50 protein-coding genes and 1 pseudogene (1 of these 51 only partly in view) are annotated in these 57270 nt (G+C 60.9%); 23 read left to right on the top strand and 28 right to left on the bottom strand.

Features of this window, described 5'->3' with window-relative positions:
• The 6 genes from KGA98_RS22855 to KGA98_RS22830 all read right to left on the bottom strand — a co-directional run.
• A protein-coding gene (locus tag KGA98_RS22855) for an efflux RND transporter periplasmic adaptor subunit (protein WP_090457521.1) crosses the window boundary here: on the bottom strand, window positions 1-236 show its beginning. The gene continues 913 nt to the left of window position 1, outside the view; only the first 236 of its 1149 coding nucleotides appear in the window; the start codon lies at window positions 234-236; its stop codon lies beyond the left edge, outside the window.
• Window positions 237-438: 202 nt separating this feature from the next.
• The gene (locus KGA98_RS22850) at window positions 439-1539 is read right to left on the bottom strand and encodes a DUF1513 domain-containing protein (protein WP_223503973.1); all 1101 of its coding nucleotides are present in this window, start codon (window positions 1537-1539) and stop codon (window positions 439-441) included.
• Window positions 1540-1553: 14 nt separating this feature from the next.
• Window positions 1554-2618, bottom strand: a complete 1065-nt coding sequence (locus KGA98_RS22845; RefSeq protein ID WP_057713455.1) for an imelysin family protein — start codon at window positions 2616-2618, stop codon at window positions 1554-1556.
• A 27-nt stretch (window positions 2619-2645) separates the two neighbouring features.
• Complete coding sequence (locus KGA98_RS22840) at window positions 2646-4073, bottom strand: di-heme oxidoredictase family protein (protein ID WP_223503971.1); 1428 nt, start codon at window positions 4071-4073, stop codon at window positions 2646-2648.
• Window positions 4074-4364: 291 nt separating this feature from the next.
• Window positions 4365-5714, bottom strand: a complete 1350-nt coding sequence (locus KGA98_RS22835) for an imelysin family protein (protein ID WP_223503969.1) — start codon at window positions 5712-5714, stop codon at window positions 4365-4367.
• A 244-nt stretch (window positions 5715-5958) separates the two neighbouring features.
• Window positions 5959-8010, bottom strand: a complete 2052-nt coding sequence (locus KGA98_RS22830; protein ID WP_057713458.1) for a putative bifunctional diguanylate cyclase/phosphodiesterase — start codon at window positions 8008-8010, stop codon at window positions 5959-5961.
• Between the two features lie 1186 nt (window positions 8011-9196).
• Between KGA98_RS22830 and KGA98_RS22825 the strand changes: the two genes are divergently transcribed.
• Entirely contained in the window at window positions 9197-9460 is a 264-nt protein-coding gene (locus tag KGA98_RS22825; protein WP_090457509.1) for a DUF6124 family protein, read from the top strand.
• Between the two features lie 180 nt (window positions 9461-9640).
• On the opposite strand, the gene KGA98_RS22820 is transcribed toward KGA98_RS22825, so the two are convergent.
• The 3 genes from KGA98_RS22820 to KGA98_RS22810 all read right to left on the bottom strand — a co-directional run bounded on the left by KGA98_RS22820 (window position 9641) and on the right by KGA98_RS22810 (window position 11413).
• A complete protein-coding gene (locus KGA98_RS22820; protein ID WP_008022038.1) occupies window positions 9641-10237 on the bottom strand; it encodes a superoxide dismutase in 597 nt (198 codons plus the stop codon).
• A 164-nt stretch (window positions 10238-10401) separates the two neighbouring features.
• Entirely contained in the window at window positions 10402-11004 is a 603-nt protein-coding gene (locus KGA98_RS22815) for a LysE/ArgO family amino acid transporter (protein WP_057713460.1), read from the bottom strand.
• 7 nt (window positions 11005-11011) lie between these two features.
• Complete coding sequence (locus tag KGA98_RS22810) at window positions 11012-11413, bottom strand: ACT domain-containing protein (RefSeq protein ID WP_223503966.1); 402 nt, start codon at window positions 11411-11413, stop codon at window positions 11012-11014.
• A gap of 96 nt (window positions 11414-11509) precedes the next feature.
• Here KGA98_RS22810 and KGA98_RS22805 point away from each other — a divergent pair, with 96 nt between their 5' ends.
• The 4 genes from KGA98_RS22805 to KGA98_RS22790 all read left to right on the top strand — a co-directional run bounded on the left by KGA98_RS22805 (window position 11510) and on the right by KGA98_RS22790 (window position 15519).
• Window positions 11510-12403, top strand: coding sequence for a LysR family transcriptional regulator ArgP (locus tag KGA98_RS22805; RefSeq protein WP_057713462.1), 894 nt, complete (start codon window positions 11510-11512; stop codon window positions 12401-12403).
• Between the two features lie 54 nt (window positions 12404-12457).
• The gene (locus tag KGA98_RS22800; RefSeq protein WP_223503964.1) at window positions 12458-13450 is read left to right on the top strand and encodes an NAD-dependent epimerase/dehydratase family protein; all 993 of its coding nucleotides are present in this window, start codon (window positions 12458-12460) and stop codon (window positions 13448-13450) included.
• A 116-nt stretch (window positions 13451-13566) separates the two neighbouring features.
• Window positions 13567-14439, top strand: a complete 873-nt coding sequence (locus KGA98_RS22795; protein WP_223503963.1) for an ATPase — start codon at window positions 13567-13569, stop codon at window positions 14437-14439.
• Between the two features lie 231 nt (window positions 14440-14670).
• Window positions 14671-15519 carry a cache domain-containing protein gene (locus KGA98_RS22790; RefSeq protein ID WP_223503961.1) on the top strand — a complete coding sequence of 283 codons (849 nt, stop codon included), beginning with the start codon at window positions 14671-14673 and terminating at the stop codon, window positions 15517-15519.
• Between the two features lie 123 nt (window positions 15520-15642).
• Here KGA98_RS22790 and KGA98_RS22785 read toward each other — a convergent pair whose 3' ends face one another.
• Together KGA98_RS22785 and pobA are read right to left on the bottom strand one after the other, a co-directional pair.
• Window positions 15643-17160: an MDR family MFS transporter gene (locus tag KGA98_RS22785; protein WP_223503959.1), complete on the bottom strand. Its 1518-nt coding sequence runs from the start codon at window positions 17158-17160 to the stop codon at window positions 15643-15645.
• Window positions 17161-17238: 78 nt separating this feature from the next.
• A complete protein-coding gene (gene pobA / locus KGA98_RS22780) occupies window positions 17239-18432 on the bottom strand; it encodes a 4-hydroxybenzoate 3-monooxygenase (RefSeq protein WP_223503957.1) in 1194 nt (397 codons plus the stop codon).
• A gap of 181 nt (window positions 18433-18613) precedes the next feature.
• On the opposite strand from pobA, the gene KGA98_RS22775 reads away from it, so the two are divergent.
• Window positions 18614-19510, top strand: coding sequence for a helix-turn-helix domain-containing protein (locus KGA98_RS22775; protein ID WP_223503955.1), 897 nt, complete (start codon window positions 18614-18616; stop codon window positions 19508-19510).
• Between the two features lie 9 nt (window positions 19511-19519).
• Here the strand turns inward: KGA98_RS22775 and KGA98_RS22770 are convergent, their stop codons facing one another.
• Complete coding sequence (locus tag KGA98_RS22770) at window positions 19520-19696, bottom strand: hypothetical protein (protein WP_007978514.1); 177 nt, start codon at window positions 19694-19696, stop codon at window positions 19520-19522.
• Between the two features lie 140 nt (window positions 19697-19836).
• Window positions 19837-20742, bottom strand: a complete 906-nt coding sequence (locus tag KGA98_RS22765; RefSeq protein ID WP_223503952.1) for a LysR family transcriptional regulator — start codon at window positions 20740-20742, stop codon at window positions 19837-19839.
• A 223-nt stretch (window positions 20743-20965) separates the two neighbouring features.
• Between KGA98_RS22765 and KGA98_RS22760 the strand changes: the two genes are divergently transcribed.
• A complete protein-coding gene (locus KGA98_RS22760) occupies window positions 20966-21844 on the top strand; it encodes an MBL fold metallo-hydrolase (protein WP_223503950.1) in 879 nt (292 codons plus the stop codon).
• A 220-nt stretch (window positions 21845-22064) separates the two neighbouring features.
• Window positions 22065-22679, top strand: a complete 615-nt coding sequence (locus KGA98_RS22755) for an NAD(P)-dependent oxidoreductase (protein WP_223503949.1) — start codon at window positions 22065-22067, stop codon at window positions 22677-22679.
• A 123-nt stretch (window positions 22680-22802) separates the two neighbouring features.
• Here KGA98_RS22755 and KGA98_RS22750 read toward each other — a convergent pair whose 3' ends face one another.
• The gene (locus KGA98_RS22750) at window positions 22803-23684 is read right to left on the bottom strand and encodes a LysR substrate-binding domain-containing protein (RefSeq protein ID WP_223503947.1); all 882 of its coding nucleotides are present in this window, start codon (window positions 23682-23684) and stop codon (window positions 22803-22805) included.
• Window positions 23685-23843: 159 nt separating this feature from the next.
• Here KGA98_RS22750 and KGA98_RS22745 point away from each other — a divergent pair, with 159 nt between their 5' ends.
• The 6 genes from KGA98_RS22745 (at window position 23844) to KGA98_RS22720 (ending at window position 31355) form a co-directional block, all read left to right on the top strand.
• Window positions 23844-25481: a 5-guanidino-2-oxopentanoate decarboxylase gene (locus KGA98_RS22745; RefSeq protein ID WP_223503945.1), complete on the top strand. Its 1638-nt coding sequence runs from the start codon at window positions 23844-23846 to the stop codon at window positions 25479-25481.
• Window positions 25478-26926: an aldehyde dehydrogenase family protein gene (locus KGA98_RS22740; protein ID WP_223503942.1), complete on the top strand. Its 1449-nt coding sequence runs from the start codon at window positions 25478-25480 to the stop codon at window positions 26924-26926. Before KGA98_RS22745 ends, KGA98_RS22740 begins: the two co-directional genes overlap by 4 nt.
• Before the next feature lie 304 nt (window positions 26927-27230).
• Window positions 27231-28334 (top strand): extracellular solute-binding protein, encoded by a 1104-nt coding sequence (locus KGA98_RS22735; RefSeq protein ID WP_057713476.1) that lies wholly within the window; start codon window positions 27231-27233, stop codon window positions 28332-28334.
• 193 nt (window positions 28335-28527) lie between these two features.
• A complete protein-coding gene (locus tag KGA98_RS22730; protein WP_223503940.1) occupies window positions 28528-29436 on the top strand; it encodes an ABC transporter permease in 909 nt (302 codons plus the stop codon).
• Entirely contained in the window at window positions 29433-30281 is an 849-nt protein-coding gene (locus KGA98_RS22725) for an ABC transporter permease (RefSeq protein ID WP_057713478.1), read from the top strand. Before KGA98_RS22730 ends, KGA98_RS22725 begins: the two co-directional genes overlap by 4 nt.
• A gap of 18 nt (window positions 30282-30299) precedes the next feature.
• On the top strand, window positions 30300-31355 hold the full coding sequence (locus KGA98_RS22720) for an ABC transporter ATP-binding protein (protein ID WP_057713479.1): 1056 nt from the start codon (window positions 30300-30302) through the stop codon (window positions 31353-31355).
• Window positions 31356-31481: 126 nt separating this feature from the next.
• Here the strand turns inward: KGA98_RS22720 and KGA98_RS22715 are convergent, their stop codons facing one another.
• Window positions 31482-32411 carry an AraC family transcriptional regulator gene (locus KGA98_RS22715; protein ID WP_154860446.1) on the bottom strand — a complete coding sequence of 310 codons (930 nt, stop codon included), beginning with the start codon at window positions 32409-32411 and terminating at the stop codon, window positions 31482-31484.
• A gap of 339 nt (window positions 32412-32750) precedes the next feature.
• Here KGA98_RS22715 and KGA98_RS22710 point away from each other — a divergent pair, with 339 nt between their 5' ends.
• Complete coding sequence (locus tag KGA98_RS22710) at window positions 32751-33104, top strand: putative quinol monooxygenase (protein ID WP_057713481.1); 354 nt, start codon at window positions 32751-32753, stop codon at window positions 33102-33104.
• 41 nt (window positions 33105-33145) lie between these two features.
• Window positions 33146-33376, top strand: coding sequence for a hypothetical protein (locus KGA98_RS22705; RefSeq protein WP_150813329.1), 231 nt, complete (start codon window positions 33146-33148; stop codon window positions 33374-33376).
• Here the strand turns inward: KGA98_RS22705 and KGA98_RS22700 are convergent, their stop codons facing one another.
• From KGA98_RS22700 to KGA98_RS22675, 6 genes are all read right to left on the bottom strand, one after another.
• Window positions 33377-34006, bottom strand: a complete 630-nt coding sequence (locus tag KGA98_RS22700; protein ID WP_090457482.1) for a flavin reductase family protein — start codon at window positions 34004-34006, stop codon at window positions 33377-33379. It abuts the gene before it with no gap.
• 194 nt (window positions 34007-34200) lie between these two features.
• Window positions 34201-34392, bottom strand: a complete 192-nt coding sequence (locus KGA98_RS22695; RefSeq protein WP_223503938.1) for a hypothetical protein — start codon at window positions 34390-34392, stop codon at window positions 34201-34203.
• Between the two features lie 458 nt (window positions 34393-34850).
• Window positions 34851-36170 (bottom strand): MFS transporter, encoded by a 1320-nt coding sequence (locus tag KGA98_RS22690; RefSeq protein WP_223503936.1) that lies wholly within the window; start codon window positions 36168-36170, stop codon window positions 34851-34853.
• A 314-nt stretch (window positions 36171-36484) separates the two neighbouring features.
• Window positions 36485-37810, bottom strand: a complete 1326-nt coding sequence (locus KGA98_RS22685; protein WP_008052500.1) for a sigma-54-dependent transcriptional regulator — start codon at window positions 37808-37810, stop codon at window positions 36485-36487.
• The gene (locus tag KGA98_RS22680; RefSeq protein ID WP_223503934.1) at window positions 37804-39570 is read right to left on the bottom strand and encodes an ATP-binding protein; all 1767 of its coding nucleotides are present in this window, start codon (window positions 39568-39570) and stop codon (window positions 37804-37806) included. The genes KGA98_RS22685 and KGA98_RS22680 overlap by 7 nt, the downstream gene beginning before the upstream one ends.
• Window positions 39571-39778: 208 nt before the next feature.
• Entirely contained in the window at window positions 39779-41302 is a 1524-nt protein-coding gene (locus tag KGA98_RS22675) for a fumarate hydratase (protein WP_057396275.1), read from the bottom strand.
• A 509-nt stretch (window positions 41303-41811) separates the two neighbouring features.
• Here KGA98_RS22675 and KGA98_RS22670 point away from each other — a divergent pair.
• The 3 genes from KGA98_RS22670 to KGA98_RS22660 are packed head-to-tail and all read left to right on the top strand — an operon-like array spanning window position 41812 to window position 44625.
• Window positions 41812-42918 carry a GGDEF domain-containing protein gene (locus KGA98_RS22670; RefSeq protein WP_154909448.1) on the top strand — a complete coding sequence of 369 codons (1107 nt, stop codon included), beginning with the start codon at window positions 41812-41814 and terminating at the stop codon, window positions 42916-42918.
• Window positions 42911-43846 carry an iron-sulfur-binding ferredoxin reductase gene (locus tag KGA98_RS22665; RefSeq protein WP_223503932.1) on the top strand — a complete coding sequence of 312 codons (936 nt, stop codon included), beginning with the start codon at window positions 42911-42913 and terminating at the stop codon, window positions 43844-43846. Before KGA98_RS22670 ends, KGA98_RS22665 begins: the two co-directional genes overlap by 8 nt.
• A 29-nt stretch (window positions 43847-43875) precedes the next feature.
• Window positions 43876-44625 (top strand): enoyl-CoA hydratase-related protein, encoded by a 750-nt coding sequence (locus KGA98_RS22660; RefSeq protein ID WP_223503930.1) that lies wholly within the window; start codon window positions 43876-43878, stop codon window positions 44623-44625.
• 189 nt (window positions 44626-44814) lie between these two features.
• Here the strand turns inward: KGA98_RS22660 and pyk are convergent, their stop codons facing one another.
• A complete protein-coding gene (gene pyk / locus KGA98_RS22655) occupies window positions 44815-46266 on the bottom strand; it encodes a pyruvate kinase (RefSeq protein WP_007978464.1) in 1452 nt (483 codons plus the stop codon).
• 208 nt (window positions 46267-46474) lie between these two features.
• On the opposite strand from pyk, the gene KGA98_RS22650 reads away from it, so the two are divergent.
• Entirely contained in the window at window positions 46475-46858 is a 384-nt protein-coding gene (locus tag KGA98_RS22650; protein WP_090457471.1) for a tetratricopeptide repeat protein, read from the top strand.
• 235 nt (window positions 46859-47093) lie between these two features.
• Window positions 47094-47453, top strand: coding sequence for a PilZ domain-containing protein (locus KGA98_RS22645; RefSeq protein WP_154860441.1), 360 nt, complete (start codon window positions 47094-47096; stop codon window positions 47451-47453).
• A 37-nt stretch (window positions 47454-47490) separates the two neighbouring features.
• Here KGA98_RS22645 and KGA98_RS22640 read toward each other — a convergent pair whose 3' ends face one another.
• Window positions 47491-48819 carry a DUF58 domain-containing protein gene (locus KGA98_RS22640; RefSeq protein WP_223503928.1) on the bottom strand — a complete coding sequence of 443 codons (1329 nt, stop codon included), beginning with the start codon at window positions 48817-48819 and terminating at the stop codon, window positions 47491-47493.
• The gene (locus KGA98_RS22635) at window positions 48816-49817 is read right to left on the bottom strand and encodes an AAA family ATPase (protein WP_223503926.1); all 1002 of its coding nucleotides are present in this window, start codon (window positions 49815-49817) and stop codon (window positions 48816-48818) included. Before KGA98_RS22635 ends, KGA98_RS22640 begins: the two co-directional genes overlap by 4 nt.
• A 237-nt stretch (window positions 49818-50054) precedes the next feature.
• On the opposite strand from KGA98_RS22635, the gene KGA98_RS22630 reads away from it, so the two are divergent.
• Together KGA98_RS22630 and KGA98_RS22625 are read left to right on the top strand one after the other, a co-directional pair.
• Window positions 50055-50255: a DUF6602 domain-containing protein gene (locus KGA98_RS22630; RefSeq protein WP_317849012.1), complete on the top strand. Its 201-nt coding sequence runs from the start codon at window positions 50055-50057 to the stop codon at window positions 50253-50255.
• A 460-nt stretch (window positions 50256-50715) separates the two neighbouring features.
• Entirely contained in the window at window positions 50716-53226 is a 2511-nt protein-coding gene (locus tag KGA98_RS22625) for a putative bifunctional diguanylate cyclase/phosphodiesterase (protein WP_223503924.1), read from the top strand.
• Between the two features lie 172 nt (window positions 53227-53398).
• Here KGA98_RS22625 and KGA98_RS22620 read toward each other — a convergent pair whose 3' ends face one another.
• From KGA98_RS22620 to KGA98_RS22605, 4 genes and pseudogenes are all read right to left on the bottom strand, one after another.
• Window positions 53399-54526, bottom strand: coding sequence for a DUF4350 domain-containing protein (locus tag KGA98_RS22620; protein ID WP_223503977.1), 1128 nt, complete (start codon window positions 54524-54526; stop codon window positions 53399-53401).
• 32 nt (window positions 54527-54558) lie between these two features.
• A complete protein-coding gene (locus KGA98_RS22615) occupies window positions 54559-56103 on the bottom strand; it encodes a DUF4129 domain-containing protein (RefSeq protein WP_223503922.1) in 1545 nt (514 codons plus the stop codon).
• Window positions 56090-57067, bottom strand: a complete 978-nt coding sequence (locus KGA98_RS22610; RefSeq protein WP_223503920.1) for a stage II sporulation protein M — start codon at window positions 57065-57067, stop codon at window positions 56090-56092. The genes KGA98_RS22615 and KGA98_RS22610 overlap by 14 nt, the downstream gene beginning before the upstream one ends.
• Window positions 57064-57270: pseudogene (locus tag KGA98_RS22605) on the bottom strand (RDD family protein); the annotation flags it as partial. The gene KGA98_RS22610 and the pseudogene KGA98_RS22605, both read right to left, overlap by 4 nt.

The following is a 57270-nucleotide window of genomic DNA, read 5'->3' as shown; positions in this document are numbered from 1 at the left end:
GTGCCATCGGTCTCCAGGCTCAGGTCCACCCCCTGCAATGCCTTGAGCGTGCCAACGGTAGGCAGGCGGGCTTGCCATGGGCGCTCGGTGGCGGTGGCCACGGCAACGCTGACGGCCGGTCTGGGCACAGAGAAGCCTTGAACCATCGTATAGATCGAGAAGGCTTTGTACGCAGCCAGGGCCAGCACAATCAATAGAACCACACCCAACATGATCAGCATGCGGCGACGCAGCATATTCCAGTTCCTTGGAGAAAATCAGGTGAGACAGCGGGGAACATTACCGCGAGTGTAGAGGGTAAATCCAACTGCCGTTTTTACAGGTTGTGAGGTATTAGAGGGGGGAAAGCCTGAAAAGATTCGCCGTCTCGGTTCTCGCCTGCGGGGTGTACGTCATCCCGATGCAGGTGCGGCCCAGGTCGGCGATCTTTTCAATGATTCAGGCCATCAGATGCAGATGGTTGTCCCAGAGCCCTGCGGGTAGCTCCAGCGGTTTTGCAACGAGGTTTGTCTGGCGGCAATCGTAGTAGCGGCAGCGCCCCTGTCCCGAGGTCACGACAAAACCATCGGCCACGGCACCGACCCCGGCGCAATCGGGCAGTGGCGCGTCCAGGCGTACTTCACCGCTGTCCAGGTCCCAGATGAAAAAGCGGTTGCCCCGCGGTGCGGTCAACGCCACCAGGCGCAAGTCGCTGTGTATTGCGACGCTGGCGGTGTAGTGTCCCATGGCCTGCAACTGGTGCTCGGGTACCGGGAACGCGACGAAGGGCTGACCGGGGCGCTTGATCGCCAGCAACTCCGACGACTCGTGGGCCGCCCCCATGAACTGCTGGCTGGCGACGATGGTGCCGTCGCTGGCGATGGCCAGATGACGCACGCTGTTCATCTGCTGGGCGAGGGTTTCCTTGCTCAGCAGGGTGCCGTCGCGGTGCATCAGGACCAGGCTCGGTTCCATGGCGTTGAGGTTCATCTCCACCCGGCTTTCGGCCTCGGTGCGAATCCCGCCGTTGGCCACCACCAGGGTTTCGCCATCGGGCATCCACGACACCTGATGCGGACCGAGGCCGTGGGTGGAAATCTCACCGCTGTGCACCAGCCGTTCGCCTTCGAACTTATACACGCCGAGCAGGCCGCGCCCCGGATCGGAGGTGTCGTTTTCCGTGGCGTACAGCCAGTCGCCGCTGTGGTGAATGACCGCGTGCCCGTAGAAGTGCCGGTTCGGCTGTGACACCACGATTTGCAGGAGCGCGCCGTCGCGCAGGTCGATCAGGTAGCTCTCGGTGCCCGGACGGCGAGCGACGAACAGTGCAATCGGCTGTGTCGGGTGGTTGATGATGTCGTGGCAACGCTGGCCGACCCGGGTGGCGAACACTTGGGTGCCATCGAGCCGATAACCGACGGCGTAATGCTGGCCGTCGGTATCGTCCCGTGCCGAAAGCAACAACGGACTCCTGTCCTTTTGCTTGAACAGCTTCCAGCCGCCCAGCGTCACTGCACCCAGCAGCAAACTACCTAATGTCAGAACCTGGCGTCGCAGCATGGAACCGGCCCTCATCAGTCACCGTCGTTGGCGTTGAAGCCCAGCTGGATGCCCAGTGCCTTGGCCAGATCGGCCTCGTGCAGGCGATGGACGACGTTGAGGCTGTCATACAGCTCGTTGAGTTGCTGGCGGCCGGCCTCGTCATTGAGCATGTCGGTCAGCGAGCGCTGGTTGCCGGCGAACAGTTTCAGCGAGGCGGCATAGGCTGCATCGATCTTGTCGGCCAACGGCTTCTGCTCGCTCGGCAACAGGCCGCGCAGGCCTTTGTTATCCACACCTTCCCAGACGGTCCTGGCGGCCGCGAGGCTGGCTTCGAGGCTGGTCAGGGACGCCTGGCTGCGCCATGCATCGGCCTGGAACGGTTGCGGCACGCCCTTGCTCTGGCGGCCCATCGGCGTGCCGAGCTTTTTCTTCAGGGTGTCGATGGCGGTGACCTGCACGCGCAGTAGATCGGCGATCGCCTCATGGGAGTCCGCGTAGCGCTGGTTCGGGAACTTGCTCATTTGCGCGAGCATGCCGTCGGTGTTGTTCCAGGTTTGCAGAATTTCTTCGGCCAATTGCTTCTGGCGTTCGCCGATGGCGATCAGCAGCGGGCAGTATTTGCTCTTCTGCTCAGCGTTGGCCACGTCGGGCTTGCTGTCGAACAGAATGTATTCGTAGGCCGAGAGCCCCTGTACCACGACGCTGGACTTGGCCAGGGCGGCGGCATCGATTTGCGGCTGGGCGGTGACCAGTTGCTCGACCTGACGGCCGACCAGGTTTTTCTTGTCCGGCCAGAACTGCACTTGCCACGAACGGTTGCCTTCGGCCAAAGGCCCGATCAGCAGCGGTTGCAGCTCGGCCCAGGCTTTTTGCGCATGCAGGAAGTCGGCACGGGCTGTTTCCAGGGTTTCCTTGCCTTCGCAGTAGGCGAGGGCGCTGACCGCCAATTGACGATCGGCCTCAACCCAGCGGGTGTAGGTCGGCAGGATCACCGACTTGGCAATGGCCGCCGACGTGACCGCTTGCGGGTCCTGGGGCGAGCAGGCGCCCAGGGCGAGGGCGGCAAGGCTGGTGAACAACAGTTTGGGACGGAACATGTCGGGCTCCCGCGAGTGGAATGCGTGTTAAAGGGAATTCAGGAACGCCAGCAACGCGGCGCGTTGCTCGGCATTGAAAGACAAAACCTGTTGTTGCGCCGCAGTCGCCTCGCCGCCATGCCAGAGCACGGCTTCGAGCAGGTTGCGGGCGCGGCCGTCGTGCAGGAACTGGGTGTGGCCGCTGACCGCCTGTGTCAGGCCGATGCCCCATAACGGCGGGGTGCGCCATTCGCGGCCGCTGGCCTGGAATTCGCTACGGTTGTCGGCCAGGCCGTCGCCCATGTCATGCAGCAGCAGATCGCTGTACGGGCGAATCACTTGATTGGCCAGTTCAGGTTCGGCGGCGTTGGCGACGGTGGTGTATTTCGGTGTGTGACAGGACTGGCACCCGGCCTGATAAAACAGGGTCTTGCCGGCCAGCACTTCAGGGGCGTTGACGTCACGGCGGGCCGGTACGGCAAGGTTGCGGCTGTAGAACAGCACCAGGCGCAGGATGTTGTCGCTGACTTCCGGCTCGCCATCGGGGCCGTTGCCACTGGGTGCCTGTTTGCAGGCCGTTTGCGCGTCCGTGCAGTCATCAAGGGGTCTAAGGCTGGTTGTGAGCCCCATATCTCCCGAAAACGCGTGGACATTCTGTTGATTGAGGTTCGGTTGTCCGGCTTTCCAGCCAAAGCGTCCCGGAACGGTCTTTTGCAGAGCGTCATCCCAGACCCGGTTCGGTCGCCCGCTGATGCCTTTGTTCGCCTTGGCCTGTGCCTCGGCGTTGGCCAGGATCGCCTCCTCGGGGATCGCTTCGAGCAGACCCAGGCCAATCATCGGTGGCGCCACACGGGCCGAGAAACGGGTGTCGGGGTGCATCGGGCCGTAACCCAGCTGGGTGATGTTCAGGCTCGGTTTGCGCAGCTCGACTTCGGTGCCGTCCTTGAAGCGAACCGGCACGGGGGTGTAATCGACCCGCACTTTGCCTTCGGGGGCCACGCCGGGTACGGACATGTCCTGGAACTGGCCGCCGTAGACGGGCTCCGGCACCACGCCGAGCTGTTCGATGACCTTGGCATACGCCGGGGCGTCGGGAATCGACAGGCGTACCAGCATCGACACCGCGTTCACATCGTCGGGCGTCGGCGGATGGCCGCGGCCGTCCTTGATGTGGCAGCCCTGGCAGGCATTGGTGTTGAACAGTGGACCGAGACCATCGCGAGCGGTCGTCGTCGACGGGGCGATCACCCAAGGGCTGCGGAAGAAGCTGTTGCCGACACTGAAATCCACACGCCGTGATGGCGGCAGGTTCGCCGAGGGCATGGAAAACGCGTTCTGATCGGTCTTGCGCACCGTCGCACTGCCGCCGGAGCGGGCTTCACCGGGTTCGGCCCGGGTGAATTTCGGGGCGTCATCGCAGGCACTCAGGCCCAGGGCCAGAAACAGTGCGGACAAGCGAAGAGGCAGCGGGGGCATCAGACATCCTGCAAGACGAGCAAAACAAGGGCGCAAAGTCTAACAGGGGATGGGAATTTGAATAAGAGGAATTATCGTTTGCTTGATGTGAGGCAAGAGTCTATCTGCAAACCACGATCCCCTGTGTAGGAGCGAGCTTGCTCGCGATGGACGTGAACGGTGACGCGTGCTGACTGGAAAAATGCGTTGCCTTCAAATTCATCGCGAGCAAGCTCGCTCCTACAGTGGTCAGTGTTCCGGCCAACAAAAAAGGCGACCCGAAGGTCGCCTTTTTCACTCAGCCAGCGTTGATCAGAATTCGTGATCAGCGTTGTCCGGGTTCAGGTCGGCGATACCCAGTTTGCCAGCGGCGGCTTCGATCGAACCGGTCTGCTTGACCAGGGACGCGATAGCGTCACGGACGATCTGGTTGCCTGCGGTGTTGCCGGCAGCGATCAACTGGTCGTAGTGCTCGCCCTTGTTGGCGTGGTCGACCATGACCTGAAGCTTGGCTTCAGTGGCGGCCAGGTCGTCTTTGAGCGCGGTGTCGGCAGCCGGGTCGGCTTTGGCCACCAGGGACGACAGGCTGGCGCCGGTCATTTTGGTGCCATCGACGCGAGTGTATTCACCCAGGTACACGTTACGAATGCCCTTGGCATCGTAGAAGTGCGAGTTGTGGGTGTTGTCGCTGAAGCAATCCTGTTCGTCTTCCGGGGAGTTGGCTTCCAGGGAAACCTTCATGCGCTCGCCCGCCAGTTCGCCCAGGGACAGGCTGCCCATGCCGAACAGCATTTTGCGCAGGCCGGTTTCAGCCGGTTCTGCTTCCAGGGTGGCGCGGTAGTTGTCGGCCACGTTCGGCTTCCAGTTACCGACCATTTCTTCCAGATCGCTGACCAGCAGCTGGGTCACGGACTTCAGGTAGGCACGACGACGATCATTGTGACCGCCGGTAGCGCCTTTGCCTTCCAGGTAGTCCGAAGCCGGACGGTTGCCGGCGCCAGGGCCGGTGCCGTTCAGGTCCTGGCCCCAGAGCAGGAATTCGATGGCGTGGTAGCCGGTGGCGACGTTGGCCTCGGAACCGCCCAGCTCGTTCAGGCTGGCGAGTTTTTCCGGGGTGATGTCTTTGACATCGACCTTGTCTTCGCCGATCTGCACTTGAGTGTTGGCGATGATGTTGGCAGTGGCACCCGGGTTGCCCAGGGCGTGTTCGTAGGATTTGTCGACGTAGTCGATCAGGCCTTCGTCCAGCGGCCAAGAGTTCAGCTGACCTTCCCAATCGTCAACGATGGTGTTGCCGAAACGGAACACTTCGCTCTGCAGGTAAGGCACGCGAGCGGCAACCCAGGCAGCCTTGGCGGCTTTGAGGGTGTCGGCGTTCGGCTTGGCGAGGAAGGCGTCTACGGCGGTTTGCAGGGTCTTCGCGGTGGATTCGGCATCGCTGTAAACGGCGAAAACGATGTCGGCGTAATGGGCGACAACGGCTTTGGCGGCAGCTTCGTCGACTTTACCGGCAGCGGCAGGCGCAGTGGCTGGAGCAACCGGGGCAGCCGCAGTGCTGGCGGCAGGCGCGGCAGCTTTTTCTTGGTCTTTACCTTCGCCGCAACCGGCGAGGGAAATAGCGATGGCCAACAGACTGGCGGTAGCCAGAGGCATACGAATCATGGCGAACATCCTGCTTCGATAGGGGTGGAGTCGTGCTATGCACACGCAAAACTGCGACATAATGCAAATCTTTCGCATTATGTGTAAAGGGTTGTACCTGTAAATATTTCTTATTCACGTGGCGTGGCGCACGGCCTTGTAGGAGCGAGCTTGCTCGCGAAGCACTTCAAGGCGACGCGTTTTTTCAGGCTGCCCGCGTCATCGTTCACGATCATCGCGAGCATGCTCGCTCCTACAGGGGGGGTTACAAAATAGCCGCATTGCTGCGTTGGGCCTGCTTGAGGTAAACGCCCAGCTCTCGTGCCGGCAACGGTTTGCTGTAGTGATAGCCCTGACCTTCGTGGCAGCCTTCGGAAATGATGTAGGCCTCTTGCTCGGCGGTTTCCACGCCCTCGGCAATCACCTGCATGCCCAGGCTTTTGCCCAGCTGGATGATGGCGCGAACGATGGTCGCATCGTCGTCGTCATCGAGCAGGTCCTGGACGAAGCTCTTGTCGATCTTGATCTTGTCCAGAGGCAGGCTCTTGAGATAGCTCAAGGACGAATAGCCGGTTCCGAAATCGTCGATGGCGATCAGCGCGCCGGAGCGGCGCAGGCTGAGCAAGTGCTGGGCGGCGGTGCTGATGTCTTCCATCAGGCCGGTTTCGGTGACTTCCAGCTCCAGGCTGCGCGGTGGCAGGCGGTACATCTGCAGCAGGTTGTTGACCACTCGTGGCAGTTCGGCGTGGTGCAATTGAACCGTAGACAGGTTCACTGCCATGCGCAGGTCGGAGAAGCCCTGGTCATGCCACTCGCGTAGTTGTTTGCAGGCCTGGTCCAGCACCCATTCGCCGATGGCGATGATGGTGCCGTTCTGTTCGGCCAGCGGGATGAACAGGTCCGGCGGCACCATACCGTGCTCGGGGTGTTGCCAGCGAATCAGGGCCTCGACGCCCACCACGCGGTTGTCGCGGTAGCTGATCTGCGGTTGATAGACGAGGTAGAACTGATTGCGGATCAGCGCATCGCGCAGGTCTTTTTCCAGTTCGCGGCGGCGACGCATTTCGGTATCGACGCTGGCGATATAGAACTGATAGCGGTTGCGCGAACGGGTCTTGGCCAGCGTCATGGTCTGCTCGGCCTTTTGCAGCAACTTCTCGGTGCTGTTGCCGTCCTCGGGGAACAGGGTGATGCCGATGGTGGCGCGCAGGCGGATCTCCTGATGGTCGAGGGCAAACGCCGCTTCCAGGTCATCGAGAATGCTTTGCGCCAGCTCGGCGGCTTCGTAGGGCTGCTCGATATCGGCCTGGACCAGGGCGAACTGGTCGCCGCCGAGGCGGGCGAGGGCGCCCAGGCGACCGCTATGACCGCGCAGGCGATCGGCCAGGGCCAGCAACAATTGGTCGCCGGTCTGGTAGCTGAACTGCTCGTTGATGCCCTTGAAGTCATCGAGGCCGACACACAACACCGCGACCCGGCGCTGCAATTTGCCGGCGTCGATAAGGATCTTGTCCAGTTGCTGCTGCAATTGCTGCCGGTTCGGCAGCCCCGTCAGGAAATCGTACTGGGACATGCGCACCAGGCTGTTTTCCGCTTCGTGGCGCAGATGGGTATTGCGTTCGATGGATTCGAGCAACTGGTTGGCGGTGTTGATCCAGATGCCCAGTTCGTTGTTCTCGTGGCCCTTGAGCAGCGGAATCTTGTGTTCGCTGGGACGATCCGGATTGATTTCCGTGAGGTGCTCGATGATCCGCGACAGCGGCTTGGTCAGCAGCCAGTGGTAGACCAGGTACAACACCAGCCCCATGGCGAGCGCGCGCAGGACGCCGGAAATGAAGATGATCACCGAGCTGACAATGAACCCTTGGCCGTAGGTGGCGGTATCGAGGGTGATGCTCAGGTCGCCGTAATACTCACTGTAGGGCCCGCGACCGACCAGTTGGGTGGTAAAGGTGCGTTCCTTGCCAAGAATCAGGTCGGTCAGCCAGCGGCTGTGGGAGTGCTGCAATTCGCGGGTTTTTTGCGCGAGCATGGCTTCGTTGGGGTGGCCGATGGAGGCCTTGCGCACGGCGGCGTCCTGAAACAGGCCTTCGATCACCTGCATGCCCATTTCCCGGTCCAGGCTGTAGACGGCCTGGGTCGAGGGGTCGCGAAACATGTCGAGGATGCGTTCGGCATCGCTGGCGACGGCCTGACGTGTTTTATAGGCATCGAACACAATCTGCGCGCAGCTCAAGACCACGCCGACGATCAATGCCGAGAGGAGTACGACCCGGAGCAACTTCACCGACAAGCTGTTCTTGAGTTCCAGCTTCAAAGGGTTATTCCTTGTTCCGTGCGGGTAGCATCAAGTTGCCATGAGTATTGGCAATCCCGTGATGGCAGTCAAAGGGACAATCATCCTTGGGGGATTTTGCCTGCTGCTTGGCCGATTTGCAGTTGACCTGGCGAGTTAGCCTATTAGTACTGTGTCGGTTGTCGAGTCCTTCAACTTGAGGGGCGGGATGGAGATATTTTCCTTTTGTTTGATGTTAGTCGGCGTGGGCGGGGGAGCAAGGGGCTGGAGGCTGGTTTCATCTTGGGAAATTGGCTTCGTTCGGGTTTGGGTGGGGTACATATCCGTTTTTTTGGTAACGGCGGCTGGCGGTTTCGCCCTTACGGCGAGTCCCTTTTGTCAAACGACACAAAAGGAACCAAAAAGTCTCGCCCCTTACGTACGGCCCCTCGCTTCGGCTCGGGGTTCCTTCGCTCCGGCATTCATCCGGGGGCATCGCCCTCCGGTTGGCTTCGCTGGCACCTACATGCGATGGGTTCGACTGCGTCGAACGGCGCTGCGCGCCAATCCCCGGATGAACGCCTCCACTCAGCCTGCCGAGGGGGCGGGTGGATCAAGATCAAAAGCTGCAGGCGAGCTAACGCTCGGCCTGTTGAGTGGTGAGAAGCGTGGGTGTATGCCGATCTGCTTTTGCTCGGCTCTTCTGTGGGAGCGGGCTTGCCCGCGATGGCAGCCTGTCAGCCGACCATTTTCTCTTGGATGCCCCCCGGCCTAACTGTGGGAGCGGGCTTGCTCGCGAAGACGGCGGGACAGTCGACATTGCATTTTCAGCCACACCCCAACATATCGTTTCCACACGCCCGCGTGGGAGTGCTGCCAGGGACGGTCCGCGTTACGTTTTGGGCGTTAGCGCGGTGTAGGAAAGCGCCAGAAGTTTCCCACGCAGTTTTCAGGTTGTCCGTCGGAAGCGGGCTGAATAACCTTTGGCTGTCGCTGAAACTCAGCGATCGGGTGTGAGAACCCGGCTACTTATGGTCATCCAGAGCCTGTGCACGCATAATCGCCGCCAGCTAATCCGCTGTCTGTAAATGCGTCATGGCGGCTGTGTGCGGGCAGACTTAGGTCTGGCCCGGGTGTCCATACCGGTTTCTCACCTCGCACATAGCTGCCACCTCTTCACCGCGTGAGAAACGGCAAGTGGTGGCCCCAGCGCTAGAGGAATGGTTTTATGGACAAATTAATCCCCGATCCCCCCTGCAACACCACCAAACCCTACAGCCCTCGCACCATGTTCATGATCGTCCCCGACATGGACACTGAAAGCCTGCTTGCCCACGCTTGTGAATCACTGGCTTCAGCCAATGTCATGGCGAGTGATTTCGCTACCTGCCTGGCTGGCCCCCAGCGCAACACGGCGCTGGCCATTTCGCAGATTGTCATGTTGGCGGAGCTGGCGGTGAATCGTGCGCTGGATAACCTCGATCCGCAGTAGTTGGCCGACTGACCGCGTTATCGTTCTTCGCGAGCAGGCTCGCTCCCACTGGCTCGGGGGGTGATCTGTGGGAGCGGGCTTGCTCGCGAAGACGGCGGGACAATCACCACCGTCCCTTTGCTCATATTCCTTCCATAAAAAAACCCGGCACAAAGCCGGGTTTTTTGTCTGGCATCGAGCTTAAGCGGTGAAGGTTTTGCCTTCGAACTGCTCAGCCACGAATTTCCAGTTGACCAGGTTCCAGAACGCTTCGACGTACTTCGGACGCAGGTTGCGGTAGTCGATGTAGTAAGCGTGTTCCCAGACGTCGCAGGTCAGCAGCGGGGTGTCGCCGTTGGTCAGCGGGTTGCCGGCGCCGATGGTGCTGGCCAGGGCCAGGGAACCGTCAGCCTTCTTCACCAGCCAGCCCCAACCGGAACCGAAGGTGCCGATGGAAGTCTTGCTGAACTCTTCCTTGAACTTGTCGAACGAACCGAAGGCCGCGTTGATGGCTTCAGCCAGTGCGCCGGTTGGTTGACCGCCAGCGTTTGGCGCCAGGCAGTTCCAGTAGAAAGTGTGGTTCCAGACCTGAGCGGCGTTGTTGAAGATACCGCCCGAGGAAGTCTTGACGATTTCTTCCAGGGTCTTGCCTTCGAACTCGGTGCCTGGCACCAGGTTGTTCAGGTTCACGACGTAGGTGTTGTGGTGCTTGTCGTGGTGGAACTCCAGGGTTTCCTTGGAGATGTGCGGCTGCAGGGCATCGTGTGCGTACGGCAGTGGCGGCAATTCGAAAGCCATGATGATTCTCCTAATCAGGTCAGTTGCGGTGAGCGCAAGGCCGATCACGGGCGGCCAGACAAGCGCCGGGGAGTTTGTACTCTTTGCGGCGCAGGGAGTCGGATCATAGCACCGGGGGGGCGGCATAACCACGCAACAACTGTGTGGAATAGAGGTTCCGCCAATCAGATGGCCGCGATCAGCTGCAGCGCTACGGCAAACATCATCACCGCCACCAACAGATCGAGAATTCGCCAGGTGCCGGGCCGGGCGAGCCACGGCGCCAGCCATGCCGCACCGAGGGCCAGGGTGAAGAACCACAGCAGCGAGGCACTGGCCGCGCCGACGACATAAGCGCCGGGCTCGGTTTGTTGTGCGCCCAGGGAGCCGATCAGCAAAACGGTGTCCAGATAGACGTGCGGGTTGAGCAAGGTCACCGCCAGCGCGCTGAGCATCACCGCCCGCAGCGAACGTACGGTCTGGCCTTCGCCCTGCTCAAGGCTCTGCTTCGAGAAGGCCCGGCGCAGCGCCTGGCTGCCGTACCACAACAGGAACGCTGCGCCGCCCCAGCGTGCGATGGCCAACAGCGTCGGGTTCTGTGCCAGCACCGTCGCCAGGCCGAATACCCCGGCGGCTACCAACAGGGCATCGCAGGTCACGCAGAGTGCCGCCACCGGCAGGTGATGTTCACGCCGCAGGCTTTGCGCCAGGACAAACGCATTCTGGGTGCCAATCGCCATGATCAGGCCGAAGGCCACGAGCAGCCCGTTCACATAACTTTGCCACATGATTTTTTTACTCCGCGTTGGCTGCCAGATCCCGCAGCACTTGCAGGGCTCGGTCGGCGTCGGCCTGGCCGACGAACAAATGGTCGTGGTAGTAGCCTGCAATCACGTTGCAGCTGATTCCGGCCTTGCCCAATGCCGTGGCGAACGCGGCGGTCAGGCCGACGGCTTCGAGGGCCGAATGTACGTTCAAGGTGATCCAGGCGGCGATGTAGTCGAAGCTGAATCCGGCTTTTTCGGCGTGGGAACGTTCGAGAATCACGGTCAGGCCTTCCTGCTCGCGGAAGCTGCCGACAATCTCCAGATCCGCAGGCAACTTGCCGTCGCGCAGGGTGCAGAACACGTATTCGCCAGCGTTGAGTTGCGGGCTCATGCTGCGCAGCAGCGTTGCCAATGAAGTTTCGCCAGCCATGTGGGTGATCCTTGTTCAAGAGTTCTTGCTGGTCATTGTCCTTGTGAAGGCTGTATAAGAAAAACCAATCTTGCTGATCGCTCATTAGGAAAACTGATGTTCGACTATAAATTGCTTTCTGCCTTGGCCGCCGTGGTCGAACAGGCCGGTTTTGAACGGGCGGCTCAGGTACTGGGCTTGTCGCAATCGGCGATTTCCCAGCGCATCAAGCTGCTGGAGGCGCGGGTTGGCCAACCGGTGCTGGTGCGGGCCACGCCGCCAACGCCGACGGAAATCGGTCGACGGCTGCTCAACCACGTGCAGCAGGTGCGATTGCTTGAACGGGATTTGCAAAGCCTGGTGCCGGCGCTGGATGAAGAGGGCCTGCCGGAACGCCTGCGCATCGCCCTGAACGCCGACAGCCTGGCCACTTGGTGGGCGCAGGCCGTGGGGGCGTTTTGCGCCGAACAGCATCTGCTGATGGATCTGGTGGTCGAAGACCAGACCGTCGGTCTCAAGCGCATGCGCGCCGGTGAAGTGGCGGCTTGTGTCTGCGCCAGCGAGCGGCCGGTGGCGGGGGCGCGCAGTGTGTTGCTGGGGGCCATGCGTTACCGTGCGCTGGCCAGCCCCGCCTTTATTGCCCGGCATTTTCCGCAGGGCGTACGCGCCGATCAGTTGGCCCGAACCCCGGCGCTGGTATTTGGCCCGGACGATTTCCTGCAGCATCGCTACCTTGCGTCCCTCGGCGTCGAGGGGGGATTCGAACACCATTTGTGCCCGTCCTCCGAAGGTTTTATCCGCTTGGCGGAAGCCGGTCTGGGTTGGGGGCTGGTTCCGGAACTGCAGGTGCGCGAGCAACTGCAAAGGGGTGTATTGCAGGAGCTGCTGCCAGATAAGCCGATCGATGTGCCGCTGTACTGGCATCATTGGCGTAATGGCGGCCAACTGCTGGGGCTGCTCACCGATCAATTGGTCAGCGCATCGAAGCAATGGCTGGTGCCCTTGGACTGACGCGCAGCGTCAAGACCTCACGTAATACGCAAAACGAAATATTCGGAGCAATTCATGAAGATTCTGGTTACCGGCGCAAGCGGCTTCATCGGCGGGCGCTTTGCGCGTTTTGCCCTGGAGCAGGGCCTGGACGTGCGGGTCAACGGTCGCCGGGCCGAGAGTGTGGAGCATCTGGTACGCCGGGGAGCCGAGTTCATCCAGGGGGACTTGAGCGACCCGGAACTGGCGCGCGAGCTGTGCTCGGACGTCGAGGCCGTGGTGCATTGCGCCGGTGCTGTTGGATTATGGGGACGTTATCAGGACTTCCATCAGGGCAACGTCCAGGTCACCGAGAACGTGGTCGAAGCCTGCTTGAAGCAACGGGTTCGGCGGCTGGTGCATTTGTCGTCGCCGTCGATCTACTTCGATGGTCGCGATCATCTGGGCCTGACCGAAGAACAGGTGCCCAAGCGCTTCAAACACCCTTACGCCGCCACCAAGTACCTGGCCGAGCAAAAAGTCTTCGGTGCCCAGGAGTTCGGTCTCGAAACCCTGGCCCTGCGCCCGCGTTTCGTCACCGGGGCCGGCGACATGAGCATCTTCCCGCGCCTGTTGAACATGCAGCGCAAGGGGCGCCTGGCGATCATCGGCAACGGTCTGAACAAAGTTGATTTCACCAGCGTGCAAAACCTCAACGAGGCGTTGCTCAGCAGTTTGCTGGCCAGCGGTTCTGCGCTGGGCAAGGCTTACAACATCAGCAACGGCACGCCGATTCCCCTGTGGGACGTGGTCAATTACGTCATGCGCAACATGGAAGTCCCACAGGTCACCCGCTACCGTTCCTACGGCCTGGCCTACAGCGTGGCGGCGCTCAACGAGGGCGTGTGCAAGTTGTGGCCGGGGCGTCCCGAACCGACGCTGTCGCGTCTGGGTATACAGGTCATGAACAAAAATTTCACCCTGGACATCAGCCGCGCGCGGCATTATCTGGATTACGATCCCAAGGTCAGCCTCTGGACGGCGCTCGATGAATTCTGTGGCTGGTGGAAGGCCCAGGCTGTTCGCTGACGCTCGAACAACGACCCCCGACTGAACCGGATTCGGGCTTGGGGGTCAATGGTTGCGGCTGTGGGGTTTATACTGCGCGGCATAAAGCCATTATGTGATTCACTAAGGTTGATTCAATGTCCATGCGAAACGATGCCAACGACGACTTCGATGATGTACCGAGCCTGCGTGCAGACGTTCTCGATGACGACTTTGCGCCCCCCGCCCGCACGGTCGTGCATTCGCGCACGACGCCGGTGGTGAAGGTCAAGGCGGCGAGTACCGGTGCCTTGTGGGCGTTGATCGGGGCGTTGTTCTTTGCGTTCGCGGGCCTGGCCTGGTGGAGCTTTCAGCAGATCTCCCTGATGGAACAGCAACTGGTGGCGACCCAGGAAAGCTTCGCGCGAATCAGTGAGGAAGCGGCAGGGCGCCTGCAGGATATTTCCGGAAAGGTTGTTGCCAGCCAGACCAGTGTCAGCACCGACAGCGAGGCCTTGAAGCTGCAAATCCGCCAGCTGGAAAGCAAGCTCCAGGACCAGAACGCCCAGCAGCAAGGTGTTGCCGGCCAGGCCTCGGACCTGGACAAGCGACTGGCACAAATGACCGCGCAAACCACCGAGCTGGACAAGCGCCTGGCGCAATTGAATACCCAGAACACCGAACATCAGACGGCCAATACCCAGTTGCAGACCCAGGTCAAAGCATTGAGTGCTGAATTGGCCACCCTGAAAAGTGCCCCGTCGGACGCTGAAAAACTCGATGCACAACTGAAGAGCCTGGGCGCCGATATCACAGCGCTGAAGAAACAAGGCAACCCAAGCGCTGCTATCGAGCGTCTCGAGCAAGACATGATCGTGCTCAAGAGCGAGCAGGACAACCGTCCAGCGGTCACGCAGGGCTCGACCAATACCGCCGAGTTCGATGCGTTCCGCAGCCAGGTCACCCGCAACATCAATACCCTTCAGGCGCAGATCCAGAACCTTCAGCAGCAACTGCGCGCCCGGCAGTAATCCGAACACTTGTGGCGAGGGGGCTTGCCCCCGTTGGGTGGCGAAGCCGCCCCAAATCCATTCGCCGCGGTTCACCAGATCAACCGCGGTGCCTGATTTACGACTGCTGCGCAGCCGAACGGGGGCAAGCCCCCTCGCCACAAAAGCCTATGACCCTGTTCTGGCGAATATTCGTACATATCCCATTGCCGTCTACGCTCTTGAAACACCATCAGGAACGAGGGATGCGCAATGGGGTTTCTGCATAGGTTCGCCTTGCTGTGCGGCATGTTTTTATTGGGCCTGGGCCAGGTGCAAGCCGCCGCAACGGAAAAGGACGACAGCAAGGCGGCCATCGCCCTGCTGGAAAAAGCCCTGGCTTACTACCACCAAAATGGCGACAAGGCCTTCGCGGCGTTCAGCCGCCAGGGTGAGTTTGTCGACAAGGACCGTTATGTCTTTGTGCTCGACACCAAGGGCGTGATGCTTGCCAGCGGCGGGCCGTCGTCGGCGTTGATCGGCCGGGACGTCTCGCAAGTGCTCGGGCCGGACCTGCAGAAAGCCTTCAAGGATGCCCTGAAAGTGCCGGAAGGCAATGGCATCCAGCAGGCGGAATATCGCTGGCAGAACTGGAATGACGGCAAGGTCGAGCGCAAGCATGTCTACTACCAGCGCGTTGGGCAGCGGATTCTGGCGGTCGGTTATTACCTGCCAAGGGCCTCCGCCGAACAGGCCATGGCCTTGCTGAACAAAGCGGCAACCGATCTGGCCAAGGACGAAAAGGGCACCCTGACGGCGATCAATTCCCTCAAGGGCGGCTACCTGCAGGATGATCTGTATGTGTTTGTCGTCGACCTGGATACCCAGCGTTACGTGGCCCACGGCACCAACCTGCGGCTGATCAATACCGACTTCAGCAAGATCGTGGACCCGGAAGGCAAACCGGTGGGCGAGCCGATTCTGGCGTTGATGGCCCAGCAGGATTACGGCGAATACGAATACCGCTGGAAAAACCCGGTGACGGGCAAGGTCGAGAACAAGCATGCCTACCTGAAGAAGGTCGGGCATTTTCTGGTGGCGGTCGGGTATTACAGCCCTTGAATTGTAGTGACTGTCAGATCGTTTTCGCGAGCAAGCCCGCTCCCACAGTTGACCGCGTGCTCATGAAGAACTCGGTCAACTGTGGGAGCGGGCTTGCTCGCGAATACAGGCGACCCGGTCTATCTATCGAACCTTGTCCTCGCGTCCGCGCAACAACATGTTCGGCATGGCAATCGCCGCCGCCAGCCCAAGCAATGAAACGGCCGCGCTGACCGTCAGCAAATGCCGGAATGTCAGTGACAATTCGGCGCGCAGGGTGTTCTGCGCGTCACCCGGCGCGGCATTCAAACCGTCCAGCAATACATTCCCCGAGCTGCCTTCGGCAATCAGAGACGAACCGGCCAGATGCGCGAAACTCGAATCCTGCAACAACGCCAACAGCAGCGCCGACATCAACGCCACACCCACGGCACCACCCAGCGAACGGAACAGGTTGGTGGTGCTGGTGGCTACACCGATGTCCCGCTGGTCCACCGAGTTCTGCGTGCCGACCAATGACGTCGGGAACTGCATGCCCGAGGATATCCCGCAGAGCAGCATGAACAGACTGCTCACGACGAACGCCTGCGGCGGGCTGAATGCCATGCCGATAATCGAGACAGGCATCAGCGCCGCACCGGTAAGGATCATCGGTTTGTAGCGCCCGGTGACCGAGGTGCGGCGGCCTGCGAAATACGCGCCAATCGGCAAACCCATGGCCAGGGGCAGCAGGTGCAGGGCTGCGCTGTCGGCACCGGCGCCGGTGACGCTCTGAAAGCGCAGCGGCATCAATACAATCAGCGAGATGGCCTGGAAACTGGTGAAGAAAATCGTGCACCAGCACAGGATCGCGTTGCGGTTGGCGAACAGATGCATGGGCAACAACGGTTCTCGCGCCCGTCGCTCGTGGACGACGAACAGCCCCAGCACCAGCACCGCACAAGCGAGCAGCGCCAGCACCTCTGCACTGCGCCACGAATGGCCCTGGCCGACCTGGGTGATGCCCAGCAACAATGCTGTCAGCCCGATGATCATCAGCACGGTACCCAGGTAGTCGATGATCGGTTTGCGTTGCGGAATCGGCAGGCCCACCAGCGTGCGATAGGCGACCAGCCAGGCACCCAGGCCCAGCGGCAGGTTGATCAGGAACACCCAGCGCCAGGACAGGTACTCGGTCATGTAGCCACCAAGCACCGGGCCGGCCACGCTGGCCACGGCATACATGCTGCTGAAATAGCCCTGATACCGGCCGCGCTCCCGTGGCGGCACGATGTCACCGATGATCGCCTGGCTCACCGAGATCATTCCGCCGGCCCCGATGCCCTGGAGGATCCGCGCCAGCACCAGTTGCTCCATGCTCTGGGCCATGCCGCAGAACACCGACGCCAGGGTGAACAGGCCCATGCCGAACAGCATCAGCTTGCGTCGCCCGTACAAGTCGCCCAGTTTGCCGTAGATCGGCACCGCCACGGTCATGGCCACCATGTAGCCGGAAATCACCCAGGCCAACAGGCTAACGTCCTTGAATTGCGCGGAAATGGCCGGCATTGAAACGGCGACGATGGTCTGGTCCAGCGCGCCGAGAAAGATCGCCAGCATCAGGGCGATCAGCACGCTGCGAATGGCCGGTTTGGGCGTTTCAGGCTGGTGGAGATTGGTCACGGGAAAACCTGCGGGCAGTGATTGACCCGCAAGTAGCAAGGCGAGCGGGGATGCTCGCCAGTGTAAGTCGATAGGAGGCTATTCGATAGCCTCATAAGGAAGCCCGACGTAGTTTTCTGCAATGGTTTTGCGACCCGCCTGCGAATCGACAAAATAGTCCAGTTCCGACTCGGCAATGCGCTGGCTAAAGGCATCGTGATCATCAAAGCGGTGCAGCATCGAGGTCATCCACCAGGAAAAACGCTCGGCTTTCCACACCCGGCGCAGGCAGATTTCCGAGTATTTCTCCAGCAGATCAAGGCGATCGTCGCGGTAAACCTTGACCAGGATGTTGAACAGCGTGCTGACGTCACTGGCCGCCAGGTTCAGGCCCTTGGCCCCGGTGGGCGGGACAATGTGCGCGGCATCACCGACGAGGAACATCCGCCCGTACTGCATGGGTTCGACGACGAAGCTGCGCAGCGGCGCGATGCTTTTCTCGATGGACGGGCCGGTCACCAGTTTTTGCGCAAGATCGACCGGCAGGCGGTTTTTGAGCTCGTCCCAGAAGCGTTGATCGGACCAATCCTCGACATTTTCCTCTGCGGGCACTTGCAGGTAATAACGGGTGCGCGTCGGCGAGCGCATGCTGCACAAGGCGAAACCGCGCTCATGGCGCGCGTAGACCAGTTCTTCGTGGACCGGCGGCGTGTCGGCCAGGATCCCGAGCCAGCCGAAGGGATAAATCCGTTCGAAGACTTTCAGGCTGTCGGCAGGAATCGATTGTCGCGCCACACCGTGGAAGCCGTCGCAACCGGCGATGTAGTCGCAGTCGAGTCGATATGGCTCGCCGTCCTTCTCAAAAGTGACAAACGCTTCATCGGTTTTCATGCCGTGGGGAACGACGTTGCTGGCCTGGTAAATCGTCTGCGCGCCCACCTCCCGACGAGCGGCCATCAGGTCACGGGTGACCTCGGTCTGGCCGTAGATCATCACCGTCTTGCCGCCGGTCAACGCTTGCAGATCGATGTGTACCTGGCGCCCGTCGAGGGCCAGTTCGAAGCCACCATGGACCAGTCCCTCGGCGTCCATGCGCTGACTCACGCCGGCCTGACGCAACAGCTCTACCATGCCTTGTTCAAGCACGCCGGCGCGGATTCGACCGAGTACATAATCGGGGGGTTGACGTTCGAGAACGATGTTGTCGATGCCGGCGTTGTGCAGCAATTGGCCGAGCAGCAAGCCTGAGGGGCCAGCACCGATAATGGCAACTTGGGTTTTCAGTGTTTTCATTGTTCTTATGACTCGCAAGCTCCACACGACCTGGGTCGGTGAATGATTTTTATGGATCGAGTGCTTGCATTTTTCCCTTGCGAGTCTGTCAATTGAAGGTGAAAACTGAGCCGATAGCTGTACATTCTGCCAATCGGTGCGATTATCGCCCCAGATCAACCCCGAGGCCTGGATTGAAGTGATGAACAAGCCTGACCTGCCTTCGATTCCGGTGTTCAAGCTCTACGGTGAAAGCCTGGATTGGCCGACCCCGGACTTGCTGCACTGTGAAACCATTTCCAAACGCAGTCGCGAACATCATTGGGAAATCAAACCTCACCGCCACGCTGACTTGTGCCAGTTGCTCTTCGTATTCAAAGGTCAGGCCGAGCTTGAAATCGAAGGCAAGCGAACGCAACTGGTGGAGCCGGCAATCCAGATCCTGCCACCGCTGTCGGTGCACGGCTTTCGTTTTTCCGAGGACGTGGAAGGGTTTGTCGTAACCCTGGCCGCGCCGCTGATCGCCCACCTGCAGATGCAGTTGGGGCAATCGGTCAATGCCCTGGCCCAGTCCGAAAGCTACCCGGCAGGCAAGGACGCCGAGTACCTCAACAGCCTGTTCAGCGCCTTGCAGAGCGAATACACCAGCCATCAACCGGCGCGGGAAATGCTCATGCATTCGCTGGTCAGCGTGATCGTGGTGTGGGTCAGTCGCCAGGTGATCCAGCGTCGCACCGCCATGGCGCGACCGCAGCGGGCCCGGGAATACCTCAACGGCTTTATTCAACTGGTGGAAGAGACGTATCGCCAGCACGTCAAGGTCGAGGATCTGGCACACCGGCTGGGGATTTCCGTGTCCCACCTCAACGGCACCTGTCGTGAGCTGGCGGGGCAACCGGCGTTGCAGATCATGCATGAGCGGCAATTGCTGGAGGCCAAGCGTTTGCTGACCTACACCAGCATGACCATTTATGAAATGTCCGACGTGTTGGGGTTTTCCGATCCGACCAACTTCACACGCCTGTTCCGACGTCGAGTGGGGATTTCGCCAAAGGCGTTCCGCGACCGCTTGAAGGCCGATCAGGACAACGAAGCCTGACCCCCTTCGTTACCGGAGGGCGTTGAGGGTGGCGTTGTGGGGGATGCAGCGCTCGAAGTTGCAGCTCGCGGCTTCACGGGGCAGGTTGCGCAGTTGCTCGACGCGCCAGGCCGCAGCGCCATAAAGCCCGAGCGTGACCGCACAGGTGATGAAAATCGCGAGGTATCTTCTTGTTCTGATGTTCATGGCGTTGACCTCTGAACGAATACCTTTCGGTACTACTTTGAGCATAGGTCAGCGCCGGTGAGTTACCAGCAATAGCGCGGTATTCAGAACACTGATCACCCCTGTGGGAGCGAGCAAGCTCGCTCCCACAGGGCTTCCATTTACAACCCGATATCCCATTCCGGTTCTTGCGGAAACCTCACCACCAGAAAATCCAGCAAGCTGCGCAACGCCGCCGGCATGTGCTTGCGCGAGGCATACACCGCATACACGTTCATTTGCCGGGGTTCGGCCGTCGGCAGCAGGCGAACCAACTCGCCGCTGTGGATGTGCACGCCGGCCTGGTAGGTGGGCAGCATCGCCACCCCGGCGCCGGCTATCGTTGCGCGCAGCAGTGTGCTGGCCTCGTTGGCGCTGATGTTGCCTTGCACCGGTACTGAAACCTGCTCGCCGTCCTGTTCGAAATGCCACAGGCTTTTGCCGAAGTAGGAGTGGGTCAGGCAATTGTGCAGGCTCAAGTCCTCGACCCGTTGCGGCGCCGGGTGCTCGCGCAAGTAAGCGGGGGACGCGCAGATCACCGAGCGGCAAACCGTCAGGCGGCGGGCGATCAGGTTCGGGTCCAGGTCGTTGCTGGTACGGATCGCCAGGTCGATGCGCTCATCCACCAGGTTCACGGTGCGGTCGAGCATCTGCATATCGATGCTGACGCCGGGGTAGCGTCGGACATAGGCGGTCATGGCGTCGGCCAATTGCGCCTGGCCGAAGGAGGTGCTGACGCTGATTCGCAGCAGGCCGCGGGGTGCGTCATCCGGTTCGCTGACGGCGGCTTGCATGTCGGTGGATAAATCGAGCATCTGCCGACAGCGGGGCAGGATCTCGGTGCCGGCGGCGGTGAGGCTCAACTTGCGTGTGGTGCGATGCATCAGGCGCGCGCCGACCCAGTCTTCCAGCTCCGCCAGATACCGCGACACCACCGGCCGTGACAGCTCCAGATGATCGGCGGCGGCCGACTGGCTGCCGAGGTCGACCACCGTGACGAACACACGCATTGCTTGAAGACGATCCATGATTTGCCCGCTTTCAGAAACAAACTATGTTCAAGCATCGCATTTTTTGTACCGAGTCAGGCAACTAAGCTCTGTTCCAGTGTAGGAGCGAGCTTGCTCGCGATGGCCATTAACGATAACGCGGGATACCGGTTATACGCGGCGCCTTCAAGTCCATCGCGAGCAAGCTCGCTCCTACAAAAAGGTATCCGCCAATCACGGCATTCGGACAACGGAGCAACAGATGATCGGACTCACCCTTCTCAAGCGAGTATTACTGGCAAGCGCCGCCCTCGGTTTCGCTGCCCATGCAGCCGCCTCGACCCTGACGCTGGATGTCTACAACCCCGGCGAAAAAGCCATCTTCCCGGTGACCTCGGTGCTGGTCAGTGGCGAGAAAGAAGCGATCCTGGTGGATGCGCAATTCGGCAAATCCCAGGCCGAACAGGTAGTGGAAAAAATCCGCGCCAGCGGCAAGCAGTTGACCACCATCTACATCAGCCACGGTGACCCGGACTACTACTTCGGCCTCGATACCCTGACGGCCGCATTCCCCAAGGCCAAGGTCCTCGCCTCGCAGCCGACCGTCGACCACATCAAGCAAACCGTCGACGGCAAACTGGCATTCTGGGGCCCGAAAATGGGGGCCGACGTACCTGTAAAAACCATCGTGCCGGACGTGCTCAAGGGTGACAGCCTGATCCTCGAAGGGCAGAAGTTGCAGGTGGTGGGTCTTGAGGGCCCGCAGCCGGATCGCAGCTTTGTGTGGATTCCATCGATCAAGGCCGTGGTTGGTGGTGTCGTGGTGGCGCAAAACATCCACGTCTGGATGGCTGACACGCAAACTCCGCAGTCCCATGCCGATTGGCTGACTACGCTGCATGCCATTGAAACCCTGAAACCGCAGACCGTGGTGCCTGGTCATTACCTTGGCGAGAGCGATCGTTCACTGACGGCCGTGCAGTTCACCGCCGCCTACATCAAGGCCTTCGACGAAGAAACCGCCAAGGCCAAGGATGCTGCCGCGCTGATCGCCGCGATGAAAAAACGCTTCCCGACCCTGGGCGATGAAAGCTCCCTGGAGCTGAGCGCCAAGGTCGCCAAGGGCGAGATGAAGTGGTAACCGGAAGTACATGAAGCTGAAGCAAGTTTTGAGATGAAATTGATTACCTGTGGCGAGGGGGCTTGCCCCCGTTGGAGTGCGAAGCGCTCCCCTGCAATCCATCAGTCACACCCTAAGCACAGGTTTTACGACTGCTACGCAGCCGAACGGGGGCAAGCCCCCTCGCCACAAAGGTCAGCGCAATTTGATACCGATACTTTCAAGCCAACTGGAGAACGTCATGAGCAAAGTCGCAATCATCGGTGCCACCGGTCGTGCCGGTAGCCAATTGCTGGAAGAAGCCCTGCGTCGCGGTCACAGCGTTACCGCCATTGCCCGCGACACATCGAAAATAGACGCGCGTGAAGGTGTGGTCAGCAAGGCCGTCGATGCCCTTGATGCCGCTGAGTTGCAAGCTGCAATTGCGGGCCATGACGTAGTCATCAGCGCCGCACATTTCGCGACCCTGCCTGCCAGCGCAGTCGTTGGCCCGGTGAAAAAAGCCGGGGTTAAACGTTTGCTGGTAGTGGGCGGGGCGGGTTCGCTGCTATTGCCCGATGGCGTTCGAGTGATCGATAGCGAAGGTTTCCCTGAGGCTTACAAGGCAGAGGCCAGCGCCGGTGCCGAATTCCTCGCAAACCTGCGTGAAGAGCGGGATCTGGACTGGACATTCCTGTCGCCATCGGCCGAATTTGTCGAGGGCGAGCGCACCGGGAAATTCCGCATCGGCCAGGATGATTTGCTGGTGAGCAGCGCAGGGCGCAGCTGGATCACGTTTGCCGATTATGCGATTGCGATGCTCGACGAAGTGGAAACGCCGAAGCATTCGCGACAGCGGTTTACTGTCGGTTATTGAGTTCACTGACCTCCTGTAGGAGCGAGCTCGCTCGCGATGATCGCCAACGATAACGCTGGGAACCTGATGCCCCGCGGCGTTCTCGGGTTCATCGCGAGCAAGCTCGCTCCTACAGGATACTGTTCAGCGCGATTGCGCTTGCTCCACCAACCACCCCATCAATTCACGCAACTTCGGCGAAGGCCCGGGTTTTTCGGGGAACACCAGGTAATACGCCAGTCCCGTTGTCACCTTCAAATCGAATGGCATGACCAACCGCCCGGCGTTCAGGTCATCGCCGATCAGCGACCAGTCGCCAATCGCCACACCCGTTCCCTGGGACGCCATCGACATCGCCAGGTCCAGTGTTTCGAAGTGCTGGCCCTTGCCGACATTGGTCAAATGCACATCCGCGGCTTTCAACCAGGCTTTCCAGTCCCGTTCATCGCGGGTCGGGTGCAGCAGCAGGTGTTGTTGCAGATCGGCCGGAGTCTGCAGGAGCATGGGGCCTTCGAGCATCGGTCTGGAACACACCGGTGTGAGTTGTTCGTCGAAGAGTTTTTGCGACATCAATGAATCATCCGGCGGTGCGCCGTACATCACCGCCGCATCGAACTGCTCGCGATGAAAATCCACCCCGTGCTTGACCGTGGTGGTCAGTTCCACCGGCACGTCCGGGCGTTCCCTTTGCCATTGCAACAGACGCGGCAGCAACCAGCGCATCACGCAGGTCGGTGCCTTGAGTTGCAGGGTTTCACGCTTCTCGCCGATCTGTTCAACGGCCTCGTCGATCAGGCCGAAAATCTGCTGGACCCGTGGCAGCCATTCCCGTCCCTCGGCTGTCAGGTCCAGGCCTCGGGCCAGGCGGATGAACAGTTCATAACCCAGATGATCTTCCAGCCCGGCGATCTGCCGACTCACCGCGCCCTGGGTGATGTGCAGCTGTTCGGCGGCCCGGGTGAAATTGCAGCACTGCGCGGTAATCAGAAAAGTGTGCAGCGCCGGCAGGGGAGGCAGTCGTTTCATTGGGATCCAAGGTATGACGTGAGGACATGGCTAGTATGACTTTTTATCCATTGTTGCGGCTACCTGTCGCCCGTTCCAATGAGGCCATTCCCGGGCCTGCGAATCCATCATAAACACAGCGCACGCCCGGCGTCTCAAACGAACAAAAAGGGCAAAGACATGGCGACGTGCGGCGAAGTATTGGTCAAGTTACTCGAAAACTACGGGGTCGAGCAGGTGTTCGGCATTCCAGGGGTGCATACCGTGGAGCTGTATCGCGGGCTGGCCCGTTCGAGCATCAACCACGTCACGCCGCGCCATGAACAGGGCGCCGGCTTCATGGCCGACGGCTACGCCCGCACCAGCGGCAAACCGGGTGTGTGCTTCATCATCACCGGCCCTGGCATGACCAACATCACCACCGCCATGGGCCAGGCCTACGCCGATTCGATCCCGATGCTGGTGATCTCCAGCGTGCAATCGCGCAGCCAGTTGGGCGGCGGTCGCGGCAAGCTGCATGAACTGCCGAACCAGGGCGCACTGTGTGCCGGCGTCGCGGCGTTCTCCCACACCCTGATGTCGGCGTCGGAATTGCCGGGTGTGCTCGCTCGCGCCTTTGCACTGTTCCAGGCTGGTCGTCCGCGTCCGGTGCACATTGAAATTCCGCTGGATGTTCTGGTTGAAGAAGCCGACGACTTGCTCGCCAGCCTGCCGGTCAATATCGACCGCGCCGGTGCTTCGCCGAGCGCCGTGTCGCGCATGGCCGAATTGCTGGCCGGCGCCAAGCGTCCGCTGATTCTCGCCGGTGGCGGCGCCATCGACGCGGCCGTCGAGCTGACTGAGCTGGCTGAACTGCTGGACGCGCCGGTCGCCCTGACCATCAATGCCAAGGGCATGCTCGCCTCCGGCCACCCGCTGCTGATCGGCTCGACCCAGAGCCTGGTCGCCACCCGAGCGCTGGTCGCCGAGGCCGACGTGGTACTGGCCATCGGCACTGAACTGGCCGAGACCGACTACGACGTGACCTTCGCCGGTGGCTTCGAAATTCCTGGCAAGCTGCTGCGCGTCGATATCGACCCGGACCAGACCGTACGCAACTACCCGCCGCATGTGGCGCTGGTGGCCGACTCGCGTAACGCCGCCCAGGCGTTGCTCAGTGCCCTGTCGCACAAATCCCTGGCCGAGCGTCGCAACGATTGGGGACAAGTACGTGCCGCCCGTCTGCGTGAAGACCTGGCCGCGACCTGGGACGCACCGACCCTGGCCCAGACCCGCTTCCTCGAAACCGTGCTGCACGAACTGCCGGACGCGGTGTTCGTCGGCGATTCGACCCAGCCGGTGTACACCGGCAACCTGACGTTCAACCCGGAGCGTCCGCGTCGCTGGTTCAACTCGTCCACCGGTTACGGCACCCTCGGCTACGCCTTGCCGGCGGCGATTGGCGCCTGGCTGGGTGGCCGCATCGAAGGTGGCGCGCGTCCTCCGGTGGTGTGCCTGATCGGCGACGGTGGCCTGCAGTTCACCTTGCCGGAACTGGCCAGTGCCGTTGAAGCGCGCACACCGGTCATCGTGCTGCTGTGGAATAACCAGGGCTACGAAGAGATCAAGAAATACATGGTCAACCGCGCCATCGAGCCGGTGGGCGTGGACATCTACACCCCGGACTTCATCGGTGTGGCCAAGGCATTGGGTTGCGCTGCCGAAGCGGTCAGCAGTGTCGAGCAATTGCGCGGCGCATTGCGGGTGGCTACCGATCGCCAGGGCCCGACCCTGATTGAAATCGACCAGACCCAGTGGATGCAGGCGGTGTCGAAATGAGCTTCCCGACGACTCTGGATGGCCTGTACATCAACGGCCAATGGTCGGCCGGCAACGAACACCTGCGGGTGATCAACCCGGCGACCGAAGCCCTGTTGACCACCGTCAATGGCGGCGACAAGCGCGCGGTTGATCAAGCCGTGAACGCAGCGACCCAGGCGTTCGCCGACTGGTCGAAAACCTCGGGCGCCGAACGCGGTGCGATCCTGCGCAAAATCGCCACGGGCGTGCAGGCCAATCGTGAAAAGCTGATGCACTTGCAGTCGAGCAACAACGGCAAGCCGCAATTCGAAGCCGCGATTGACGTCGATGACGTGATCGCCACGTTCGAGTATTACGCCGGTCTGGCCGAAGGCCTGGATGCCAAACAAGACAGCGCGGTAGAGCTGCCGACCGACGACTTCAGCGCTCGCCTGCGCCGCGAGCCGTGCGGTGTGGTCGGCCTGATCGTGCCGTGGAATTTTCCGATGGTCACCACCGCGTGGAAACTCGCCCCGGCCCTGGCCGCCGGTTGCTGCGTGGTGCTCAAGCCTTCGGAAGTGACGCCGCTGCCGGAACTGGAACTGGCCGCGATCATCGCTGAAGCCGGTGTGCCGGCGGGTGTCTTTAACCTGGTGTGCGGCACCGGCCTGGCCGTTGGCGCTCCGCTGTCGGCAGACCCGCGCATCGCCAAGGTGTCGTTCACCGGCAGCAATGCCGTTGGCGTGCAGGTCATGCAACGGGCGGCGGAAACCGTCAAAGGCGTGAGCCTGGAGCTGGGCGGCAAATCTTCGCTGTTGGTGCTGGCCGATGCCGATCTCGAACTGGCGGTGGAAGTGGCCTGTGGCGGTGGTTTCTTCAACGCCGGGCAGATGTGCTCCGCCACCAGCCGCGTGCTGGTCGCCGATGAACTGGCCGATGAATTCCTGAACCGAGTGAAGGCCCGTGCCGAAGCCATTCGCGTGGCCGACCCGTTCGACCCGAACGTGGAAATGGGCGCGCTGGTCAATCAGGCGCAATACCAGCGCGTGCTCGGTCACATCGATCGCGGTTTGAGTGCCGGTGCCAAGCTGGTTTGCGGTGGCAATCGCCCGACCGACCTGCCGCGCGGGTATTTTTTGCAGCCGACGGTGTTCACCGAAGTGCCCCTCGACAGTGCGTTGTGGAATGAAGAGATTTTCGGCCCGGTGATCTGCGTGCGCCGTTTCGCCTCCGAGGCCGAAGCGATTGCCCTGGCCAACGACAGCCAGTTTGGCCTGGTCGCCAGTGTGGTGACGCGCGATGCACAGACCGCCGACCGCGTCGCCAACGCTTTGCAGGCGGGGCTTGTGTGGATCAACGCGCCGCAGGTGATCTTCCCGCAGACCGCCTGGGGCGGCTACAAGCAGAGCAGCATCGGCCGCGAATTGGGGCCATGGGGCTTGCAGGCTTTCCAGGAAATCAAACACGTGATCCGGGCCGTCTGACGCCTGGCACTGTGTAGGAGCGAGCTTGCTCGCGATGGACGCATGGACGACACGGGGCTGTCTGATGCCCCGCATTATCGTTGACGTCCATCGCGAGCTAGCTCGCTCCCACAAGGAAAAGGAGGCATGCGCTGGCGTCATGGCTTCAATGAGTTTTTATCGATAGTCAGGTGTTTTACGCGACCTCAGGATGAACTTGCCGGCTCAGTCAAGCCCCGAAAATACGAGGGATAACGCTGGTCCGGTCGCGCGGATGCAACAGTTTCGACCTGCCTCATACCTACAAAAACAAAGGGAGTCCGTAATGGGCGAGCATGATCTGAACAGACGTCAATTCATCAAGACCGTGGGCGTAGCCTCGGTTGCAGCGGCAGCCATGAGCATGCCGTTCATCAAGGCCAATGCCAGCGACACACGCTTTGCCGGCAAGACCCTTCGTCTGCTGACCTGGTCCGATGACACCGGCCTGGCCGCACTGCGCAACATCGCCGCGACGTTCGAAGACAAGTACGGCTGCAAGGTCATCGCTGACCGCACCGGCAGTACCTCGGAAATGGTCGCCAAACTCAAGGCCGGCGGTGATCGTCCGCAATACGACATCATCACCCTGGCAGGCGTCGGCGCCGAAGGTCTGGCCGCCGCCAACCTGCTGGAAAAACCCGACCTCAACCGCATTCCCAACCTCGTCGATGTACCGGAGAAATACCGCACCGGCGCCAATGGCCACGGTATCGGTTACCTGCTGTGGTGCAACAGCCTGGTCTACAGCACCCGCACCCAGAAAGAAGCCCCGACCAGCTACGCCTCCCTGTGGGATGCCGACGCGGCGCCGAACATCTTCCTGCCGCCGCCGAACTGGACCGAGGCCATGGACCTGATCATCATCGCCGCCAAACTGGCCGGTGGTGACGAACACAACATCGAGCCTGGCTTCAAGAAGCTCGCCGAGCTGAAGGATCGTGTGGTGACCCTGGGTGAAAACCCGAACCAGATCGCCGAACTGTTCCGCACCGGTTCCCTGGACATGGGCGGCCTGTACGCGCCAGCCTTCTTCCCGAAACAGATCCGCGATCCGAACTACGGCCTGGGCGCCACATTCGGCATGAAGGAAGGTTTCTACACCGACCTGATGCTGTCAGTGATGCCGAAGAACCGTCCGGGCGATACCGACATGGCCTACGCCTTCATCAACCACTCTCTGGACCCGCTGGTGCAGGGCAAGATGGCTGAAGACATCTACAACGGCCCGGTCAACGCCAAGGCGATCATTTCCGCCGAAGCACGCAAGAGCCCGTACATCCTCACGCCGGAGCAGATTGCCGAGAAGGCGATCATGCACGACAACGCCTTCCTGGCCAGCGTGCATGACCAATGGATTCGTCGTTACACGGAAATCTTTTCTTCCTGATCGAGTGACGTACACAAGACCTTGAAGCACCACAAATCAAATGTGGGAGCGGGCTTGCTCGCGAATGCGTCGGCACATCCAACATCAATGTGACTGATACACCGCTTTCGCGAGCAAGCCCGCTCCCACAGGGTTCACGGTGGTATCGAGGCTTGTGTTTGTCAGCTGCTGTCCATTGACGAGACCCTTTGCTATGGAACACCAACCTCTGACTCATCCGGTGAGTGCCGCCCCCGTGCGCGCCGCTCGGGGTGTTTCGCCGACCGCGCGCGCCTGGCTTTTCCTCACGCCGTCGATGCTGTTTCTCGGCGTTTTGATTGCCGCGAGCCTGCTGGTACTGCGCATGAGCGTGGGCACCAAAGGCGCGGAATGGTCCGGGTTCAGCCTGGCCAGTTACGCCCAGTTGCTGGAACCCTATTACCTCAAGTCGCTGATGCTGACCCTGCGCCTGGCGCTGATCAGCGCGGTGATCGCAGTGATTCTGGCGATCCCTGTGGCCTACACCATGTCACGCCTGACCTCGCCGTTCGTGCGACGGATCTTCCTTGCGGCGGTGTTGCTGCCATTGCTGGTCAACCTGCTGCTGCAAAGCTACGGCTGGCTGGTGATCCTCGGTCCCGGTGGCATGCTCAACCAGGCACTGATGGGCCTGGGCCTGATCAAGCGCCCGATCATGCTGTTGTACAACCAGAACGGCGTGTTGATGGGCTTGGTGCAAACCGCCTTCCCGCTGGCCGTGTTGCCGATTGCCAGCGCCATGCGCGGTGTCGCCCGCAGCTACGAAGAAGCTGCCGCCACCCTGGGCGCCAGTCGCTTCCAGGTGTTCCGCCAGGTGGTATTGCCGATGAGTCTGCCGGGGATCATTACCGGTGCGACCCTGGTGTTCGCCTACAACGCCAGCAGTTTCGTGGTGCCCTTGCTGCTCGGAGGTCGGCGCGTGCCGATGCTGGCGGTGATGGTGCATGACCAGATCGCCCCGCTGATGAACTGGCCCGCCGCATCCGCTGCCGGCGTGGTGCTGATCGTCACTACCCTCGCGATCATGACCTTGTCCGAATACATCACTGGCCGTCGTCGGCGCATGCTGGAGGCTTCCCAATGAGCACCCTGATCAAAAAGCGTTATGGGCTGTTGCCCGGCGAGACCGGCAAGTTTGCCGGCATCCTTTCCGGCTTCATCCTGCTGCTGGCGGTACTGCCGATCCTGACCATGATCGTCATGTCCTTCAGCGGCGCGTCGAACCTCGACTTCCCGCCGAGCAGCTACAGCCTGCAATGGTACAAGGCCGCCTGGCACACCTTCGTGTCGCCGGACGCCAGTGACGTCCTGAGCCTCGGCCAGGCCATGTCTACCAGCTTGCTGGTGTCGTGCCTGACCATGATTTTCGCCACGATCATCGCGGTGCCGGCGGCCTACGCGCTGACCCGTTGCGAGTTCCGCGGCAAGGCGGTGGCGCTGCAATTGATGTCGTTGCCGCTGGTGTTTCCGATGGTGGTGTTGGGCCTGGCGTTGCTGCTGGTGTTCGACAGCCTGCCATTCCACATGACCACCTCGCGCCTGGTGATTGCCCACGTGATCCTCGCGTTGCCATTCGTGGTGAAGAACTGCACGGCGGCGATGCTCTCCATCGGCAGCGAAGTCGAAGAGGCCGCGCAAATGCTCGGTGCTTCACCGCTGCGGGCGATTGTCGATGTGGTGGTGCCGTTGATGAAGTCGGGGATCCTGGCGGGCATGCTGCTGGCGTTCATCGTCTCGTTCAACGAATTCACCGTGACCTATTTCCTCTACACCATCGACGTCATGACCGTGCCGATCTGGATGTACAGCCGCACCGTGTCTTCGCTCGACCCAACCGTATTTTCGTTTGCCGTGCTGATCGTGCTGATCGACTTCGTCCTCATCTGGGCGCTGGAGAAGCTGGTTGGTGAAGGTGGCGTTTCGTTCTGATTTCTTGAGGTGATTCTTATGTCTGGTCTGATTCTGGAAAACGTCGAGAAACATTACGGCTCGGCCTGCGCGGTAAAGGATGTAAACCTGCATTTGCCCGAGGGCAAACTGGTGTGTTTCCTCGGTCCTTCGGGCTGTGGCAAAACCACCTTGCTGCGCATGATTGCCGGGCTGGAAACCCTGAGCGGTGGCGAGATTCGCCTGGACGGTGAGGACATCGGCCACACCCCGGCGCATCTGCGTAATTTCGGCATGGTGTTCCAGTCGCTGGCGCTGTTCCCGCACATGACGGTGGGGGAGAACATCGCCTATCCGCTGAAACTGCGTGGCGTCAGCAAGGCTGACCAGCAGGCGCGGGTGGTGGAATTGCTGGAACTGATCCAGCTGCAAGCGATGATCAATCGTCCGGTGGCCAAGCTGTCCGGCGGCCAACGCCAGCGCGTGGCGATTGCCCGGGCGATTGCCAATCACCCGAAAATCCTCCTGCTCGACGAACCTCTGTCAGCGCTGGATGCCAAGCTGCGCGAGTCGATGCAGGTGGAAATCCGCCAACTGCAACAACGCCTGAACATCACCACCATCATGGTGACCCACGACCAGCGCGAGGCCATGACCATGGCCGATATCGTGGTCGTGTTGGGTGAGCACAAGGTGCAGCAGGTGGGCACGCCGATCGAGATCTATCGTCACCCGGCCAACGAGTTCGTCGCGGACTTCATCGGCTCGGGCAACATCTTCCCGGCCACGGTGCTGGGTAACGGCAAGGTCAGTTTGCCGGGCGGCGATGCGCTGCAAGTACCGATCTGCAGCAGCATCGTGGTCGGTGAAAAGGTGAAGATGCTGATTCGCCCGGAAGACCTGCAACTGTCCGCACCCCAGGCGACCGCGGGCAACCGCTTGCTGGGCAAGGTGACGTTCGTGCGCGATATCGGCGCGACCATCGAGACCACGGTGGAGTGTTCCGGGGTGTCGTTTACCGCGCTGAGCACGCCATGTCAGGGCTTTGGCCTGAGCGTTGGTCATCCGGTGTCGGTGACCTTGCCGGTGGAGGCATGCCGGGTACTCGGAGCCTGATCCAGGATTTGTATTGCCTGAGCTGGACTCTTCGCGAGCAAGCCCGCTCCCACATTTGGAATGTATTCCACCTGTGGGAGCGGGCTTGCTCGCGAAGGGGTCAGCAGCCACACCAAAAACTCCGGATCAAACCGTCAACCGCAACCGCGCCAGATCCCGCAACGGCGGCGCACCGAACAACCGGCTGTACTCCCGGCTGAACTGCGACGGACTTTCATACCCGACCCGATACCCCGCCGCCGAAGCCTCCAGCCCTTCGGCGAGCATCAGCCGCCGTGCTTCCTGCAGGCGCAGCTGCTTCTGATACTGCAACGGACTCATCGCCGTCATCGCCTTGAAGCGGTGATGCAGCGTCGACACGCTCAGGTTCACTTCCTTGGCCAATTCATCAATGCGCAACGGCTGTTCGAAATTGCCGTTGAGCCATTTGATCGCCTGGCTGATGCGATGGCTCTGACTGTTGGCGATGGCGATTTCGTACAGCCGATGCCCCTGTTTACTGCGCAACAGGCGATAGAGGATCTCCCGGCGAATCAGCGGCGCGAGCATGGCGATGTCTTTTGGCGTGTCCAGTAACCGTGCCAGGCGCAGCACGGCGTCGAGCATCGCGGTGTCGAGTTTTTCGACATAGAGCCCGCGCCCGGTCGGCCGGGTGGGCACGCCGAGGGGGCCGGCGTCAGCGATCAGTGCGGTGATTTCCGTCGGGTCGATGTCCAGGCGCAAGGCCAGGATCGGTTCCTCAGGCGAGACATCCACCACTCGTCCACTGAGCGGCATCGAGACCGAGACCACCAGGTAGTTCAGCGGGTCGTAGTTGAAGTATTCGTTGGCCAGCTGAACTTCCTTGCGCCCCTGGGCCATGATGCACAGCGCCGGTTGCGCGAGCACCGGGGCGAACTCGTGGGACTGGCTGTGGCGGGACATGAACAGCGAGCCGATGGCCGTGGCATAACTGCCATCTTCGGCGGTGTTGCGGCGGATGATGGCCGCCAGTTCCGCGCGCTGCTTTTCCATGTCGGTGTCCAGCGGGGCTTGAAAGTGATCGAGCGACGACATGCGAGGCATCCTCGGCAAGGCATGAAGGGAGTGGTGCAGAGCATAAGTTTGTGCAAGCGACAGCGGTAGACACATCCTGCCGGATGCTTGCCTGATTCTGCCAGGGGGCGACCGGCGGTGTAGCCAATAGAGCCTTGTGCCGCAAGAACTTGCTTGAAACTCGTATGGCAGAACCGTGACAGGGTTTTACAGCTTGTTACAGGCTGGCGATGAAGTTTCGCAGGATTGTGCAACGCGCCGGCAGGAATCGACTAACGAGACAGGCGTCGCGGCCCTTAACCTTTGATCCTGTCGCAGCCCGTCCCCCGGCTGCCACGCGACTCCCCGGGAGGGTTGAACATGTCCACGCAGATCCCCGTCAGTCATATGGCCTTCGTTCGAGCGCGCGCCGGGCGCTCGGAGGAACTCGGTGTGCGCCTCAGCGCCCTGATCGAACCGTCCCGCGCAGCGCCAGGCTGCCTGAGCTTTGCCTTGCAGCATTCGCAATGCGATCCGGAGCTGTGGCTGGTGTCCGGTTTCTGGAGCAATCAACAGGCCATGACCGCGTACTTCAGCACGCCGGCGATGGAGATTTTTGCCGAGCTGGTGCAGGAGCTGGTGGTCAACAGTCTGGATTTCCACACCTTCAAGGATGTCTCGGCGGCGCAGGCCCTGGGGCAGTCCGCAGTGGCGGTACACAAACTGGCCGGTTGAGGGTTTAATGACGGCATTCTCAACCAGCCAGGATTCGCGACATGGCACGTAAAGCCTTTGAACACTTCGAAGCTGTTTCCGCTGTAGTACCGGGCGAGGGTGGTTACCACGCCGCTATCGCCGTCAAAGCGCTGGGTGGTTCCGGCGCCCCGCGTTTTCACAAAGTGCTGGAAGGGCAGATCTTCAAGACCGCCCATGACGCCGACCTGGCAGCAGCCAAAGAGCTGACCCACCTCAAGGACGTCAAAGAAGACGCCGACCTGCTCTGGTGATCACTTCACCGCCCCCGGGCGGTACATCTTGAACAACGCCTCAGGCCCCAGCTGGAAATAATCCGCCGGCCCGCCGCCGCGCAGAATCGGTTCTGCCGCGGCGGTGTCGTATACCCCGTCCTTCAACAGCCATTTGGCGATATGCACGGCGACCACTTCGCCGAGGATCAGCCAGCTCGGCACCACGTTGCCGTCCGCCCGTTGCAACTGAATGATCTGCGTGACCTTGCACTCGAAGGACACCGGGCTCTCTGCCACCCGTGGCACCTGAATGACCTTCGAGGCAGCGGTCGTCAGCCCGGCCAGTTCGAATTCGTTGACCTCAGGCCCGACCATGGCGCAGCTCTGGTTCATCTGCTCGGCCAGCGGCCGCGTGGCCAGGTTCCAGGCGAACTCGCCGGTCTGTTCGATGTTGTTCAGGCTGTCTTTGCGCCCGACGCTGGAAAACCCAATGATCGGCGGAATGTAGTTGAAGGCATTGAAGAAACTGTAGGGCGCCAGGTTCAGGTGGCCCTCGGCATCCTGTGAAGAGATCCAGCCAATGGGGCGCGGGCCGACGATAGCGTTGAACGGATCGTGGGGCAGGCCGTGGCCGTTGGCGGGTTCGTAGAAGTGGATGTCGTCAGGCATTGGAGATAATTTCCGGAGCGGGCTGGAGGCGCTCATGGTGCAAGCACGCGCCGCAGATTTCCAGCCCGACCTCACCCCCTGTAGGAGCGAGTTTGCTCGCGATGGTCGTTAACGATTACGCGTGTTCCCTGGCTGAACGCGGCGTGCTTGAGTCCATCGCGAGCAAGCTCGCTCCTACAGTTTTTGAAGCCGGATCAGCCGATAGCTTCAGCGCTACCGGTTTTATCGAAGCCGTCAGAAGCATAGGTGCCCGAGTGGCTGCGTTCGATGGCGGCGCTGGCGCCGGAGCCGTAAGAGGCCGAGCCGGTTTTGTCGTAGCCATCGGCGGCGAACGTGTTGGCGGCCAGTACGGAAAGGGCCAGGGCAAGGATCAGTTTGGTCTTCATGGTAGTGACTCCCGTCTCGTTGGCGTTTAGTGGAAAAAGCCAAGACGCCAGATATATCGATTAAATTTCGCAATTAAATCCTGCTACTTATCGATTAATTGGATGTTAAGGCCGTCAGGCTTTTTCGCTTTCAAGGACTGAGTGAGCGCATCGCAATGAATCGATCAGGCCGTTAAAGGTTGGGCGGCGAGCATTAACGCGTGATTAATCGGCTCTTTTACCTGGGTGACGGATTTTTCATGAAGCCCTTGTCCATTTTTCAGTGTGGCATCGCCAATCCTGGCACCTGTCGAGCCTGGATTTGGCTGTCATGACTATGCTGACTTGATACCGAGTCGGCTCCATTCGCGAGCAAGCCCGCTCCCACATTTAACCGGGTTGTTCCAGAAGGAACGCGGTCGAATGTGGGAGCGGGCTTGCTCGCGAAGAGGCCGGTACAGCCAGCTTCGATCTATCTGTCAGTCAGTGACGATCCGCGAATGCTTGCGGGTGTCTTTCATGGTGATGTACACCAGCAACGACACGGCAATACACGCGGTGACGTACCAGTAGTAACCCGTCTCCATGCCGATGCTCTTGAACCACAGCGCGATGTATTCGGCGGTGCCGCCGAAGATCGATACGGTCAGTGCATACGGCAGGCCCACGCCCAGGGCGCGGATTTCGGTCGGGAACAGTTCGGCTTTCACCACGGCGTTGATCGAGGTGTAGCCGCTGACGATGATCAGCGCCGCCATGATCAGGAAGAACGCGCCCCACCAGGTCGTAATGGTGTGCAGGGTGGTCAGGATCGGTACGGTGAACAGCGTGCCCAGGATACCGAAGGCAATCAGGATCGGCCGACGACCGATTTTATCCGACAGCCCGCCGATGATCGGTTGCAGGCACATGAACAGGAACAACGTGGCAGCGGAAATGGTGGTGGAGTCGGAAATGCTCATGCCGACGGTATTCACCAGGTATTTCTGCATGTAGGTGGTGTAGGTGTAGAACGCCAGCGTACCGCCCATGGTCAGGCCGACCACGGTCATCAGTTCCTTGGGGTGGCGCATCAAGGTGCGCATCGCGCTTTCCTTGGCCTTTTCTTTCTTGGTGAAGGACTCGGTTTCTTCCATGCCACGACGCAGGTACAGCGCAACCACGGCACACAGCGCGCCGATGGCGAACGGGATGCGCCAGCCCCAGGCGTAGAGCTCCTCGGTGGTCAGGAAGTTCTGCAGGACAATCAGCACCGCCAAAGCGATGAGCTGGCCGGAGATCAGGGTCACGTACTGGAAGCTGGAGTAGAAGCCGCGACGCTCCTTGGTCGCCATCTCGCTGAGGTAAGTGGCGGAGGTGCCGTATTCGCCACCCACCGACAGGCCTTGCAGCAAGCGCGCGAACACCAGCAGGATCGGCGCACCGATGCCGATGACTTCATAACCCGGGCTCAGGGCGATCAGCAGCGAGCCGAAGCACATCAGGTACACCGAGGCCATCAGGGCCTTTTTGCGCCCGACCTTGTCGGCATACAGACCCATCAGCCAGCCACCGATCGGACGCATCAGGAAGCCCACGGCGAAGATCGCGGCGGTGTTGAGCAGTTGGGCGGTGGTGTCGCCTTTGGGGAAGAAGGTCTTGGCGAAGTACAGGGAGAAGGCGGCGTAGACGTACCAGTCGTACCACTCGACCATGTTGCCAACGGAGCCGCTGAAGATCGACTTGATGCGGCTGGAAGTGGTTCTTTCTTTGACCGGCGCAGCAGCCGACCCAAGCGGCAGGGAGTTGGAGTTATCCATTGAAGGATCCTTCATTTAATTGTTTTTGTGGAGCGCGATGAAACGCAGCCTGCCAGGGCTATAGCAGGAGCTGTGCCAACGGGGAGAGGGCCGGTTTAGAGGGGGTGGAGTGTTTCGGTGAGCGGAAATCCGCTTATCTTTGGTTGGTGGTGAGCGGAAAGTTGCTTATTCCGGCTCCTGGGTTTGTGTCGCCTGTACCGGCCTCTTCGCGAGCAAGCCCGCTCCCACAATTGATCTGAGACGTACACAAATCTTGTGTTCACTGGAGATCCACTGTGGGAGCGGGCTTGCTCGCGAAGAGGCCAGTTCAGGCGCTACAAAAACATCTCCCGGCTCAACCCATGCCGCTGCATCTTTTCATTGAAGGTCCGGCGCGGCAGTTGCAGTTCTTCAAGCACCGCTTTCACATCGCCCTTGTGCCGGGTCAATGCCGCACGCAGGCATTGCGCTTCGAACGCTTCCTGCTGAGCCGCCAGTGACTGGCCGGGCTCGATGCCCAAGGGCTCCGGTTCACCGAGCCCCAATACCTGACGCTCGGCGACATTCGCCAATTCGCGCACGTTGCCTGGCCAGTCGTGGCTCAGCAAGTGACTCAACTGGGCGCCGCTCAACGGTGGAAATTTGCGTCCCAGGCGTTCGGCGGCGTTTTGGGCAAAGGATTCGAACAGCAGGGGTATGTCTTCACGGCGTTCGCGCAAGGGCGGCAGGCGTAGCTCAGCAACGTTCAAGCGATAGGCCAGGTCTTCGCGAAAGCGTCCGGCCCGCGCTTCGTCGAGCAGGTCCGGCTTGGTCGCGGCAATGATGCGTAAATCCACGCGGATACTCTGGTTTGAGCCCAGCCGTTCAAGTTTTTGCTCCTGCAACACCCGCAGCAGTTTCACTTGCTGGGCCAACGGCATGCTTTCGATTTCATCGAGAAACAGTGTGCCGCCGTCGGCGTACTCGAGCTTGCCGATGCGCTTGCCGGACGCCCCGGTGAACGCGCCGCTTTCGTGACCGAACAGCTCGGCCTCGAACAATTGCTCAGGGATGGCCGCGCAGTTGAGTGCGACAAAGGGCTTGTCGGCCCGCGGCCCGAAGTCGTGCAGGCAACGCGCGACCAGTTCCTTGCCGCTACCGGTTTCGCCGCGAATCAGCACGTTGACCGGCAGTGCTGCCAGGTCCAAAACTTGCCGACGCAGGGTCTGCAGACCCCGGGACACGCCGAGCAGCGTGGCATCCAGTTTGGCGCGGTTGTCCGCCTGTTCGTGCAGCGCGCGGTTTTCCAGCACCAGCCGGCGTTTGTCGAGGGCGCGGCGCAGGCTGCCGAGCAGGGTTTCCGGGCTGAAGGGTTTTTCGAGGAAGTCGTAGGCACCGTCGCGCATGGCTTCGACGGCCATCGGTACATCGCCGTGACCGGTCAGCAGGATCACCGGCAAATCGGCATCCCGGCGCTGCACCTCGGCCAGCAGTTCGAGGCCGGTCATGCCGGGCATGCGCACATCGCTGAGAATCACCCCGGCAAAATGCCTGGGCAATTGCGCCAGGCATTCATCGGCGCGACTGAACAACTGCACCTCGAAACCCGACAGGCTCAACCATTGCTCGACGGCACTGCGGATGCTGCTTTCGTCGTCGACCACGATCACTGAGTTCAGCATGGTTCATGCACCTCCAGGTCGATGGGCAAGGTCATGGTAAACACGGCACCTTTGTCATGATTGTCGGCACTCAAGCGCCCGCCGGATTCGTGAACGATGGCAAACGATACGGCCAAACCGATCCCCAGGCCATCGCCCACCGGTTTGGTGGTGAAGAACGGATCGAAGACCTTGGACAGGTTCTCTTCGGCGATACCGCCGCCGTTGTCGATCACACTCAGGCGCCATAGTTGTTCGTCGGCTTCGAGGCGGATTTCCAGGCGTTTGCAGGGCTTGTCCTGCATTGCATCGAGGGCATTGCGCAGCAGATTGATCAGCACCTGTTCCAGGCGAATCGCATCGCCACGCACCCAGGCCGGGCGGGTCAGATGCAGCACGGTGCTGACCTGTTCGTCGCGCAGTCGGGTGTCGAGCAGTTGCAGCGACTGATCCACCACCGCCGCCAGGTCCAGGCGTTCGCGCAAACCGCTGGGGCTCTTGCGGGCGAAGGTTTTCAGGTGGCCGGTGAGGGCGGCCATGCGCGTGAGCATTTCATCCACCGGCTTGAGCGCTTTGTAGGCGTCGTCGACCCGGCCGTGGTCGAGCAGCAGGCGCAAGGTCGCCAGCTGCATGCGCTGGGCGGTAAGTGGCTGGTTGATCTCGTGGGCCAGGGCGGCGGACATCTGCCCCAGCGCCGCGAGTTTGGCAGACTGCACCAGGCCTTCCTGGGCGGTGCGCAGGTCGCGGGTACGCTCTTCTACAAGCTGTTCGAGTTCTTCGCGACTGCGCTGACGCAGTTTGGCCAGGCGCCAGCGCTGGTTGAGAAACAGCAGCAGGAACACCAGGGTCAGCCATAGCCCGGCCGCGGCGAGGGCAGCATTGCGGCTGTCTTCGAAGGCGACTTGTGGGCGCCGCAGCAGGTGCAGGGTCCAGCCCTCGGTATTCAGCGGCAGGGATTCCCACAGGTAATCCGCCTTGCCGTCGGGGCCGTCGACCCGAGTCAGGTCACTGTTATCGTCGAAGCGCCGCAACGATTGAAACTCAAGCGGCGTCAGCGGCTGCTTGTCGTACTGGCGGGTGGTCTTGAGTTCGGCGTGATCGCTGTCGCTCAGCGGCTTGAGCAGGCGATAGCGCCAGCCCGGCTGGTTGGCGATGAAGATTATTCCACGTGCGTCGCTGACCAGCAGTGTGTCGCTGCCCTGGCGCCACTCGCGTTCCAGTTCGGGGAATTCCAGTTTCACCACCATGGCGCCGAGGAACTGGCCATCGTCATCGCTGACCGCGCTGGAGAGGAAGTAGCCGGGAATTCCGCTGGTCACCCCCACGGCGTAAAAGCGCCCGGTGCCCTGGGTGCGGGTCTGGTTGAAATAGGGACGGAAACCGTAGTTGTGGCCGACATAACTGCTGGGCAAACGCCAGTTGCTCGCCGCCACGGCGAGGCCGGTGTGATCGAGCAGTTCCAGGGTCGATGATTGGGCGGCGCCGTTGATTTTTTCCAGTTTACGGTTCAATGCGTCCTGCTGTTCGGAACTGACCTTGCCCTTGAGCGCCGAGCGCAGCTCCGGGTCCAGCGCCAATACCGCGGGCAGGGCGCGGTAACGTTCGATCAGGGTATGCAGGGACGTGGCATACAGCGCCAGTTGCTGATTGGCGCGAGCCGCGTCTTCGACCATTGACTGGCGCACGGTGTGGCGCATGGCCAGAGTGGCCGCGATGGCAGCACCGGCAATGATCAATACGGTATAGAGCGCCAGGCGCAGGGATCGAGATGACTCAAACATGCAGGGCTTACACAAGGAATACGGAGGGGGCGCACGATAACATGAGCGACTTGGCCCTTGTAGGAGCGAGCCTGCTCGCGATGGAAGTCAACGATAACGCGGGGCACCAGACAGCCTGTGTCGTCCATGTGTCCTTCAGGGGTATGGCTTGGCAATAAAAAAGGCGACAGGGATAACCCTGTCGCCTTTTCTGGAGCAGTCCAAGCGCTTATTGCACTTCTACCGCCAGGCTTTCACTGATCTTTTTCTGCCAGATGGCAGGACCGGTGATGTGTACCGACTCACCTTTGCTGTCGACGGCAACAGTCACAGGCATGTCTTTCACGTCGAACTCGTAGATCGCTTCCATGCCCAGTTCGGCGAAAGCCACCACGCGGGATTTCTTGATCGCTTGCGCTACAAGGTAAGCCGCGCCGCCGACTGCCATCAGGTAGACGGCCTTGTGGTCCTTGATCGCGTCGATTGCGGTCGGGCCGCGCTCGGATTTGCCGATCATGCCCAGCAGGCCGGTTTGCTCGAGGATCTGACGGGTGAACTTGTCCATCCGCGTGGCGGTGGTAGGACCGGCCGGGCCAACCACTTCGTCACCGACCGGATCGACCGGGCCGACGTAGTAGATGAAGCGACCCTTGAGGTCCACCGGCAGGGTTTCTCCCTTGTTCAGCATCTCGACCATGCGCTTGTGCGCAGCGTCGCGGCCGGTGAGCATCTTGCCGTTGAGCAGAACGGTTTCGCCCGGCTTCCAGCTCTGCACTTCTTCCGGGGTCAGGGTGTCGAGGTTGACGCGACGGGCCGACGGGCCGGCTTCCCAGACGATTTCCGGGTAGGCGTCCAGCGGTGGCGCTTCCAGCGAAGCAGGGCCGGAACCGTCGAGCACGAAGTGTGCGTGACGGGTGGCGGCGCAGTTCGGGATCATGCACACCGGCAGCGAAGCGGCGTGAGTCGGGTAGTCCATGATCTTCACGTCGAGCACGGTGGTCAGGCCACCCAGGCCCTGGGCGCCGATGCCCAGCTGGTTGACCTTCTCGAACAGCTCCAGGCGCATTTCTTCAATGCGGTTCTGTGGGCCACGGGCCTTCAGTTCGTGGATGTCGATGGATTCCATCAACACTTCCTTGGCCATGACGGCAGCTTTCTCGGCGGTGCCGCCGATGCCGATGCCGAGCATGCCCGGTGGGCACCAGCCGGCGCCCATTTCCGGAACTGTCTTGAGCACCCAGTCGACGATCGAGTCGGACGGGTTGAGCATGGCCATCTTCGACTTGTTCTCGGAACCGCCGCCCTTGGCTGCCACGTCCACTTCCACGGTGTTACCCGGAACGATGGAGTAGTGGATGACCGCCGGGGTGTTGTCCTTGGTGTTCTTGCGAGCGCCCGCCGGGTCGGCGAGGATCGAAGCGCGCAGGACGTTTTCCGGCAGGTTGTAGGCGCGACGTACGCCTTCGTTGATCATGTCGTCCAGGCCCATGGTGGCGCCATCCCAGCGCACGTCCATGCCGACACGCACGAACACGGTGACGATACCGGTGTCCTGGCAGATCGGGCGGTGGCCGGTGGCGCACATGCGCGAGTTGATCAGGATCTGTGCCATCGAGTCGCGGGCCGCTGGCGATTCTTCGCGCAGGTAGGCCTCGTGCATCGCCTGGATGAAATCCACGGGGTGGTAGTAGGAAATGAACTGCAGGGCGTCGGCAACGCTCTGAATCAGGTCGTCTTGCTTGATCACGGTCATGAGTCGCGCTCCTCTAAAAGACGGGAACATTCAATAAGGTGCTTGCAGCTTGGGTGCATCGGTCGGTTGCAAGCACCTTTCAAGGCACGCCGGGCAAGCTGGCGCGACGCTAAAAAGGCGCGGCAGTATACCGCGCCTCGCGGACAGGCACACGCGCCGGCAGTCAATCGTTGGTCGCATAGAAGCAGCTGCAAGCGGCAAGTTTGAAGCTGCAAGAGGCGTACGTGGCTTTTGTGGCGAAGGGGCTTGCCCCCGTTCGGTTGCGAAGCAGCCGCATAACCGGTGAAAACAATCCGCCTGACACAACGACCTGTCTGTTACCGGGACTGCTCCGCAGTCCAACGGGGCGATGCGGCGGTCCGACAAGCCCCCTCGCCACAGGGTCGCGCAAGGCCCGGACCGTCGATCCCGAAAATTGAATGGTCATTTATCGGCCACGCCACTAAAGTGACATACGGTCTGTAGAGTAGGACGCTCTGTCAGTCTCCTTTCATTTGGTGAATCAACGATTGACCCAAAACGCCATCCAGCGCCTGTTGCTCAAACGTTTCGCCCTCGCGGCCGGCACCTATGCCCTGGCATTGCTGTTGCTGTGGCTGGCGTTTTTTACCGGTCACTACAACGCGCCGCTTTCCAGTGTCGCCATCGGCAGCGCACTGGTAGTGATCAGTCAGGCCATCCTGTTCGCGGTGTTCTACAGCGGCTGCAATCTGCGCTTCACCGACCCCAGCCTGACCGAGGCACAAGTGTTGCTGGGGCTGGGTTGGCAAACCTGGCTGATTGCCCATCTGGACGAAGCCCGGGGCGCGTTTCTGGTGTTTTACGTGCTGATCCTGCTGTTCGGCCTGTTCCATCTGTCTCGCCGGTCTTTAGTACGATGCGCGCTGCTGGTGTTTTTGAGTTTCAGTGCGATCACGCTGTGGGAGGGCTACCACTTCCAGCTGCCTGACCCGGCCATGGCGGTGTTGCAGGTCTGTGTGCTGTTCATCGTGCTGGTGTGGCTGGTGCTGTATGCCCGCTATGTCCAGGCCTCGCGACAACGCATGCGCCAGCGGCGTTTTGCCTTGCAGGCGCACCAGGACACGTTGCGCGGGATGATGCGCCAGCTCGAAGACCTGGTGGCCACCGACGAGCTCACGGGCCTGTTCAATCGTCGGCATTTCCTGCGCCTGGCGTCACGCGAGCTGAACGCCATGGACGCCGGTGTCGTGCATGGCCTGGCGCTGATCGACCTCGACCATTTCAAACGCATCAACGACCTGCACGGTCATGCCGCCGGCGATCAGGTGCTGCAAGCCTTTGCCGGCGTTGCCAGCGCGTGCCTGCGTGACGGTGACGTACTGGCTCGCTACGGTGGCGAAGAGTTCGTGGTGCTGCTGCCCGATTGCGATGCCGACAGTCTGACTTCGTGCTGCGAACGGCTGCGCATCGCGTTCACCGATGTCGAGCTGATTGGTCTGAATGTACGCAACCTCAGCCTGTCCGCCGGCATGACCCTGCTGGAACTGGGTGACGACCTCGATGATGCGTTGCAGCAGGCCGATCAGGCGCTCTATCGCGCCAAGCGTGACGGCCGCAACCGATGCGCGGCAGCGTGGGAGAACGTCGATGCCTGAGCTGCGGGTCGGCGAGCGCCATTGGTCGGTGGCGGCGGGCAGCAATCTGCTCGATGCACTGAATCAGAACGGCGTGCCAGTGCCTTACAGTTGCCGCGCCGGCAGTTGCCATGCGTGCCTGGTGCAGTGTGTGCGGGGCCTGCCGAACGACAGCCGCCCCGATGCCTTGAGTGCACAGCAGCGTGAACAAGGCTGGCGGTTGGCGTGCCAGTGCCAGGTGGTCGAGGACTTGCAGGTGCACGCCTTCGACCCGCAAACCGATGGTCATCCGGCCGAGGTCGCGGCGGTCGATTGGCTGAGTACCACGGTGCTGCGCTTGCGGGTAATCCCCCAGCGACCGTTGCGTTATAGCGCCGGGCAGCACCTGGTATTGTGGGCGGGCAGCGTGGCGCGGCCGTATTCCCTCGCCAGCCTGCCGCAGGAAGACCGTTTTCTGGAGTTTCATCTCGATTGCCGCACGCCCGGGGAATTCAGCGATGCCGCCAGGCAAATGCGCATCGGCGATCCGATCCGTCTCGGTGAACTGCGCGGCGGTGCCTTGCATTATGACCCTGACTGGCACGCCCGGCCGTTGTGGTTGATGGCGGCTGGCACCGGATTGGGGCCATTGTTTGGTGTCTTGCGCGAAGCATTGCGCCAGGATCACCAAGGCACCATCCGCGTCATCCACCTGGCCCATGATACCGATGAGCACTACCTGGCCAAACCCCTGCAAGCCATGGCAACCAGCCGTCCGAACCTGAGTGTCGAACTGTGGACCCCGGCCGAGTTGCCAGCGGCTTTGGCGCAACTGCGGCTTGTTTCCCGGCAAACCCTGGCCTTACTCTGCGGAGGCCCCGACAGTGTCGACGCCTTTGCCCTGCGCCTGTACCTGGCGGGATTGCCGCGCAATCAACTGCTGGCCGATGTGTTCCTGCCCCGTGGTTGAGCGCTGACTTTTCAGACGCGAGACCTGCCATGACCGATGCCATCCAAGTTGAACGCGAACGCGGCCTGTTGACCCTGCGCCTGAATCGCCCGGACAAGAAAAACGCCTTGACCCGCGCCATGTACAGCCACTTGGCCGAGGCGCTGAAACAGGCCGACAGCGACCCGAATGTCAACGCCGTGTTGATCACCGGCTCTGCCGAATGCTTCACCGCCGGCAACGACATCGCCGATTTCATCCAGCAACCGCCGAACAGCCTCGACAGCCCGGTGTTCCACTTCATGCTCAACTTGCTCGAATGCCGCAAACCGGTGGTCGCCGCCGTGGCCGGAGCGGCGGTGGGCATTGGTACGACCATGTTGCTGCATTGCGACCTGGTGTACGTCAGCCGCGACGCCCGCCTGCGCATGCCGTTCGTCAACCTTGGTCTTTGCCCGGAGTTCGGTTCCAGCCTGATCCTGCCGCGTCTGCTCGGGCAGGCCAAGGCGGCGGAGTTGTTGCTGCTCGGTGAAGGTTTCAATGGGGAGCAGGCTGCGGCGTGGGGCATTGCGTCCGAAGCGCTGGGCAGTGGCGAAGAAGCCTTGGCCAAGGCGCGGGAGATGGCGCTGCGATTCGAGTCTCTGCCGCCGGAAGCGGTGCGCATCAGCAAGCAATTGATGAAAGCGCCGGACCGGGAGCTGTTGCGCAAGGTGATTGAAGAGGAGGGGGCGTTGTTTACCCAGCGGCTGCGTTCGCCGGAGGCGTTAGCGGCGTTGATGGGGTTCATCAAGCGGCATTGAATCTTTCGCTGACTGGGCCGGCCCCATCGCGAGCAAGCTCGCTCCCACAGTAGATTTGTGTACACCAAACCATTGTGGGAGCGAGCTTGCTCGCGATGAGGCCGGCCTGGACAACACAACTATCGGATCAGAATGCAAAAAGCCCCGCCATTCACATGGCGGGGCTTTCGTTTTTCAGCAACCGGTCACTCAGACCATCGGATCGCCAACATGCAGGATCTTCATGCCGTTGGTGCCACCGGTAGTGTGGTAGCTGTCGCCTTTGGTCAGGATGACCCAGTCGCCTTTCTGTACCACGCCGCGCTTGACCAGCTCGTCGATAGCCTTCTGGCTGACTTCGTTCGGCGCCAGCGAGGCCGGGTCGAACGGGATGGTGTACACGCCACGGAACATCGCCGCGCGAGCCTGGGCTTCGCGGTGTGGGGTGAACGCGTAGATCGGCACCGAGGAGCGGATGCGCGACATGATCAGCGGGGTGTAGCCACTTTCGGTCAAGGCGATGATCGCCTTCACGCCCGGGAAGTGGTTGGCGGTGTACATGGTCGCCAGCGCGATGCTTTCGTCGCAGCGCTGGAATTCCTTGCCGATGCGGTGGCTGGAGGTCTTGCTGGTCGGGTGCTTTTCGGCACCGACGCAGATACGCGCCATGGCCTGAACGGCTTCCAGCGGGTACAGGCCAGCGGCGCTTTCGGCCGAGAGCATCACGGCATCGGTGTAGTCGAGCACGGCGTTGGCTACGTCGGACACTTCGGCGCGGGTCGGCATCGGGTTCTGGATCATCGACTCCATCATTTGGGTCGCCACGATCACTGCCTTGTTGTGGCGGCGTGCGTGCAGAATGATTTTCTTCTGGATGCCCACCAGCTCGGCATCGCCGATTTCCACACCCAGGTCACCACGGGCAACCATCACTGCGTCGGACGCCTTGATCAGGCCGTCGAGGGTTTCGTCGTCGGCCACGGCTTCGGCGCGTTCGATCTTCGCCACCAGCCAGGCAGTGCCGCCGGCCTCGTCGCGCAGTTGACGGGCGTACTCCATGTCGGCAGCGTCACGCGGGAAGGATACCGCGAGGTAGTCGACTTCCATTTCCGCGGCAAGCTTGATGTCGGCCTTGTCTTTTTCAGTCAGGGCCGGAGCGGTCAGGCCGCCACCGCGACGGTTGATGCCTTTGTGGTCGGACAGCGGGCCGCCGATGGTCACGGTGCAGTTCAGCTCGGTGGCGGTGGCGGTATCGACGCGCATCACCACGCGACCGTCGTCGAGCAGCAGCTCGTCGCCCACACCGCAGTCCTTGACCAGGTCCGGGTAGTCGATGCCGACCACTTGCTGGTTGCCTTCGGTCAGAGGATGGCTGGTGGAGAAGGTGAATTGATCACCGATCTTCAGCTCGATCTTCTTGTTGGCGAATTTGGCGATACGGATTTTCGGGCCTTGCAGGTCACCCAGCAGGGCGACGAAGCGGCCGTGCTTGGCAGCGAGGTCACGCACCAGCTTCGCGCGAGCCTTGTGCTCGTCGGGGGTGCCGTGGGAGAAGTTCAGGCGGGCGACGTCCAGGCCAGCCAGAATCAGCTGTTCGAGAACTTCCGGCGAGTTACTGGCCGGGCCAAGGGTGGCGACGATTTTGGTACGACGGACGGACATGCAAAGACTCCTGAGTTCAAGCGCTGAGTGAGGCTACTATGCTCCGAAGGTGTAGTCATTGTTCGTATGCACTACTTTTCGTGAAGAGCTTGGTTTTTTCGAAGAACCTGGTTATTGCCTTCTTTATAGAACCGCGCAACTTTGCATCAGGCAGCCTGAAGATTTCCGACCATGGGTCGATACAGCGTTCATGACAGGAGATTTTCCCATGCGTTGCGTACTCATTGCCGCCCTTGCCATCAGCGCCCTCAGCGTCACGGGCTGCACCCGTTGGTCGATGAACCATCATTTGAACAATGCCTACAAAGCCTATGACCGGGGCAATTGCGAGCAAGTCATGCTTGAACTGTCCAAGGTCGAGCGCGAAAGCCGGGCGCGACCTTATGTGTGGCCGGAAGCATCGATGATGCGCGGCCTTTGCCTGGAACGGCAGAAGATGTTTGTCGATGCGGCGCAGACGTATCAGTTCATCATCGCCTCGTACCCACAGAGCGAATACGCCTACCGCGCCCGAGCCCGTCTGGAAACCCTGCAAAGCCTGGGTCACTACCCGTTGCGCAGTGCCGCCGCGGCAAAATCCACGCAGTTCTGACGGCCGCAACCCTCTGATCGCTGGCTCCCCGGCGGTGGTGAGCTATAGTCCAGGGAACCGGTTTTAGAGCGTTGTCTTTGATGAACCGGGGCAACACCTGTGACCGGCACAAGCAAGACTCTGCGCTACAAGGACTGGCGCACCGGAAGCGGGGAGAGCGGGCAAAGACTTATGCATACCCGTTCCGAAGCAGTAGTGCGGCTCTGCTTAAGAGCCTTGCATAGCGAATTTGCACATGTTCACTGACCGCCGAATCGAGCGGCATCAACTGCCGTACTTCCTGAAAGTGTTCAACGGCATCACCGGCAAACCCATCGGCTACCTGGGCAATGTCTCCGAAGACGGGCTGATGTTGATCAGCCAGCTGCCGATGATGATCGGCGCGGACTTCAACCTGCGCCTGAAAATTCCCGCCAGCGAAGGTGGTCTGCGAATCATCGACCTGCAGGCCTGTTGCCTGTGGTGCCACGAAGACGCGACCCCCCAACATTACGACGCCGGGTTCAGCCTGCAACGGGCACCGCCGGAGTATGGGCAACTGGTAGAGGCGTTGAAGCAGTATTTCAGTTTTCTGCCGCTGCCGGCTTCGGCGTGAGATCAGTGGGAACCTGGCTGTGAGTGATTGCCCAGGCTCAGAGTCCGGTTCTCTTCCAGCCCAGGTACCGAGTCACCAACTCTGCCCCCAACTCACCGGGCCGCGCATCCATCACCAATACGCCATGAGCGTTCAAGCGCTCATGGAGTTCGGCGCGTGCATTCAGGTAGTCCACGGTCCCGCAATAGGCCAATGCTTCGGGCAAAGTCTGCACCGGTGACTGACGCAGGGTGTCGAGCACGTCTTCGCGCAGGCTCGCGACCAACACCTGATGCTGCCGGCTCAGGCGGTGGACGGCCGGAAGCAATTCATCGTCGTCCTCTTCGCGCAGGTTGGTCACCAGCACCACCAGTGCCCGGCGTTTTTGCCGTGCCAGCAGTTGCGTGGCTGCGGCTTGATAGTCGGCGCTGCGCTGGCTGCTGTTCAAGTCATAGACGGTGTTGAGCAGGGTGTTGAGATGGCTGGTGCCTTTTACCGGCGCGAGGTAGCGTGGCTGTTCGCTGGCAAAAGTACTCAGGCCCACGGCGTCGCCCTGACGTAGAGCGACGTAGCTGAGCAACAAACAGGCGTTGAGGGCGTGATCGAAGTGCGACAGCTCATCATCCTGGCTGCGCATGTGCCGGCCGCAGTCGAGCATGAAAATGATTTGCTGATCGCGTTCGTCCTGATATTCCCGGGCAATCGGCGTGCGCTGGCGCGCGGTGGCTTTCCAGTCGATCTGGCGCAGGCTGTCGCCCTCGCGAAATTCGCGCAATTGATGGAACTCCAGGCCCAGGCCCCGCCGTTGTTTCTGGCGGACGCCAAGCTGGCTGAGCCAGTTGTCCACCGCCAGTAATTGCCCTTCATAGAGACGGGCGAAGTCGGGGTAGACGCGGGTGGCGTCGGGCAGGTCGAGCAAGCGTCTTTGCGACCAGAGGCCCAAGGGGCTTGGCAGGTTGATTTCGCAGTGTTCGAAGCTGAAGTGGCCGCGCTTGAGCGGGCGCAGGCGATAACCGGCCTGGCTGTGCTGGCCGGGTTGCAGTTCGACCGTCAGCGGCAGGTTTTCGAAGCTCAGGCCCGGTGGCACATGGTCAAAGACTTGTACCTTCAGCGGTTGCGCAAAGTCGTGTTCGACCGTCAGTTGCACCTCGCTCCATCGACCCAGCGCCAGGCTGCCGGGTAACTGGCGTTTCAGGTGGGGCGACGGCAGGCGCTTCACGCGCACCGCATCCAGCAGTGCCAGGGCCAGCAGCGCCAGGAGCAACCCCCAGTTGATCGCCATGAGATTCGTCGGAACCGAGACCTCCAATGCCCGCAAAGTGCCCGACACAATGGTGCAGGCCAGCAGGATCAACAGCCAGACGAGCACCAGGCGCGAGGGTTTCACAGGCGCGGCGCCGGCACTTGGTCGAGCAACTGCTGGAGTACCTGATCGACATCCAGACCCTCGATATCCAGCTCCGGCGCGATGCGCACACGATGGCGCAGCACGGCCAGGGCGCAGCCTTTGATGTCATCCGGAATCACGAACTCACCGCCGCGCAGCAGCGCCCGGGCCCGGGCACATCGCACCAGCGCGATGGATGCGCGTGGGCCGGCGCCGAGGATCAAACCAGGCCAGTTGCGGGTGGAACGGGCCAGGCGCACGGCGTAATCGAGCACCTGGTCGTCCAGTGCCAGGTCGCTGGCGATGCGTTGCAGGGCCAGTACATCCCTGGCCTGCAATAACGTGCGCATCGGTTGGACATCAAGCATGTCGGCACGGGTCGAGCGGCTGACCTGACGCACCATGTCCAGCTCCTGCTCGGCGTCGGGGTAATCCATGCGGACCTTGAGCATGAAGCGGTCCAGTTCAGCCTCCGGCAAGGGGTAAGTGCCTTCCTGTTCGATCGGGTTCTGCGTGGCAAGCACCATGAACGGTTGCGCAATCGGCAATGGACGGCCTTCGAGGGTGACTTGCCGTTCCTGCATGGCTTCGAGCAGCGCCGCCTGGGTTTTCGCCGGGGCGCGGTTGATTTCGTCGGCCAACAACAGGTTGGTGAACAGTGGGCCTTTGCGCAGTTTGAATTGCTCGGTCTGCAAGTCATATACGGCATGCCCGGTGACATCGCTGGGCATCAGGTCCGGGGTGAACTGGATGCGTGCGAACTCGCCGCCGAAGCAGCGGGCGAGGGCGCGCACCAGCAGGGTCTTGCCCAATCCCGGCACGCCTTCGAGCAGCACGTGGCCGCCGGCGATCAGTGCCGTCAGGACGTCGTCGATCACGCTGTCCTGGCCAATCACCGCTTTTTGCAGTTCTTTGCGTACGGCCTGGGCCAGTTGGCCGGCACGCTGACGCTGTTGAGCGGCATGGCTCGGTGCGTCGGGCTCGATCGGTTGACTCACGACTTCCGGAGCCTTGTTAACAGTTGTATTTGTTTTATCTTCCATAAGTCAGTCACTTATCTAATCTAACTTTTTTCACGTATTTTTTTACGCGTGGAACGAGTGAGTGACTGCCAATCTGCCTCATTGCAAACCCATGGCAACCCTTCATTTGAGCGTTCGTCAGAGGTGGAGGTTAGTCTATGACGGTCAACTGCCGACATTACCTGCCTTGCTTGGGAGAATTTGGTTCGATGAGTGAATCAAACGCTGCTGTCAGGTCTGCACGATAAGGTGCAGCAAAGCCTTGCCGTGTCGCGGCAGTCATTCGGCCATCCCGGAACCAAGGGTGATGCGAGCGAAAAAGCATGGCTGGAGCTGCTTGAAACGTATCTGCCGCACCGGTATCAGGCGGCAACGGCGCATGTCGTAGATAGCTGGGACGGGTTCAGCCAGTGACAATTTCACAGCAGAGCAAGCCTGCAACACTCCTTCTGCTTACACAGAATTCAGTTGTGTTGCATCGACCGGTTGAATCCACAGCCGAAAGCTGCCGACCATCAAGGGCTGCTACCGACCTGGAGCAGTCGGCGAACAGAATAATGGCAAATTAGTGGCTATGCTTGGTCTGCTGTCGAAACTGATCAGGCAGTCCGGCAGGCGGCGCGGAAATGACCCGCAACGTGCCCTGTGTCACTCGACTATCCTGCATGAAGCATCCAGTTCAGGGGCGCAAATCCGCAACGACACTCGGGAGCTTCGCTCACGAAAACCAGCGTGAATCCGGAACAGAGAAAAAATTTGGCTAATGCTACGTGCGGTGTGTTCTCAGGTTCAGGTGTCGGCACAAAAGGTTAACTGGTTTCCGAATACCGCTTCTATTGGTCAATTTAGAAGGATTATGTTTGGAGATTGTGAAATGGATTCTTTCAGGGACAAAAGCGCCGCAAAGCAAGCCATACCCACCAGTTCAAATAAGCCGCGCTCGACCAAATGGCACCGCATGTACTTTTTTCTTGCGGGATTCGACGTGCTGGTTGTTGTGCTGAGCGTGCTATTGAACCACCTGATCGTCGATACCTATCACCGCTCCATCAAGGCAAACCAGTCGTGGGTCCAACAGCTGTCGAGCTATTCAACGCTGGGCAGCCTGGCTTCCACAGTCAATGCGCCGGGCAATAATGTGTTCGATACACATAATGTTGAAGCCGAATCGCGGAACATGAATGAAGCCTTGCGCGCCTTCAACGAGCATTTGGCAATGGCCAAAAAACAGTTGGAAGTACGGATCGCCAATGAGGCTGAACACAGTGCAGATATACAGGCCTTTACCCTTGCATTGAAGGATGAGGTGGGTGCAGTTGATGCCGCGATGGTCGAAATGGTGAACGAGGCCTTGCTGATCTTTTCCTACTTCAGGGAGGGGCAGTCGGATAATGCCGGCAAACGCATGGCAACGATGGACAGGAAGTTTGCCCTGTTGCTCGCCTCACTCAGTACCGTGCGGGATCGCGTTGGCCTGATTCAGAGCAAGCTCCTGGAGGAGGAGCTTGAGTCGGTCGAAGAACTGCGCCGGGTCGAATACGCGATCATGGTGTTCGTGCTACTGATGGTCAGTGCGGCCGTTATCTACGGGGGCAAGATCAGGCGCGAAATGGAGTCGCAAGCAGCCGAAAGGGAAGGTTATCTGGCAGTGCTGCGCGAAAGCGAGAAGCAGGCCCGCCAGCAAGCATCGCTGCTGGACAAGGCCCAGGACGCCATTGTCGTTCACGGGATGGATAACCGCATCCTGTACTGGAACAAAAGTGCCGAGCGTCTCTACGGTCTGTCAAAGGAAGAGGCACTCGGCAAATCGGCACAGGAGTTGATCTACCAGGGTAGCGCCGCTTTCAATGCGGCCACTGACAGCCTGATAGAAACGGGTGACTGGGCGGACGAAGTTACACTTCGACGCCGGGATGGCTGCACCATCACGCTCGAAAGTCATCGAACCCTGGTGCGAGACGATGATGGCCAGCCGCAATCCGTTCTGTCGATCAATACTGACATCACCCACCGTAAGACCGCTGAGCAAGAGGTCCAGCGTTTGGCCTTCTACGATCAGTTGACCGGGCTGGCCAACAGGCGGCTCATGTTGGACCGGTTACAGCATCTGCTGGCGGGCAGCGCCCGTAGCCTGCATACGAACGGGATAATTCTCATTGACCTGGATAACTTCAAGGCACTGAACGACACGCTGGGGCATGACAGAGGCGACATGTTGCTGCAGCAAGTTGCTCTGCGCCTTTGCGGCTGCATACGCGAGAGCGACACCGTGGCTCGCCTGGGCGGAGACGAATTCGTCGTCCTGCTGGATGGCCTTAATGAGAATCCTCCAGAAGCAGCTATCCAGGCCAAGGCAATTGGCGAAAAGATTCTCAACTCTCTGAACATTTCCTACCAATTGGATGGATATGAGCACCACAGCACCCCCAGCCTCGGCATTGCACTGTTCCAGGGGCAACTGAGCACAGCGGACGATATTCTGAAGCGCGCTGACCTGGCGATGTATCGCGCCAAGGCGGCGGGCCGCAATACCATGCGCTTCTTCGATCCGGAAATGCAGGCGGTTGCCACGGCACGCGCCAGACTGGAAGTAGACTTGCGCCAAGGCTTGCAGGACAACGAATTCCTTCTTCATTACCAGCCGCAGGTGAATAGTGAGGGCCGTATCATTGGCGCAGAGGCACTGATGAGATGGCGGAATCCTGAGCGCGGAGTCGTGTTTCCAGGCGAGTTCATTCCATTGGCAGAGGAAACGGGGTTGATTCTGCCGTTAGGCCGTTGGGCGCTGCAGGCAGCCTGCACTCAGCTGGTTGCCTGGGCAAAGCGTTCGGAAACCGCCCGACTGGGTATGGCTGTGAATGTCAGCGCCCGCCAGTTTCACCATCCGGACTTCGTCGAGGAGGTACTGCAAGTACTGAGATACACGGGGGCCGATCCGAAGAAATTGAAACTGGAACTGACCGAAGGCCTGCTGATAGAGGATATGGAAGGTACTGTCGCCAAAATGATCGAGTTGAAAGAGATCGGCATAGGCCTTTCGCTGGATGATTTCGGAACCGGCTACTCGTCACTGTCATACCTGAAGAGCCTTCCGCTGGATCAACTCAAGATCGATCAGTCCTTCATCAGAGATGTGCTGGTTGATCCCAACGACGCCGCCATCGCCTGCGCGATTGTGAGCCTGAGCCAGATATTGGGGCTTTCGGTGATTGCAGAAGGTGTGGAGACAGAAGCTCAGCGCATCTTTCTGGTCAAGCATGGCTGCCAGACCTACCAGGGCTTCCTGTTTTCCCCGCCACTGCCAGCCGAACAATTTGAGGAGTATGTTCACGAAAGATTAATGGCGAGCACTGATTTCCCACGGACCAAGACTAAATCGCCATAACTTCGTAGGTGCCTGGGGACGTCCGCTTTCGGCTATGGATTCAACCCAATGCGGACGATGAGAGGTCGACTCAAATGTGGCTCGCACCCGCAACTGCCGGAGGTAGCCTCGAACAGCTCGTAAGGGGCTGTCTTCTAATCCAATGGGAATCCAACACTTGTCAGGTGCCAGATCATAAGGCGTTCCTCAAGGTTTGCAGGTGGGCGACCTGGCGGCTGAATTCAACGCTGGAAAGCCGTTGTTTCGGCCGCGGGCTCATGGCCTGGCTGATGGCGCGTGTGGGTTGGCCGGTCAGGCGCGCGAGCACCAGCCATTGTTCGGCAACACCGAGCTGTTCAAAACCGGGGTGACGACGCCGTACACGCCGCAGGATGTCTTGCTGCAAGGCTTGCAGCAGGCCGGCCTGACCGTTGCGGCGCAACAGGAAGTCGGCACTGGCGCGCAGGTGCTCCTGCAATTGCCGGCGTGCTTTCGGAGCCGCTTCCAGCAGCGGTCCCTGGCGCACGCCAAAGTGCCAGAAACCCAGGCCGATCAAGGCGAACAACGCGACCAGCGCCTGGGGGAAGTAACGCAGCAGCAACGTCAGCAGGCTGTCGTGATCGGTGTTGAAGATCAGCGTCACGCGGGTGTCGGCGGTCAGGTACCAGAGCAGCCAGGCGTTGTCGTACCGGTCGATGGCCGGGGTTTTCCACAGGTCGGCATCGGTGACCACGATGATCGAACCGAGCCCGTGGTCGAGTTGCATCATGTGCGTGGCCCTGGCGCTGTTGGCCCAGGCCAGGGCGAGGTCTTTCGGGTCTTCGAGATGGAACGCGGTATCGAAACCGACATAGGCCGGGGCGTCTTCCTCTTCCAGATAGAGCTTGGTCAGTTGCGGGTACGGATCGTCACCGACATCCGGCGGTGGGTCCTTGAGGTCTTTGCTCAAGGACTGGTGCAGTTGCGCCCGGTCGAGCAGCAGGTCATTGCTATGGCCGAGTTTTTCATCCCACAGCGACTCGGCGACGAACAGAAGCCGCCCGCCGGCCCGGGTCCAGTTCATCACCTGGTCGATCTGCCGTGGGGTCATGTTGTAGCGTTCCCCGAGTAACAGCAGGCTGTGTTGATGCGGGTCGAGGCTGGGCAGGATATCGAGGCCGTTGGCGTGGCCGACCTTCAGGCCTTGCTTGCGCAGGAACAACTCGGCCGCCAGAAAAGGGTTGGCATTGGCTTCGGGGGAGGGGCCGTGATCGATTTCGGTCTGGTAGGGAGTCGCCTTGAGGTACAGATAAACACTCAACGCAGCCAGCAACACGGCCATCAACGCACCGGCTATCGAACCTCGGCGCCGACTCAACGGACAGCCTCCGGACCGAACAGAACACGCCAGCCGTTACACAGTTCCTGTTGCACTTGAGCGGGCGGCAGGCGATGCCCGTAGGCCATGTTTTGCCAGTGCCCGGTCAGGTTTTGGCTGTAGGCCAGCAAGGCCGGCTGCTGCAGTAGCTCGACACGCCGAAGCACCTGGCCTTCGGTGTCGGCGGCCTTGAGCGCGATATTGAAGTCGTGCAGCAGGCGGCTGAGCAGGGCGCGATAGAGCAAGCCAAGCGCTTCGCGTGGGTGGGCTTGCCAGAGGCTTTCGGCGTGGGCGGCGATGTCGGCGGGCAGGGATTCGGGCTTGAGGTCCAGGCCGAACGCCTGCTGCGGTAACGGTCGCGTGGCTTTGACATTGAGGGGCGGTCGTCGGCTGACGAACGCCTGCAGCCAGTCGCGATAGCGCCAGATCAACAGGCCGACGGCGCCAATGACGATGCCCCACAGTACGATTTCGATCAGTGTCGCCAATGCCCCGAAGCGTTGCCCCTCGAGCAGCTTCAACAGCGCCTTCAACCATTGTGGTGTCTTGCCTTCGTCCAAAGCTTCAGCATTCGGTTGCTCTTCGCCAAAGCGGTAGCGCGTGACCGATTCCCGGTTCTTGAAGGGCGCCTGTTCGAGGATCGCCTTGATGCTGTCCCTGGAGGCCTGACTGGTCAGGGGCTGGCCCAGCAGGCGCGGGCTGTCGGGTGAGAGGGCCGGTTCTGTGGCCCATGCGTTGTGGGTGGTTGGCATCAGCATAATCACGGCCATCAACAGGACAGCGCCTGCACTGACCAGGCGTTGGCGCATCCGGCGAAACACCAGTTCGATATCCCAGGCCTCCAGCACGGTGCGCCGGTTCAGGTACAGACTGAAACCGCAGGCGACATAGATCGGTTCCCAGGCCACCAGCACCAGTGCATAAAAGGCATTAGTCAGGTGTTCCAGCCAACGCCAGTCCTGGGTGGCCGCCGAGATCAGCGACTGCCAGCTCCAGTCGAGCGCGACCTGTTGTGGCAGCAGCAGATAGAACAACACCATCAAGCCGACCCACAATGCGCCTTCCAGGTGCGCGCCGATGATCGTCAGCCAGCGTGCGGCGCCGGCGTCTCGCTGCAACAGCACCTGTAGGCGTTGTTGCCGTTGCTGCCCGCCCAGTCCTTCGAGTTGCACCACCGGCATCACGAAACTGCGGGGCAAACTCAGGCGTCGCCAGGTCAGGCTGGCCAGCAATTGCGGCTTGAGCAGACGTGGCCATTGGCGCAGGGCCTGTTTGAGCGTGGGCGTTTCACCGAACATGGCTTTGGACAGGATGTATAGGGGAAGGCGTTCGAACGCCGGCTTCAGCCACCAGAAAATGAACACGGCGAGATCGGGCGAATCCCAGAGCCCCCAACTGAGCAGCGCGAAAACCGGCAAGGTGACCAAGGCCCAACTGGTCATCAACAGGCGTCGGTGGCGTTGGCTCAGCAGCACCCCCAGGTCCATGGCTTCCCAGGTCGAGCGCGGGCGAATCACCACCGTGGCGTCACTCAGGCGCATGGCGCTGACGTCCGGCAAACACGAGATATACCACCACCGACAGCCAGAGCGCCGCGCCGACCAGATATTTGGTCTGGTGCGAAGGGCCGGTCATTGACGACCAATAGGCTTCGATAAACGCAGCGATCAACAGAAACAGCATGACCCCGCAGATCAGCAGCACGCTCTTGCGCGCAGCCAATCGCAAGGCCTCGGCCCGTGGCAGGCGCCCCGGGGCGACCAAGGCCCAGCCCAGCTTCAGACCGGCGGCACCGGCCAGGGCGATGGCGCTGAGTTCGAAAGCGCCATGGCCGATCACGAATGACCAAAAGGTTTGTCCGTAGCCGACGTAGGTCAGGTGCCCGGCCACCGCACCGATCATCAGGCCGTTGAAAATCAGGAAAAACACGCTGCCCAGACCGAACAGCAATCCACTGGCGAAGGTCTGAAAGGCAATGCCGATGTTGTGCATGATGTAGTAGCCGAACATCGCCCAGTCCTCACTGGCGGCTCGTTCCGCCGTGCGCCCGAGGTGACCGGCAACGGGGTCGTACATGTTTTGCATCTCGCTGACCTGCTCGGCGGGGATCAGGTTGTAGACCAGCGCCGGGTACAGGTACACCAGCAGCGCGAAACCGGCCAGGCTGCCAAAAAACATCAGGCTGGCGGCGAGGACAAAACGCCACTGTTCGCGCACCAGTCGCGGAAAGTCGGCCAGGATGAACGCCAGCACATTGGCCCCCAAATGGCTGCGATGACGGTAAAGCTGTTGGTGTCCGCGCAGCACCTGTTGCTGCAAGGAGTCGATCAGAAAACTGCTGTAGCCACGCTCCCGTGCCAGTGCCAGGTGTTGGCAGAGGCGTCGGTAGTCCTTCGGGAAACTGCCGGCTTCGGTAGCCTTGCCGTCCCGTTCCAACTGCTCGAGCAGATGGGTGAAATGGTCCCATTCGGCCTTGTGCCGGCTTTCAAAAAGGCTTTGCTTCATGTCGGCCCCAACAAGTCGCGGGCGATGCCGTTGAGCTCGGTCAATGCCTGCGGGGGTTGGACTTGCAAGGGGTGGGCGAGAATCGAAGCCAGTTCATTGACCCGCGCTTCGGAGAGTTCACCCTGGCGCTCGGCAAACCCGAGGATGGCCCGTTGCTCGGTGAGTGTCAGGACAAAGGCCGGGCGGCGGGGCCGGGCTTCGGG

Origin of the sequence: Pseudomonas sp. BF-R-24, assembly GCF_019947335.1 — a bacterium.
In the GTDB taxonomy this organism is placed as follows: domain Bacteria; phylum Pseudomonadota; class Gammaproteobacteria; order Pseudomonadales; family Pseudomonadaceae; genus Aquipseudomonas; species Aquipseudomonas jessenii.
This window is presented reverse-complemented; position numbering and strand designations above follow the sequence as displayed.

Excerpts from the sequence above, each read along its gene's own strand:
- KGA98_RS22850 (WP_223503973.1), bottom strand. The coding sequence starts at position 1,539 with ATGCTGCGACGCCAGGTTCTGACATTAGGTAGTTTGCTGCTGGGTGCA.
- KGA98_RS22845 (WP_057713455.1), bottom strand. The coding sequence starts at position 2,618 with ATGTTCCGTCCCAAACTGTTGTTCACCAGCCTTGCCGCCCTCGCCCTG.
- KGA98_RS22840 (WP_223503971.1), bottom strand. The coding sequence starts at position 4,073 with ATGCCCCCGCTGCCTCTTCGCTTGTCCGCACTGTTTCTGGCCCTGGGC.
- KGA98_RS22835 (WP_223503969.1), bottom strand. The coding sequence starts at position 5,714 with ATGATTCGTATGCCTCTGGCTACCGCCAGTCTGTTGGCCATCGCTATT.
- KGA98_RS22825 (WP_090457509.1), top strand. The coding sequence starts at position 9,197 with ATGGACAAATTAATCCCCGATCCCCCCTGCAACACCACCAAACCCTAC.
- KGA98_RS22820 (WP_008022038.1), bottom strand. The coding sequence starts at position 10,237 with ATGGCTTTCGAATTGCCGCCACTGCCGTACGCACACGATGCCCTGCAG.
- KGA98_RS22815 (WP_057713460.1), bottom strand. The coding sequence starts at position 11,004 with ATGTGGCAAAGTTATGTGAACGGGCTGCTCGTGGCCTTCGGCCTGATC.
- KGA98_RS22810 (WP_223503966.1), bottom strand. The coding sequence starts at position 11,413 with ATGGCTGGCGAAACTTCATTGGCAACGCTGCTGCGCAGCATGAGCCCG.
- KGA98_RS22805 (WP_057713462.1), top strand. The coding sequence starts at position 11,510 with ATGTTCGACTATAAATTGCTTTCTGCCTTGGCCGCCGTGGTCGAACAG.
- KGA98_RS22800 (WP_223503964.1), top strand. The coding sequence starts at position 12,458 with ATGAAGATTCTGGTTACCGGCGCAAGCGGCTTCATCGGCGGGCGCTTT.
- KGA98_RS22795 (WP_223503963.1), top strand. The coding sequence starts at position 13,567 with ATGTCCATGCGAAACGATGCCAACGACGACTTCGATGATGTACCGAGC.
- KGA98_RS22790 (WP_223503961.1), top strand. The coding sequence starts at position 14,671 with ATGGGGTTTCTGCATAGGTTCGCCTTGCTGTGCGGCATGTTTTTATTG.
- pobA (WP_223503957.1), bottom strand. The coding sequence starts at position 18,432 with ATGAAAACACTGAAAACCCAAGTTGCCATTATCGGTGCTGGCCCCTCA.
- KGA98_RS22775 (WP_223503955.1), top strand. The coding sequence starts at position 18,614 with ATGAACAAGCCTGACCTGCCTTCGATTCCGGTGTTCAAGCTCTACGGT.
- KGA98_RS22770 (WP_007978514.1), bottom strand. The coding sequence starts at position 19,696 with ATGAACATCAGAACAAGAAGATACCTCGCGATTTTCATCACCTGTGCG.
- KGA98_RS22765 (WP_223503952.1), bottom strand. The coding sequence starts at position 20,742 with ATGGATCGTCTTCAAGCAATGCGTGTGTTCGTCACGGTGGTCGACCTC.
- KGA98_RS22760 (WP_223503950.1), top strand. The coding sequence starts at position 20,966 with ATGATCGGACTCACCCTTCTCAAGCGAGTATTACTGGCAAGCGCCGCC.
- KGA98_RS22755 (WP_223503949.1), top strand. The coding sequence starts at position 22,065 with ATGAGCAAAGTCGCAATCATCGGTGCCACCGGTCGTGCCGGTAGCCAA.
- KGA98_RS22750 (WP_223503947.1), bottom strand. The coding sequence starts at position 23,684 with ATGAAACGACTGCCTCCCCTGCCGGCGCTGCACACTTTTCTGATTACC.
- KGA98_RS22745 (WP_223503945.1), top strand. The coding sequence starts at position 23,844 with ATGGCGACGTGCGGCGAAGTATTGGTCAAGTTACTCGAAAACTACGGG.
- KGA98_RS22740 (WP_223503942.1), top strand. The coding sequence starts at position 25,478 with ATGAGCTTCCCGACGACTCTGGATGGCCTGTACATCAACGGCCAATGG.
- KGA98_RS22735 (WP_057713476.1), top strand. The coding sequence starts at position 27,231 with ATGGGCGAGCATGATCTGAACAGACGTCAATTCATCAAGACCGTGGGC.
- KGA98_RS22730 (WP_223503940.1), top strand. The coding sequence starts at position 28,528 with ATGGAACACCAACCTCTGACTCATCCGGTGAGTGCCGCCCCCGTGCGC.
- KGA98_RS22725 (WP_057713478.1), top strand. The coding sequence starts at position 29,433 with ATGAGCACCCTGATCAAAAAGCGTTATGGGCTGTTGCCCGGCGAGACC.
- KGA98_RS22720 (WP_057713479.1), top strand. The coding sequence starts at position 30,300 with ATGTCTGGTCTGATTCTGGAAAACGTCGAGAAACATTACGGCTCGGCC.
- KGA98_RS22715 (WP_154860446.1), bottom strand. The coding sequence starts at position 32,411 with ATGTCGTCGCTCGATCACTTTCAAGCCCCGCTGGACACCGACATGGAA.
- KGA98_RS22710 (WP_057713481.1), top strand. The coding sequence starts at position 32,751 with ATGTCCACGCAGATCCCCGTCAGTCATATGGCCTTCGTTCGAGCGCGC.
- KGA98_RS22705 (WP_150813329.1), top strand. The coding sequence starts at position 33,146 with ATGGCACGTAAAGCCTTTGAACACTTCGAAGCTGTTTCCGCTGTAGTA.
- KGA98_RS22700 (WP_090457482.1), bottom strand. The coding sequence starts at position 34,006 with ATGCCTGACGACATCCACTTCTACGAACCCGCCAACGGCCACGGCCTG.
- KGA98_RS22695 (WP_223503938.1), bottom strand. The coding sequence starts at position 34,392 with ATGAAGACCAAACTGATCCTTGCCCTGGCCCTTTCCGTACTGGCCGCC.
- KGA98_RS22690 (WP_223503936.1), bottom strand. The coding sequence starts at position 36,170 with ATGGATAACTCCAACTCCCTGCCGCTTGGGTCGGCTGCTGCGCCGGTC.
- KGA98_RS22685 (WP_008052500.1), bottom strand. The coding sequence starts at position 37,810 with ATGCTGAACTCAGTGATCGTGGTCGACGACGAAAGCAGCATCCGCAGT.
- KGA98_RS22680 (WP_223503934.1), bottom strand. The coding sequence starts at position 39,570 with ATGTTTGAGTCATCTCGATCCCTGCGCCTGGCGCTCTATACCGTATTG.
- KGA98_RS22675 (WP_057396275.1), bottom strand. The coding sequence starts at position 41,302 with ATGACCGTGATCAAGCAAGACGACCTGATTCAGAGCGTTGCCGACGCC.
- KGA98_RS22665 (WP_223503932.1), top strand. The coding sequence starts at position 42,911 with ATGCCTGAGCTGCGGGTCGGCGAGCGCCATTGGTCGGTGGCGGCGGGC.
- KGA98_RS22660 (WP_223503930.1), top strand. The coding sequence starts at position 43,876 with ATGACCGATGCCATCCAAGTTGAACGCGAACGCGGCCTGTTGACCCTG.
- pyk (WP_007978464.1), bottom strand. The coding sequence starts at position 46,266 with ATGTCCGTCCGTCGTACCAAAATCGTCGCCACCCTTGGCCCGGCCAGT.
- KGA98_RS22650 (WP_090457471.1), top strand. The coding sequence starts at position 46,475 with ATGCGTTGCGTACTCATTGCCGCCCTTGCCATCAGCGCCCTCAGCGTC.
- KGA98_RS22645 (WP_154860441.1), top strand. The coding sequence starts at position 47,094 with ATGTTCACTGACCGCCGAATCGAGCGGCATCAACTGCCGTACTTCCTG.
- KGA98_RS22625 (WP_223503924.1), top strand. The coding sequence starts at position 50,716 with ATGGATTCTTTCAGGGACAAAAGCGCCGCAAAGCAAGCCATACCCACC.
- KGA98_RS22620 (WP_223503977.1), bottom strand. The coding sequence starts at position 54,526 with ATGGCCGTGTTGCTGGCTGCGTTGAGTGTTTATCTGTACCTCAAGGCG.
- KGA98_RS22615 (WP_223503922.1), bottom strand. The coding sequence starts at position 56,103 with ATGCGCCTGAGTGACGCCACGGTGGTGATTCGCCCGCGCTCGACCTGG.
- KGA98_RS22610 (WP_223503920.1), bottom strand. The coding sequence starts at position 57,067 with ATGAAGCAAAGCCTTTTTGAAAGCCGGCACAAGGCCGAATGGGACCAT.